The organism is Micromonospora trifolii (assembly GCF_022229005.1).
GTDB lineage: Bacteria > Actinomycetota > Actinomycetes > Mycobacteriales > Micromonosporaceae > Micromonospora > Micromonospora trifolii.
Genome location: NZ_JAKKFD010000027.1, coordinates 114,586 through 156,174 on the forward strand (window position 1 = coordinate 114,586; position 41,589 = coordinate 156,174).

Here is a 41,589-nt window from a genome sequence, read left to right on the forward strand (position 1 = left end):
GGCAGGCTACCGGCACGTAGGACCACTGGGCGACCAGCCAACGATGACTGACCGCTAGGAGGACGGCCCATGGGCGAAATGGTGAGCTACCGCAGCAACGGGGGCACGAGCGAGGGGTATCTCGCGATACCCGCCAGCGGCACGGCCAGCCCCGCCGTCATCGTCATCCAGGAATGGTGGGGCCTGGTCCCGCACATCCGGTCGGTGGCGGACCGGTTCGCCGAGGCCGGTTTCGTCGCCCTCGCCCCGGACTTCTACCACGGTGAGACGACCAGTGAGCCGGACGAGGCGCAGCGGCTCCTGCTGGCGATGCGGATGGACGAGGCGGCGAAGGACATCGCCGGCGCGGCCGACTATCTCGCCGGGCGACCCGAGGTCACCGGTAAGGTCGGTGCCGTGGGCTTCTGCGCCGGTGGCAGCCTGGCCCTGTGGTCGGCCACCATCTCCGAGCGGATCGTCGCGACCGCCGGTTTCTATCCCGTGCTGCCGTGGGAGTCGATGCGCCCCGACTGGGCCGACTACGCCGGCAAGGCAGCGGTCATCCACTGCTCCGAAGAGGACGGCACCTCGGCCGACGAGGGCGTACAGACCGCGCGCCGGGCGATCGAGGAGGCCGGCGGCGACTGCCACCTCTACGACTACCCGGGCACCTCGCACGCCTTCTTCAACGACGACCGGCCGGAGGCGTTCGACCAACGCGCCGCCGCCAGCGCGTGGGCCCGCACCCTGGAACTCTTCCGGGCCAAGCTTGGCTGAGACGCGTACCCCCGCACAGGTGGTCGCCCGCGCAGCGCGGGCGACCGACCTGGCCGACCTCGACGCGGCGGTGAGCGACTGTTTCGCCTGCCCGCGGCTGGTCCAATGGCGGGAGGAGGTCGCCCGCACCCGCCGGGCCGCCTTCCGCGACCAGGAGTACTGGGGGCGGCCGGTGCCGGGCCTCGGCACCGGTGACGCCCGGATCGCCATCCTCGGGCTGGCGCCCGCCGCCCACGGCGGCAACCGCACCGGCCGGATCTTCACCGGTGACCGGTCGGGTGACGTCCTGTTCGCGGCGCTGCACCGGGCCGGGTTGGCCAACCAGCCGACCAGCGTCGCCGCAGACGACGGGCTCACAGTGCGCGACCTGCGGATCTTCTCGGCCGTCCGGTGTGCGCCTCCGGACAACAAGCCGACCCCCCTGGAACGGGACACCTGCGCACCCTGGCTGCACCGCGAGGTCACACTGATCCGGCCCACGCTGCGGGTCGTTGTCGCGCTGGGCGCGTTCGCCTGGGCCGCGTGGTGGCCGGTGCTCCAAGCGGTGTACGGGCAGCGCCCGCCCAGCCCGCGACCGGCGTTCGGTCATGGGGCACACTGGTCCGGCACGAACGCTCCGGACTTGCTGGGCTGCTACCACGTCAGTCAGCAGAACACCTTCACCGGGCGGTTGACACCAGAGATGTTGGACGACGTCTTCGGCCAGGCTAAACAGCTGGCCGGAGTGGACTGAGACGACGCGTGGGGTGGTGGCGATGACAGACGGAACACGCCCGCCCACACCGGTACCGTCCGCCGAGCCGGGTGTGCTGCGGCCGGTGCTCGGCCTGTTCCGCCGGTGGTGGCCGGTCGGCGCGGTCGCCGCCCTTCTCGCCGGTGCCGCGCTGGCGTCCGCGCACTCGTCGATCGGGGCCAGCCGAATTCCGCCGGCCGCGGACAACGTGCCCTGGGTTCCCGAGTACCCGACCGTCGAGCCGTCGCCGTCCATCCCGATCGAGCCACGCGACGCCGGCGAGGCCACCCAGGCGCACATCCCGCAGTGGGTCGGCACTGTGGCGGTGGTCCTGCTCGGGTTGGCCATCCTCGCCGCGCTCGGCTACCTCTGCTGGGTCCTGATCCGGGGCGCGCTGCGCCGCACCACCCGGGCACTACCCGCGCAGCGGGCCCGCCGTAGCGCCGAGGGCACCGCCCGCGAGGTGGTCGCCGCCCTCGACGCCGGCCTGGTGGAGCTGGACGACCGGGACACCGACCCCCGGGTGGCGGTGATCGCCTGCTGGGTGCGCCTGGAGGAGACCGCCGCCGCGGCCGGTGTGCCGAGGCTCGCCGGAGACACCCCCACCGACCTGGTCAGCCGACTGTTGCAGGGTGACCCGGCGGCGGGCGTGCCGGCCATCGCCAGCACCGACGTGCTGGCCGAGTTCGCGCATGTCTACCGGGAGGCCCGCTACGCCACCCACCCGGTCGGCGAACGCACCCGGGACCAGGCCCGCGCCGCGCTCGGCCGGCTGCGCGGCGAACTCACAGCGGTGGTGACGCCGTGAGCGCGAGGAGTGAGCCGGGTTTGCGAGCCCCGCAGTCGCGAACCGGAGGTGACAGCGCATGAGTAGCACCAGCATCGACGATCTGCTCGCGTTCGAGGAGGAGGCGGCGCCGGTCGGTCCGCAGGCGCGCGACTCCCGTTGGCGTCCGGTGCTGCGCTCGCTCGCGTGGGCCGCCGCGTTGGTCGCGGTCCTGCTGGTCGGCCTCCGCGCGGTGGGCCTCCAGGTCTCGCTGCCCGTACTGATCGCCGGGGTGCTCGCCGTCCTGGCGGTCCGACGGGTCACCGCCCTGCTCGCGCCGCCGCCCCCGCCGCCCGGCGGTGGTCGGGTCGGCACGGGCGAGGAGGACGGCAGCTACAACTGGGGTGCCCGGGACGCGCTGCGCAGCGCGATCAACCGGTGGGAATGGCCCCTGGACTGGTCCTCGACCCGACCCGAACGGTTCACCGGGACGGTGCTGCCCCGGATCGGTGAACTGGCCGACGAACGGATGCGGCTGAAACACGGCGTCACCCGTGAGTCGGATCCCGCCCGTGCTCGCGTCCTGCTGGGTGACCGCCTGTGGACGTTCCTGGAGACCCCGCCTCGCCGCACCCCGTCGCCGCGCGACCTCGCGGTGATCGTCGCCGAACTGGAGAGTATTTGATGAACGACGTGGACCGGAGCATTGCCCCCGCCGAGGTCGGGCACCTGGCTCGGGCGGTCCTGGACGCGGTCGGCACCGTCGTGGTCGGCAAGCGGGATGCGTTGGAGTTGGTCCTCGCCGGCATCCTCGCGGGCGGGCACGTGCTCCTGGAGGACCTGCCGGGGCTCGGTAAGACGCTCACGGCCCGATCGTTCGCCCAGGCCCTCGGGTTGGACTTCCGTCGGTTGCAGTTCACCCCCGACCTGCTGCCCGCCGACGTCACCGGCTCCTTCCTCTACGACCAGCGCAACGGCGACTTCACCTTCCGGGCCGGCCCGGTCTTCACCAACCTGCTCCTCGCCGACGAGATCAACCGGACGCCCCCGAAGACCCAGTCCGCGCTGCTGGAGGCCATGCAGGAGAAGCAGGTGTCGGTCGAGGGTGTGACCTACAAGCTCGACGAGCCGTTCCACGTGCTGGCCACCGCCAACCCCATCGAGTACGAGGGCACCTACCCGCTGCCCGAGGCGCAGCTGGACCGGTTCCTGCTGCGGGTCTCGTTCGGTTACCCGCAGCACGAAGAGGAGTGGGAGGTGCTGCGCCGTCGGATGAGCCGTCGCCGGGAGGAGGCGGACATCAAGCCGGTGGTCGACGCGGCGACGCTGCGGGCCATGCAGGCCGCACTGGAGGACGTGGTGGTGGAGGACTCCATCGGCCGCTACATCGTGTCGCTCACAGCGGCCACCCGGGAGCACCCGTCGGTGCTGGTCGGCGCCTCGCCTCGCGGTTCGTTGGCGCTGTTGCTGCTGGCCCGGGTCCGGGCGGTGTTCGGCGGACGGGACTACGTGGTGCCGGAGGACGTCAAGTCGGTGGCGGCGCCCGCCCTTGCCCACCGGATCACCCTGCGCCCGGAGATGTGGTTGCGCCGGGTCGACCCGGCGTTCGTGGTGGGCGAGGTGCTGGAGGCGACTCCCGCCCCGGCCAGTGGCGCGCTGCCCAGCTACGCCGCCGGCGGGCCCCGGCACTGATGACCGGACCGACAGTGCCGACGGCCACCGAAGCGGAACCGGCTGCCGGCTGGGCGCCCACCCCGGCGCTCGGCCGTGCGGTGCTGCTCGCCGGTCTGCTGCTGGTGGCCGGCGTGCTGCTGGGTCGGGTGGACCTGATCGTGCTCGCCGCCCCGTTCGCGTTGGGTACCGCGTACGCGCTGCGGCGACGGCCCACGGCGCTGCCACAGGTGTGGATCACCCAGGATGACGGCGGGCCGCTGGTCGAGGGCGGTGACGTGGCGGCGGCGGTGAGCGTCGGTAACCCGGACACTGTCGACTACGACCTGGTGGTGATGCGGTCCCGGGTGTCGCCGTGGCTGCGGATCGACCGGGCCGGCTTCGCCCGCGACGAGGCCGTCGACGCCGGGGAATCGAGCGCCGTCCCGGCGACCGGTGCGCCGGCGCAGGGCAACGGCGGGCGCCGTTCCGTCGCGGACCGGCCGTTCGTGACCTCGGTGCCGACCGGTGCCGCTGTGGACCTGGAGTTGGCCGGTAAGGCCCTGCGCTGGGGCCGGCACCCGATCGGCCCCGCCGGTGCCCGGGTCGCCACGGCCGGCGGTCTGCTGGTCTCCCGCGCGGTGATCACCGAGCCGGTCCGGGTGCGGGTGTACCCGCGTACCGAGCCGTTCGAGGCGGTCGAGGCGATGCCCCGCGCCGCCGGCCTGGTCGGGGCGCACCACTCTCGCCGACCCGGTGAGGGCGGCGAGTTGGCCGGCGTACGCGTCTTCGCCCCCGGGGACCGGCTGCGCCGGATCGACTGGCGGGTCTCGTTGCGGGCCCGGCAGCTGCACGTGGCCGCCACCCTCTCCGACCGGGACGCGGAGGTGGTGGTGCTGCTCGACGTGCTCGCCGAGGCGGGCCGCTCCGGCGGGGTGGACGGTGCCGCCTCGGTGCTGGACACCACAGTCCGGGCCACCGCCGCGATCGCCGAGCACTACCTGCACCGAGGTGATCGGGTCTCGTTGCTGGAGTACGGGCCGGCCGCACGCCGGCTCCGCCCGGCCGCCGGGCGACGGCAGTACCTGACCGTCCTGGAGTGGCTGCTCGACGTCCGGGTCCACGCGTCCGCGCACGAGCCGTACGACCAGGTCTTCGGCCCGCAGCTGCTTTCCTCGGACGCGTTGGTGGTGGTGCTCACCCCGCTGCTGGACGAACGGTCGGCGCAGATGCTCGCCCGGCTGGCCCGCGGCGGGCGGTTCGTGGTGGCGGTCGACACGTTGCCGACCGACCTGGCGTCGCCGAAGGACCAGGGTTGGGCCGAGGTGGCGTACCGACTGTGGCGCCTGGATCGGGAGATCATGATCGGGCAGCTGCGGGAGCACGGCGTACCTGTGGTGCGCTGGGCCGGCGCCGGCAGCCTGGACCAGGTGTTGCGGGACGTGGCCCGGTTGGCGACGGCCCCAAGGGTGGGTGGCCGGTGAGCGCGAGGAGTGAGCTTGCGAGCCCCGCAGTCGCGAACGAAAGGCGGGCCCGGTGAGCGCTTTGCTGGAGCGGGTTCGGGCGGCGCAGTACGCGGTCACGCGCATCAGTGCGGCCCCGCTGCTTGTTCGGGCCGGGATCTTCGTCATCGTGTTTGCCGGGTTCGTCCTGGCGTTCCCCGCGGAGGTGCTTTCCGGCCGGCCGATCCTCTTCCTGGCGGTGGCCGCCCTGTTGCCCGCGATCGGGCCGCGCAAGGTCTGGGCGACCTTCACGGCGTTGGTCACGGTCGGCGGCTGGCTGTTCGCCACCGACGGGTACGGCCGTCCGGTCGCCCTCTGGCGGCTGCTCGCCGTCGCGGCCCTGCTCTATCTGGGGCACACCCTCTGTGCGCTCGCCGCGTTGTTGCCCTACGACGCCGTGGTGGACCCCGAGTTGATCACCCGTTGGTTGGTGCGGTCGGCCGCCGTGCTGTTGGGTGCCGCCGTGCTCGGCGTGCTGTTGTTGCAGGCGGCGGGGACGGGTGGAGGTGCCGGATACCAGTGGGTGACGGTGCTGGGGCTGCTGGTGGCGGTGGGGTTGGCAGCGTTGCTGGGCTGGCTGCTGCGACGCCGGTGACCACAGCGAAGTGAGGGTTACGCAGGTCACATGGGTTGTGCTCCGTCACAGATGGGGGGCGCGAGCGGGATTACCTGAGCCGGCCGGGGAATGATAGACAACGTGAATCCGAAGCGGATCCTTGTGGTTGGTGCCGGGCACGTCGGTCTGTACGCGGCCCTGCGCCTGTCGAAGAAGCTCAGCTCCCGTGAGGCTGAGGTCATGGTGGTTGACCCCCAACCCCACATGACCTATCAGCCGTTCCTGCCCGAGGCGGCGGCGGGCAACATCTCCCCGCGGCACTCTGTGGTGCCGCTGCGGCGGGAGTTGCGCCGGTGCAAGATGGTGGCCGGCACGGTCACGCGGATCGAGCACGACCGCAAGGTGGCCACTGTGCAGCCGATCAGCGGCCCGGCCCGGGAGATCACCTACGACCACGTGATCGTGGCCCCGGGTTCGGTTTCCCGCACCCTGCCGATTCCCGGCCTGCACGAGCAGGGCATCGGGTTCAAGACCATCGGCGAGGCGATCTACCTGCGCAACCACGTGCTGGATCGGCTCGACGTGGCGGCTGCCACGCCGGATCCGGACGTCCGCCGTTCGGCGCTGACCTTCACCTTCGTCGGCGGTGGGTACGCCGGCATCGAGGCGCTCGCCGAGATGGAGGACATGGCTCGCGACGCCCTGCGGTACTACCCGGAGCTCAAGCAGGACGAGGTCCGCTGGGTGCTGGTCGAGGCCACCCAGCGGGTGCTGCCCGAGGTTGACCGGGACATGGGTGCGTACACCGTGCAGCAGCTGATGAAGCGGAACATGGACATCCGGCTGGACACCCGCCTGGAGTCCTGCGTCGACGGGGTGGTCAAGCTCTCCGACGGTGACAGCTTCCGCTCCGACACGATCGTCTGGACGGCCGGTGTGAAGCCGTCGCCGATGCTGGACTCGACGGACTTCCCGCGTGACGATCGCCGCCGGATCACCTGCCTGCCCACGCTCCAGGTGGTCGACGGCGACCGGGTGCTCGAGGGTGCCTGGAGCGCTGGCGACTGTGCCGCCGTACCGGACCTGACCAAGGAGCCGGGCAACTTCTGCTCGCCGAGCGCTCAGCACGCGGTGCGCCAGGCCGCCCGGATGGCCGACAACATCACGGCCGTGATCCGGGGTCGTGAGCCGGTGAACTACAAGCACAAGCACGTCGGCAGCGTGGCGAGCCTCGGCCTGCACAAGGGCGTGGCCCAGGTCTACGGGATCAAGATGACCGGTTGGCCGGCCTGGGTGATGCACCGGACGTACCACATGAGCCGGATTCCGTCGTTCAACCGGAAGGTCCGCGTGGTGGTGGACTGGTCCCTCGCGTTCTTCCTTAAGCGTGAGGTGGTCGCCCTGGGTCAGCTGCACGACCCGCGTGAGGAGTTCGTGGAGGCCTCCCAGCCGGTAGGCGCGCCCCGCGTCTGACCAGAACCGACGCTGACCCCGTCGATCTTGCACTTCCGGATGCCGTGATGCGCCTTCTGGTGCGTCTTGTCCGGACACAAAGTGCAAGATCGGCGGGGTTTTGGTTGCTCTAGACCCGCCACGTCCAGGCGTCGGCGATGCGGGTGGGTGGGCCGTAGAGCTGCTCCAGGGTCGCGCGCAGGGCTTCGGCGTGGGGGGCGTCGTCGGTCAACGCCACGCAGGAGGCGCCCCAGAAGTCCGCGTCGCGAACGGCCTGGCGGCGCTGCTCGTCGCCGATGGCCGGCTGGTCGCCGCGCCGGGCGACATCGGCCAGTAGCGCCGAGGTGGGCTGCTTGAAGGTGCCCATCGCCGCGGTGCCGCCCCTCCCGTACGGGCCGATGAAGAAGCCTTCCGGCAGCCCGAAACCGGCGTCGGCGGCGGTCGCCCAGCGCATCGGCCAGGGCTCCTTCGGGGTGGGCAGTGGCACCGGGACCAGCACCCCGCCCGGCGGTACGCACTGCCGCCAGTGGCCACCGGTGATGAATTCCGGCACGGCGGGTCGTCCGGCGGTGGGCAGGGGCGTCGGAAAGATCGGCAGCAGCGCCACACCGACGGCCAGGGGCACCAGGCGTCGTGCCGGACCGGAGCTGCGCAGGGCCCGGTCGACAGCGAGCACCAGCAGCGTCGCGACGATCGGCAGCAACGCCAGCGCGAACCGCATCGGCAACGCCCCGTCCACCACCGGCAGCCCTCCGATCAGGGCGTACGGACCGGGGATCGCCGTCCTGGTGCCGCCGAGCACCACCTCCGGGCCGAGCGACAGTGCCCCCATCACCAGGCCCGCCACGACGCACGCGAAGACCAGCCGGCGTCGCCCGGCCCAGATCGCGCAGACCGCGGCGACCAGCAGCAGTGGCCAGCCGAGGAAGGTGTTGTACTCGGCGGGGCCGGTGGTCAGCCGGGCGGATTCGCCGCTGCCAGCCACCGACAGTGGAGAGAGCGTCCACCAACTGCTCAGGTCGGCGGAGAAGTAGGCCGGGGTGAACATCCCGTCGGCGACCCCCTGTGGCCCGGCGAACTGGAACCACAGCGGATAGCCGAGCACCAGCAGGGCGAGCCCGGCGGCGATCGCCAACCCGCCGACGAACCCGGGGAGCGCCCGGCGGGCCAGGTCCCGGTCCGCCACGGCGTAGCTGATCGCCATCACCAGCAGTGTGATCGCGGCGAGGAAGAGCACCTCCTCGCCGATGAAGACCTGCGCGGTCACCGCGCCGGCCAGCCCCGCCGCGGAGGTGAGGAGTCGACGGCGGTCCGGGCCGGCGGCTCGGGTACGGCCTGCCTGCTCGGAGATGCCGGGCCCCGGGTCGGCCGCCCGCAGCAGCCGGACCACCAGCCAGACGATCACCGGCACCAGCCACTGTGCGGTCATGTGCAGGTGGCTGTTGCTCTGCGAGACGATGCCGGGTCCGAATCCGCACAGCCCGCCGCCGAGTGCGGCGGCCACCGGCCGGACGCGCAGCGTCCGGTGGAAGAGCAGGTACCAGGCGAGTGCGGTGCCGGCGAGGTTGGCGGCGGCGAGCAGCGCGAAGGTGACCGGGGCGCCCAGCAGCAGGGTGACCGGCGCGAAGAGGACGCCGAGGGCGATCACCGTGGTGTTGGCCATCAGGTTGACGCCGTCGGGGGCGTTGAGCCGGTCGGTGAGCAGGTCGAAGTCGCCGAGCAGCGCACGGGCGTCCACCGCCAGGAACCACTCGTAGAGGGCCTGGTCCTCCGGGTTGAGTGCCAGGATGCGGCCGCCCGGGTCGGGCCACAGCCCGTGGGTGAGCCAGCCGGCCAGCACCGCGAAGATCAGGGCGGCCATCAGGTCCGCCCGGTGTCGGCGGACGGCGGCCAGCAGCCGGGTGGCCCGGGGTCGGCGGTTGACCTGATCGGCGAGGCGGAATGCCTGCTCAGGGGCGGCGTCGGGGGCCGTGGGGGCTGCGCTGCTCACGGCATCGACCCTAATGTGGCCAGGCCGGCGGGGTACGCCGGGTCGCCGTAGACCGGCTACGGTGACACTGCACCAGGCGTGTCGGCGCGCCGGTGCCACTCGCCCGGGTGGTGGAAAGGCAGACACGGCCGCCTTAAAAGCGGCTGCCGAAAGGCGTGCGGGTTCGACCCCCGCCCCGGGCACCGGTCGACTCACACATTCTCATTCGTGATCTCCAGGACTTGGCTCTGCCGTTTACTCTTGGAGGGCACGTTCACGTGCAAACGACCCCCTGAGGGAGGCCAGACAGTGAAGACCTCGAACCCGGTGCTCGCCCGGCTCGGCCAAGCGGCCGAGCGGGAGCGCTCCGCCGGGTACGCCCCGGCCGGGCCGTACGGACAGCCCGGCATTCCCCAGCAGTACCCGTCCCAGGCCGACTACCCGGCCGCGCCGCCGACCGTGGCGCCGATGACCGTCGACGACGTGGTCGTCAAGACGGTCGCTCTGCTCGGCATTCTCGGCATCACCGCCGCGGCCGCCTGGGTGCTCGTGCCCGACGCGCTGGTCGGTACCGCCTGGATCGGCGCGGCGGTGGTCGGCCTGGTCCTCGGCTTGATCATCTCGTTCTCCCGGATGGCCAACCCGGCGCTCGTGATCGCGTACGCGGTCGTCGAGGGTGTCTTCGTCGGCATGGTCAGCAAGGCGTTCGAGACGGCCTACGACGGCATCGTGCTCCAGGCCGCCGCAGCCAGCTTCGGCATCTTCTTCCTGATGGCGATGCTCTACCGGGCGAAGGTCATCCGGGCCACCCCGGCCTTCGTCAAGGGCATGATCGCCGTCATGGTCGGCCTCTTCGCCGTCATGATGATCAACCTGGTGCTGGCGCTGTTCGGTGTCAACACCGGCCTGCGCGACGGCAGCCCGCTCGCCATCGGCTTCAGCCTGGTCTGCATCGTGGTCGCCTCGCTGAGCTTCGTGCTCAGCTTCAAGGAGATCGAGGACGGCGTCCGGATGGGCCTGCCCCAGCGCTACTCCTGGGTGGCCGCGTTCGGCATCCTGGTCAGCCTGGTCTGGCTCTACATCGAGATCCTGCGCCTGCTGAGCTACTTCCAGGGCGACGACTGACCTCGTCCGCACTGCCGACCGGCGCCCGTCCCCACGCCAGTGGGGGCGGGCGCCGTCGTCCGCGCCGTTTGCCCGCCGCCGCCGGTCCGCCCGGGGCAGAGTGACGTCAAGGACACATGCCCTGGGGTACGCGGGCGAAGGAGGCGGCGGTGCGCAGCAACAACCCGGTGCTCAACCGGCTGGACGAGACCGGCCGGGTGGAGTCCCGGGTGCTCGGCGCCCGTGACGTCGAGCCGATGACCGTCGACGACGTGGTGGTCCGTACCGTCGGGTTGCTGCTGGTGACCGGCGTGGCCGCGGCGGTGTCCTGGGCGCTGATCCCCGACGCGGCGTGGCTGGGTGCCGCGCTGGCCGGCAGTGCACTCGCCTCGATCGCGCTGGTCCTGGTCATCTCGCTGCGGGGGATCACCAATCCGGTGCCGATCGTCGGCTACGCCATCCTCCAGGGGCTGCTGCTGGGGGTGGCGAGCCGCACCTTCGAGCAGGTCTATCCGGGCATCGTGGTGCAGGCGGTGGCCGGCACCTTCGGCGTCTTCCTCGGCATGGCGGCGCTCTACCGGGCCCGGGTGATCCGGGCGACGCCCCGGCTGGCCCGCCTGGTGATCGGCACCCTGCTCGGCATCGCCGTGCTCAGCGTGGTCAACCTGGTGTCGTACCTGATCACCGGGCGGTCGGGCCTGGCGGTCTACAGCGTCAGCGGGGAGGTCGGCTGGCTGCCGTACGCCTTCTCGGTGGTGGCCATCATCGCCGGGGCGTTCAGCTTCATCCTCGACTTCGATCTCGTCGAGCGCTCGGTGCGCGACGGTCGAGCCCGTCGGTACGCGTGGCTGAGCGCGTTCGGCCTGCTCACCGGGTTGGTCTTCCTCTACTGGCAGTTGCTGCGGCTGCTCAGTTACCTGCGCCGCTGACCGGCCCGACCCGGCGCGGTCGGTGTCGGCCGTAGACTCGGCGGCGATGAGCGCAGCGGAGTTGGACAAGACCGTGCAGTTGCTGGTCCGTCAGATCGCGCACTGGCAGCAGCCCCGGTGGGCGGCGGCCGCGACCGCCGGCAACGTGTCCCGCGCCGACCTGGTGCACCGCCTGGTGCAGGAGATCGCCAACCTGGCCGCCGACGCCGAGGGGGAGCCCCGTCGGGTGGTGCCCCGCCTCGACAACGACCTGGCCCTACCCGATCAGCTGCGGGTGGTCACGGCGGACCTGCTGGCCGCCGACCCGGGGGCCGAGGCGCTGGCCCGGGCCGCCGCCGAAGTGACGGCGACCCGGAGCGCGCTCTGAGGGCAGCTCGGCTCAGCTGAGCCGTTCCAGCACCATGGCCATGCCCTGGCCACCGCCCACGCACATGGTCTCCAGACCGATGGTCTTGTCGTGCCATTCCAACGCGTTGAGCAGGGTGCCGGTGATCCGGGCGCCGGTCATGCCGAACGGGTGGCCGACAGCGATGGCCCCGCCCATCACGTTCAGCTTCTCCTCCGGGATGCCCAGCTCGCGGTAGGAGGGGATGACCTGCGCGGCGAACGCCTCGTTGATCTCGACGAGGTCGACGTCGTCGATGGTCATGCCGGCCCGGCGCAGCGCCTGCCGGGACGCCTCGACGGGCCCGAGACCCATGATCTCCGGCGACAGGGCTGTCACACCGGTCGAGACGATCCGGGCCAGCGGGGTGAGCCCGAGCTCCTCTGCCCGCTGGGCGCTCATCACCACCACCGCGGCCGCGCCGTCGTTGAGCGGGCAGCAGTTGCCGGCGGTGATGCGACCGTCCGGGCGGAACACCGGCTTCAGGCCGGAGACCGCGTCGAGGGTGACGCCGGCCCGGGGCCCGTCGTCGGTGCTCACGACGGTGCCGTCCGGCGTGGTGACCGGGGTGATCTCCCGGGCCCAGAAACCGTCGGCGATGGCCTTCTCGGCGAGGTTCTGGCTGCGTACGCCGAACTCGTCCATGTCGGCGCGGGTGACGTCGTGCACCTGGGCCAGGTTCTCCGCGGTCTGTCCCATGGTCAGGTAGATGTCGGGCAGTTCGCCGGCCTCACGCGGGTCGGTCCACACCTCGGCGCCGCCCTGCGCGCGGCGCTTCGAGCGCTCGCCGGCCGACCCGAAGCGGGGGTTCTCCCAGCCGCCGCCGACCAGGGCCTGCGCCTCGGGCGGCAGCCCGTCGGAGCTGCCCCGGGCGTAGCGGGAGACCATCTCCACCCCGGCGGAGACGAACACGTCGCCCTCGCCGGCCCGGATCGCGTGCATCGCCATCCGGGTGGTCTGCAACGAGGAGGCGCAGTAGCGGGTCAGTGTGGCGCCGGGGACAGTGTCCAGACCGAGGAGGGTGGACACCACCCGGGCCATGTTGAAGCCCTGCTCGCCGCCGGGCAGGCCGCACCCGAGGTAGAGGTCGTCGATAGTGGTGGGATCGAGAGCGGGGATCTTGTCCAGCGCGGCCTGGACGATGGTCGCGGCGAGGTCGTCGGAGCGGACGTCGCGCAGGGACCCCTTGTGCGCCCGGCCGATGGGGGAGCGGGCGGTGGCGACGATGACGGCGTCGCGGGACGACTCAATCGGCATGGACCAACGTTAACCCGCCGGTAACATGGCGCAGAAGCCGGCGCGGCGGGAAATGTCACCCTGGCCGGGGACGATCTAGCGCCGGGTCGTGGCCGCCGCCGCGGCGACGATGGCGGGCAGCAGCGCGTGCGCCCACACGCGGTAGCCGTCGGCGGAGGGGTGGAAGCCGTCCTGGCAGAGCGTCCCCGCGTCGGCCCGGAACACCGGCCCGGTCTCGGTGGCCAGGTCGACCACCGAGCCGCCCGCCTCCAGCACGGCAGTGGTCTGCGCGCGGGCCACCCGACGCCCGGACCAGCCGACCACCTGGCGCAGCGGAGGCGCGATCGCACGCACCGCGCCGAGGTCGGGGCAGGTGCCCACCACCACCTCGACGCGCGCCTCCCGCAGCCGGTGCACCGCAGCGCCGAGATAGGCCGCCGCGTCGGAGGGCCGGCGCAACCCGGTGGCGTCGTTCGCGCCGATCAGGATCAACGCCACGTCGGGCCGCTCACCGAGCAGGGCCCGGGCCACCTGGGTGGCGAGGTCCGTCGAGCGGGACCCGGAGACACCGACGCTGGACAGGTGCACCCGGCGGCCGGTCGGGCCCTCGGCGAGCAGGTTGGCCAACTGCCCTCCGATGGTGTCTTCCAGGCGGTCGACACCGACGCCCAGTGCCGACGAGTCGCCCAGCAGCACGAGTCGCAGCGGGGAAGCGCCCGCCCGGCCGATCGTGGCGCGCAGGGCCAGGCCCAGCTCCGGTTGGGCGTAGCGCCGGTGTCGGGCCACGAACGCCTCACCAGCGAGGACGGCGGCGCCCCCGACGGTGCCGGCGAACAGCGAGATCGCCGCCGCCCGACCCAGTCGGCCGGCGAGGCCGGAGATCACACTCCGCGCGCTGCGCTCGTTCATGCCAGTCCCTCCACTGTCGAGGTGTCCGAGGCGGACCCGTGCTGCGGCACCGCGCCGACACCGAAGAACGCCCGTCGGCGCAGCTGCGCCCACCGGCCGGCCGGCCCTCGGTCGCGGCCCCGGACCTGGACGCCGCTGACCTCCGTGCCGGCGTGCCGAGCCGCCTCCTGCGCTGCCTTCGGCAGCGACCGTACGCCGTCGCCGCGCGTCGGTGTGGCCCGTCGTTCCGGGGTCGCGCCGAGGGCGGAGAGCATCGTCGGTAGGAGCGCGGCAGCGGCCATCGCGTACCCCTCGGCGGAGGGATGGAACCGGTCCCAGGCGAACATCCGGGTCGGCTCGGCCGCGAACCGGGGGCCGAGCAGGTCACCGAGGGAGACCGTCCAGCCGCCCGCCTCGACCACGGCCACCGTCTGGGCGGCCGCGAGCTGGCGGCTCCAGCGGTGCGCCAGCCAGCGCAGAGGCGGCTGGATCGGGCGGATCGCGCCCAGGTCGGGGCAGGTGCCGACGACCACCTCGCACCCCGCGTCGCGCAGGGTGTGCACCGCCTCGACCAGGTAGCGCACCGCCAGCCCGCGCGGGGTGCGGTTGGTGATGTCGTTGCCGCCGATGAGGATCACCGCGATGTCGGGTCGGCACTCCAGCGCAGCCTCCACCTGGTGGCGCAGCGCCGCCGAGATGGCGCCGACCACCGCGAAGCGGTGCAACTGCACGGGCCGGTGCAGTCGACGGGACAGGCCGGTGGCGAGCAGCGCCCCGGGTGTCTCCCGACGGCGGTGCACCCCGTAGCCGGCCGCCGACGAGTCACCGAGCACGACCATGGTGAGCGCCGGACCGGGGAACTTCGCGCCGTACATCCCGTCGCAGCGGGGCGGCGGCGCCTCCGCCATCGGGATGGTCCGGCGGGCCTGGCGGGCCTGGCCAACCAGCACCCCGCCGGTCGCCACCGCGGCCGCCGCGGTGGCGCCGGTGCCGATGGCGGCCAGCCGGACGAGCCGCCGGGCCTGCCGCCAGCGCTCACCACCGGGTACGACGGAATGTGCCACCCCCATACCGCGACATTATCGCGCTGGCCCGACACACCGCTGTCGTCGTGACGGCACCCGGGTGCCTGGAAACCGACGCGACGGGGTACCTGGGCGGGAGAGGCCGGCCGACTTGCGCCGACCCGCCACGCTGATCCGGCGGAGAGGAGCGCGACGATGGGTAAGACACTGAAGCGCAGCGCGGCGTTCACGGCCCTGGCGCGGGCCCTGGCGGCCGGGGCGCGCAACGGGCCGTCGATCGGCACGCGGTTGGCCGCGCTGCCCCGGATGATCCGAGCCACCACCAAGGGGGAATACGACGGCGGCCTTCGCCTGGCCCTGATGACCGCGGCGACGGCGTACATCGTCTCGCCTATCGACCTGCTCCCGGAGATCCCGCTGGCGATCTTCGGGCTGGCCGACGACGCGGTAATGGTCACCTGGTTGGCCGGCAGCGTGCTCGCCGAGACCGACCGGTTCCTGGAGTGGGAGGCCCGTCGCAGCTCGGTCATCCCCGGGGGGCTGGTGCCCTGACGACACGTACGCTGGGCGGTGAGCAAACGTCTTCCCGGCCGCCCACCGCCGGCGCCGCAACGAAGGGCACACCGTGCAGTACTACGACAACGTCGTCGACATGATCGGAAACACCCCGCTGGTGCGTCTGCGTAACGTCACCGAGGGCATCCAGGCCACAGTGCTGGCCAAGGTGGAGTACGTCAACCCGGGCGGCTCGGTGAAGGACCGGATCGCGCTGCGGATGGTGGAGGACGCCGAGGCCGCCGGCCTGCTCAAGCCCGGTGGCACCATCGTCGAGCCGACCAGCGGCAACACCGGCGTCGGGTTGGCCCTGGTGGCCCAGCTCAAGGGCTACAAGTGCGTCTTCGTCTGCCCCGACAAGGTCAGCCAGGACAAGCAGGACGTGCTCCGGGCGTACGGCGCGGAGGTGGTGGTCTGCCCGACCGCCGTCGCGCCGGAGGACCCGCGCTCGTACTACAACGTCTCCGACCGGCTGACCCGGGAGATCCCCGGCGCCTGGAAGCCCAACCAGTACAGCAACCCGGCCAACCCGCGCTCGCACTACGAGACGACCGGCCCGGAGCTGTGGAAGCAGACCGACGGCGAGCTCACCCACTTCGTGACCGGCGTCGGCACCGGCGGCACCATCTCCGGCATCGGCCGGTACCTCAAGGAGGCGTCCGAGGGCCGCGTGCGGATCGTCGGGGCCGACCCGGAGGGTTCGGTCTACTCCGGCGGCACCGGCCGGCCGTACCTGGTGGAGGGCGTCGGCGAGGACTTCTGGCCGGAGACGTACGACAGGGGTGTCGCCGACGAGATCGTGGAGGTCTCCGACAAGGCGTCCTTCGAGATGACCCGGCGACTGGCCCGCGAGGAAGGGCTGCTGGTCGGCGGTTCCTGCGGCATGGCGGTGGTCGCCGCCCTGGAGGTCGCCCGCCGGGCCGGCCCGGACGACGTGGTGGTGGTGCTGCTGCCCGACGGCGGCCGAGGCTACCTCTCCAAGATCTTCAACGACTCGTGGATGGCCCGGTACGGCTTCCTCGACAACTCGGGTGCCGAGCCGACGGTGGCCGACGCGCTGGCCAGCAAGCCGGGCGGGCTGCCCGAGCTGGTGCACGTGCACCCGACCGAGACCGTCCGCGACGCGATCGACTACATGCGCGAGTACGGCGTCTCGCAGCTTCCGGTGCTCAAGGCCGAGCCCCCCGTGGTGACCGGTGAGGTCGCCGGCTCGATCGCCGAGCGGGACCTGCTCGACGCGCTGTTCACCGGCCAGGCCCACCTGCACGACACGATCGAGCGGCACATGGGCGACCCGCTGCCGATGATCGGCGGTGGCCAGCCGGTGAGCGAGGCGGTGGGCATGCTGGAGAAGTCCGACGCCGCCCTGGTCCTGGTAGACGGCAAGCCCAAGGGCGTCCTAACCCGCCAAGACCTCCTGTCCCACCTAGGCGCCCACTAACCCTTGCTCGTCCCCGTCCCCCTGTTACCCGCCGATCTTGCACTTTCTGTCGGGACAAAACGCTGCAATAGCGACGTTCAGGCGACAGTAAGTGCAAGATCGGCGAGGTAGGGGGCGGGGCGGGGTTAGAGGGGGCGGGTGTAGCGGAGTTGTCGGGTTGGGGCTGAGCCGATTGCCTCGTCTCGTTCGTCGCCCGTGGGGGTCCAGCCGCCGCGCTCGTAGAAGGCGCGGGCGTGGGCGTTGTCCCGCAGCACCCAGAGCACGGCACGCCGCCAGCCCTGCGCCCGCATGGCGTCCAGCGCGTCCACCATCAGGGTTCGGCCGATGCCGCGGCCCTGCTCGGCCGGGTCGAGGTGGATCGCGTTGAGCAGCCCGGTGGCCGGGTCGTCCTCGTCGTCCGGGCCCAGGTGGCTGAACCCGACCAGCGCCCCGGCCCGCTCGGCCACTGTCATCCGGTGGGTGTCCCGCTCCCAGATCCACCGCTCGACCCAGTACCGCCCCATCGCCTCCGGTGTCGGGTCGCCCAGCGCCTCGGCCGGCAGGAAGGCGGAGTACGCGGCGACCCGGGAGCGCTGGTGCAGGGCACCCACCGCCATCAGGTCGCCTTCGGTCGCGGGGCGGAGCGTGACGGTCACCCGGCCGAGGCTACCCGGCGGGGCGGAAGCTGCACCGTGGTCAGATCCTCGGCGATGACCAGATCGCCGTCGAAGTGCGCGCGCGCCTCGTCGTGGAACCGTCGCGGGTCGGGGTAGCGCTGGGAGAAGTGGGTGAGCACGAGTCGGCGTACCCCGGACTCGGTCGCCACCCGGGCGGCCTGCGCCGCGGTCAGGTGGCCGACCTCGGCGGCGAGCGCGGCCTCCGACTCCAGGAACGTCGACTCGATGACCAGCAGGTCGGCGTGCTCGGCGAGGGCGTACACCCCGTCGCAGAGGCCGGTGTCCATCACGAACGCGAACCGCTGACCCGGCCGGGGCACGCTGACCTCGGCCCGGGTGACGCGGCGCCCGTCGACGTCCAGGTGCCCGACGCGGATCAGCTCGCCGACGGCCGGCCCGGCGATGCCGTACGCGGCCAGCTTCTCCGGCAACATCCGGTGCCCGTCCGGCTCGACCAGGCGGTAGCCGTACGTCTCGATGGGGTGGCGGAGCCGGCGTGCCTCCAGCGTGCCGCAGCGCAGGGCGATCTGCTGCCCGTCGGCCTCGATGGGCTCGACCCGCAGCTCGGCGGTCTCGTGGAACGAGGTGGCGTACCGCAGCCGGGTGAAGTATTCGGCGCCCCCGGCGGGGAAGTGCACGGCGACCGGGTGGGCCACCCGGTCCAGGGAGAGTCGCTGGATGGTGCCGGGCAGGCCCAGGCAGTGGTCGCCGTGGAAATGGGTGACGCAGATCCGGGTCAGGTCGGTGGCGGTGACAGTGGTGTGCAGGAGCTGACGCTGGCTGCCCTCACCCGGGTCGAAGAGGATCACCTCGTCGTCCCAGCGCAGCACGTACCCGTTGTGGTTGCGTTGACGGGTCGGCGCCTGGCTGGCCGTCCCCAGCACCACCAGCTCGCGCATGGACATCGCCACTCCCGCGGATATGGAGCGACCCCCGGGGCGCTCCGCGCATGTGCGCGGGCCGGCTGGACTTGGCCGGCACCCCGGGGGTCGGGTGGCTGTCGTGGATTCGCCGCACCGCTGCCACACGGTCTCGACGATGGTGCTTTTGCCCGCCTCGCGGCAGGCCGATCACTGTCGAGGACAGCGGCTAGCTGACAGCCACCTCACGAGTCCGATTGCTATACAAGTCTGGACCACCTCCTTTCACGTGTACGGCCACGTTATCGAGTTCTCGTCGGGCTCGGCAACGGATTTCGATCACAGGGCCGAACGGGAATGCCCGACCACCTCCTGGGTGGCCGGGCATCACACGTGTGCGGGTGGCGGTTGTCAGCCGCCGACTCGGGCCACGCCGACCGGGCAGCTCAGCCCGTTCGGGCCGTGGTTGCAGTACCCGTTCGGGTTCTTGGTCGGCGCCAGGTACTGCTGGTGGTAGTCCTCGGCGAAGTAGTAGCTGCCGAGCGGGGCGATCTCGGTGGTGATCTCACCCTTGCCGGCCCGCGACACGATCGGCTGGAACGCGTCGCGGGACGACTCCGCGATGGTCCGCTGCTCGTCGGTGGTCGTGTAGATGGCCGAGCGGTACTGGGTGCCCACGTCGTTGCCCTGGCGCATGCCCTGGGTCGGGTCGTGGTTCTCCCAGAAGACCTTCAGCAGGTCCTCGTAGTTGATCTTGCTGGGGTCGTACACCACCTGGACGACCTCGGCGTGCCCGGTCCGGCCGGAGCACGTCTCCTCGTACGTCGGGTTCTTGGTGATGCCACCCGCGTAGCCGGCGGAGGTGGTGTAGACGCCGGGAAGTGTCCAGAACAGCCGCTCGGCACCCCAGAAACAGCCCATCCCGAAGACCGCTACCTGAAGGCCCTCAGGGAACGGGCCCTTCAACGGGGTGCCCAGCACCTCGTGGCGGTCGGCGACCGGCATGGCGATCGGGCGGCCCGGCAGGGCCTGGTCGGGCGAGACCATATCGGCGTTCATACGGCGCAGAAACACGGTGGGGATCTCCTCTCGTACCACTCCCAGCGTGTAACACCGGAGGGTCTAGCTTCCTTACCCGCGTGACAGTCAGTCAGGCCCCACCGGGGAACGCCGTCGCGACCCGGTCCGCGTACGTCTGGGCCTCGGTGTCGTCCTCGTACCGGGTGCGCGGCCAGAAGAAGCCGCGCAACCCGTCGCCCTTGGTGCGCGGAACCACGTGGGTGTGCAGGTGCGGCACCGATTGGGACACCTTGTTGTTCATCGCCACGAACGTCCCACCGGCGCCGAGAGCTGTCTCCACCGCCACCGCCATCCGCTGGACCATGGCGAAGTAGCCGGGCAGCAGGTCGGCCGGCAACTCCGCCAGGGTCACCAGGTGCACCCGGGGCACGACCAGCACATGCCCCTTGAACACCGGACGGGTGTCCAGGAACGCCATCCCGTCCGGGGTGTCGGCCACCCGGAACGCCGGCACCTCGCCCGCCACGATCCCGCAGAACACGCAACCGCTCATCGGGCCAGGCTATGCCGGCCTCCCCGGACGGTCCGGCTCCCGCCCGGGAGCACGGGTTCCGTTCCAGCCCTCGGGACGGGGCACTAGCCTCACCAGAATGAGTCACGGCTTCGAGACGCTCGCCATCCACGCCGGTCAGGACCCCGAGGCCCGCACCGGCGCGGTGATCCCACCGATCTACCAGACCAGCACGTACGCCCAGGACGCCGTCGGCGCACCTCGCCTCGGCTACGAGTACAGCCGCTCCGGCAACCCGACCCGTGACGCGCTCCAGGAGTGCCTGGCGGCGCTGGAGGGCGGGCCGGTGGGGCTCGCCTTCGCCAGCGGCCTGGCGGCGGAGGACACCCTGCTGCGGGCCGTGTGCCAGCCCGGCGACCACGTGGTGATCCCGGACGACGCGTACGGCGGCACGTACCGGCTCTTCGCCCGGGTCGCCCAGCGCTGGGGCCTGGAGTTCAGCCCCGCCAAGGTCTCCGACCCGGCCTCCATCCGGGCGGCCGTGCAGCCCGGCCGCACGAAGATCGTCTGGGTGGAGACGCCGACCAACCCGCTGCTCGGCATCGCCGACATCGCCGCCCTGGCCGCCGTGGCACACGACGCGGGCGCCCTGCTGGTGGTGGACAACACCTTCGCCTCGCCGTACCTCCAGCAGCCGATCGCCTTCGGCGCGGACGTGGTGGTGCACTCCACCACCAAGTACATCGGCGGGCATTCCGACGTGGTCGGTGGCGCGCTCGTCGTCGCCGACGCCGGGCTCGGCGAGGAGTTGCGCTACCACCAGAACGCGATGGGCGCGATCAACGGCCCGTTCGACGCCTGGCTCACCCTGCGCGGCATCAAGACCCTCGGGGTACGCATGGACCGGCACTGCGACAACGCCGAGCGGCTCGCCGCGTACCTCGACGGGCACGCCAAGGTCGCCCAGGTGATCTATCCGGGGTTGCCCTCGCACCCCGGTCACGAGGTGGCCGCCAAGCAGATGCGCCGGTTCGGCGGCATGATCTCGTTCCGGGCCGCCGGTGGTGAGGACCACGCCGTGGACATCTGCAACCGGGCCAAGCTCTTCGTGCTCGCCGAGTCGCTCGGCGGTGTGGAATCCCTGATCGAGCACCCGGGTCGGATGACACACGCAAGTGCTGCCGGCTCGCCGCTTGAAGTTCCCGGCGATCTCGTGCGACTGTCTGTCGGCATCGAGACGGTCGACGACCTACTCGCCGATCTGGAGCAGGCGCTGGGCTGACCGCTGGGGGAGGATGGCCGTGCAGGACATCATGGCGACCTGGGTCGGAGCGACCGCCAAGCAGATCGCCCGGGGCGTACGCCGAGGTGACGTCTCGGCGACCCAGGTCGTCGCCGACCACCTTGAGTACATCTCCCGAGTCGACAGTGAGCTGGCCGCGTTCCGCGCCGTTCGCGGCGGTGAGGCGATCACCGAGGCGGAGAAGGTCGACGAGCAGGAGGACCTGGCCAACCTGCCGCTGGCCGGGGTTCCGGTGGCGGTCAAGGAGAACACCCCGGTCGCCGGCCTGCCCACCTGGAACGGGTCGGCCGCCGCCCGCACCGACGTGGCGGAGGCCGACCACGAGGTGGTGCGTCGGCTACGTGGCGCCGGCGCGGTGATCCTCGGCGTGACCCGGATGCCAGAGCTGGGGCTGTGGGCACTGACCGACGACGACAGCGCGGTGACCCGTAACCCGTGGGACAGCACCCGTACCCCCGGTGGGTCCTCGGGTGGTGCCGCCGCCGCGGTCGCGGCCGGGCTGGTGCCGATCGCGCACGCCAACGACGGCCTCGGCTCGATCCGGATTCCCGCTGCCTGCTGCGGACTCGTCGGGCTCAAGCCCGGCCGGGGCGTGGTCCCCTGCCAGCTCGGGGCGGACGACTGGTTCGGCCTCACCGAGCACGGCATGTTGACCAGCACGGTCGCCGACGCGGCGGTCGGCTTCTCGGTGCTCGCCGGCCGGCGTCCCGAGAAGCTGGTCCCCCCGCAACGGCTGCGGGTGGGTGTCTCGCTGCGCTCCCCGGTGCGCGGTGTCGCACCGGACGCGCCCAACCGGGACGCGGTCGCCGCCGCCGGTCGGCTCCTCGCCACTGCGGGGCACGACACGGTGCCGGCCGACCCGGTCTACCCGACCGGGCTCGGCCTCCAGGGCATCGCCACCTGGTTCGCCGCAGCCGCCGCCGACGTCCGGGCCTCCGGTCTGGACCGGCGTGGGCTGCAACGGCGTACCCGGCGGCACGTCGCGTTGGGCGAGTGGGCGCAGCGTCGCGGCTACGTGCGGGAGGCGGACCGGGCCGCCTGGCGGCAACGGTCGGTCGACTTCTTCACCGACCACTCGGTCGACCTGCTGCTCACCCCGGCGCTGGCCAGCGCGCCACCGGAGGCGGCCCGCTGGTCGGAGCGGTCCTGGCGGGCGAACATGACGGCCAACATCCGGTACGCCCCGTACGCCGCGCCCTGGAACATCGCCGGCCTGCCGGCGGTAGTGGTGCCGGTCGGTCGCCGCCCGGACGGCCTGCCGGTCGCCGTGCAACTGGTCGGTCCACCCGGCTCGGAGCTGCTGCTGCTCGGCGTGGCCGGTCAGTTCGAGATGGCCGCCCCGTGGACGCGTCACGCTCCCGGCTATCCCCGAGTCGGCACAGGGTCACCGGCCACCGCATGATCGTCTAGGGTGTGCGCGCTTCGTCGCGTGGACCCGTGGGACACCTATGCGCTGCCAGACCTGCGGGGACGCGATGTCCCCCGAAAACGACTACTGCCCGCGATGCTTCACGCCGCTCGGCCAGCCCGCCGTCAGGCCGGGGCTGCCGACCTATCGGGTACGCGGGATCGGCCTGGCGGCGAACGTCGCCATCGGCGCGACCGCCGTGCTCTACCTGGCGGGCTCGCAAGATTCCCTCGGGATCATTGAAGTCGGGGGGTCCGGGCGGCCCGGATGCCGCGCCTTCCGGGATTCCGAGTGGATCAACCTGGTCCGGCCGGCCTGCGCCCCGGTCGGCCTGGCCCGCGGGTTGGTCGGGGAGCGCGGGTGGCACGATCGGGGCATGACGGAACTGGTCGGTCTCGACGACGTGCGGGCCGCACGGGAGTTGCTCGCTGGCGTCATCCGCACCACCCCGCTGGAGCCCTCCCGGCCGCTCAGCGCGGCACTGGGCGGGCCGACGTGGCTCAAGTGCGAGAACGTGCAGCGCGCCGGCTCGTACAAGGTGCGGGGCGCGTACGTGCGGATCTCCCGGTTGTCGGCGGCGGAGCGGGAGCGCGGCGTGGTCGCGGCGAGCGCGGGCAACCACGCGCAGGGCGTGGCTCTCGCCGCCGGCCTGGTCGGCACGCACGCCACCGTCTTCATGCCGGTCAACGCGCCGCTGCCGAAGGTGGCCGCCACCAAGGGGTACGGCGCGCAGGTCGAGCTGGCCGGGAACACCGTGGACGAGTCGCTGGTCGCCGCGCACACGTACGCCGAGCGCACCGGCGCGGTGCTGATCCACCCGTTCGACCACCGCGATGTGATCGCCGGGCAGGGCACCGTGGCGCTGGAGATCCTCGAACAGTGCCCGGACGTCAAGACGATCATCACCGGGGTGGGTGGCGGCGGTCTGATCTCCGGCATGGCGGTGGCCGTGAAGGCGTTGCGGCCGGACGTCCGGATCATCGGGGTGCAGGCGGCCGGGGCGGCGGCGTTCCCGCCCTCACTGGTGGCCGGGGAACCGGTACGGCTGCCCATCTTCTCCACCATCGCCGACGGCATCGCTGTCGGCCGGCCGGGGGAGATCACCTTCAACCACGTGCGCAAGCTGGTCGACGAGATCGTCACGGTCTCCGAGGAGGACATCTCCCGGGCCCTGCTGATGCTGCTGGAGCGGGGCAAGCAGGTGGTCGAGCCGGCCGGGGCGGTCGGTGTGGCCGCGCTGCTGGCCGGCGTGGTCGAGGTGGAGACCCCGGTGGTCGCGGTGCTCTCCGGCGGCAACATCGACCCGCTGCTGATGCTGCGGGTGATCGAGCACGGGTTGGCCGCGGCGGGTCGCTACCTGCGGGTGACCGTCCGCTGTTCGGACCGGCCGGGGCAGCTCGCGTCGCTGCTCAGCCAGATCGCCGAGCACCGGGCCAACGTGGTGGACGTGGAGCACCAGCGGGCCAACCCGCACCTCAGCCTCGGCGAGGTGGAGGTGGCGCTGTCGGTGGAAACCCGGGGCGTCGAGCACTCGGACACGCTGATCAGCGCGTTACGGGCCAGCGGCTACCAGGTGGTCTTCGCGGCCGAGGCGTGACACCGGTGGGTGCCACGCCTCGGATGCGCGGTGCTTCGACAGCTGGTGCCGGCGGCGGTCGACCCGGCCGGCAGCGGGTGGCGCGATCGGCGACGGTCAGCCGGAGAAGGGCTCGAAGCTGACCACTGTCACCTTGATGTCGGCGCCGCTGGGCGCCGTGTAGGTGCAGGTCTGCCCGGCCCGGCCACCCAGGATCGCCTTGCCCAGCGCGGACTCGGGGCTGTAGACGGTCAGGTCGGTCGTGGCCGCGATCTCCCGGGAACCGAGCAGGAAGGTCTCGGTGTCGTTGGTGTCGTCGTCGAAGTAGATCGTCACCACCATGCCCGGCGACACCGCATCGGCGGACGGGGCCTCGCCGACCTTCGCGGTGCGCAGCAGCTCCTGCAGGTAGCGGATGCGACCCTCGGCCTTGCCCTGCTCCTCGCGGGCGGCGTGGTAGCCGCCGTTCTCCCGCAGGTCGCCCTCTTCGCGGCGAGCGTTGATCTCAGCTGCGATCGCCGGACGGTTGGCGATGTGCTCGTCGAGCTCGGCCTGGAGGCGGTCGTGCGCGTCCTGCGACAGCCAGGTGGCGGGCGCCTCGTTGCCAGTGGACACAGGCGTTCTCCTCAGTTGTGCGTGGCTGGCTGACAGGTGAACTACCAAGTTACCAGTGCGGTACGACACAGCGTGTCGGCCATCACCGCCGGTGTCCGGATCCAACACCGGGGGTAGACACCCCGCCAGCCCCGCTTCTGATGCTGTTCGCGCAGCTCAGGACGGTGGTCGGCAGCGCAGAACCTCACCGATGAACGGCCGCGCGGTGGTGGTCAGGCGGTGCTGGGTCGTCACGTGCCGATCCCCGGGATCGGCGGTCACCGTGACCTGTTCGCGGCCGACCTCGGCACCGGCACGGTCCCGGGCGCGCAGCACGCAGACCGCTGATCCACCCGGCGGAACTGTCACCCGGAAGTCGACGAGCACCTGCTTGTCCGTGATGTCGGTGTACGTGATCACCTGGGCGTCGTAGGCCGGGTCGCCGTACTGGCGGTAGAGCCGGACCGAGATCACGGTCAGCGTCGCCACGAGCGCCAACAGCGCCAGCGCGGCCAGCAGCGTACGGCGGCGCTTTCCGCCCGGTGCCCGACGGCGGCCGTAGCGCCCGGCCGGGAATACCGGCGCGCCTGGTGAAATTGTGGCGTGCGTCTCGGTCACCGGCGGGTATCTCCTGGCGTTGTTGTCGGCGGCATCGGCAAGAATGACAGAGCCCCATCCTCCCACCCGGTCCAGCGGCAGGAATGGCAGGTCATGCCCGGCGCTGGTGGCCGGCGACAGGGTGCGGCGAGGAAAGATCCCGGCAGGTCAGCCGGTCGAGCCCGGTCGGGTCCACCGTCCGGCACAGACGAGGAGCGCCGAAGTTGGCAGAGCAACTGCGTCTCATGGCCGTGCACGCGCACCCGGACGACGAGTCGAGCAAGGGCGCGGCGACGACGGCGAAGTATGTCGCTCAGGGGGTGGACGTCCTGGTCGTGACGTGCACCGGTGGCGAGCGCGGGAGCGTGCTCAACCCCAAGCTCGACCGGCCCGACGTGTGGGCCAACATCGGCGAGATCCGGCGTGCCGAGATGGACGCCGCGCGGGCCATTCTCGGCGTCGACCAGGCCTGGCTGGGCTTCGTCGACTCGGGTCTGCCCGAGGGCGATCCGTTGCCGCCGCTGCCCGAGGGCTGCTTCGCCCTCCAGGACGTCGAGGTCGCCGCGGGCCCGCTGGTGCGGCTGATGCGCGAGTTCCGTCCGCACGTGGTGACCACGTACGACGAGGAGGGTGGCTACCCGCACCCGGACCACATCATGTGCCACAAGGTGAGCGTGGCCGCGTTCGAGGCCGCCGGTGACCCGGAGCGCTACCCGGAGCTGGGCGCGCCCTGGCAGCCGCTGAAGCTCTACTACGACATCGGCTTCTCCAAGGGCAAGATCATGGCCTTGCACGAGGGCATGCTGGCCGCCGGTCTGGAGTCGCCGTACGAGGAGTGGCTCAAGCGGTGGGAGGATCGCCCCGACAAGGGCCCGCGGATCACCACCCGGGTCGAGTGCGCCGAATACTTCCCGGTCCGCGATGACGCGCTGCGCGCTCACGCCACCCAGGTCGACCCGGACGGCTTCTGGTTCCACGTGCCGATGGAGCTCCAAAAAAACGCCTGGCCGACCGAGGACTACGAGCTGGCCCGCTCGATGGTCGACAGCCCGCTGCCCGAGTCCGATCTCTTCGCGGGGGTGCGGGAGACGGCGCACGCGCGCTGATTCCCGGCGGGGCTACCCTGGTTACCAACCGCACATCGGAGGAACGCCATGCTGACCGCTGCCCAGGTGCTCGCGGAGAACAACTTCGGGGACACCCGCACGGGTGGTCTGGCCGGGCCGATGGGCCTCTTCCTCATCCTGCTGCTGGCCACCGCGACCATCCTGCTGATCCGCAACATGAACGCTCGGCTGCGCCGTCTGCCGGACCGTTTCCCCCAGCAGTCCGGGTCGACCGACCCGACCAGGGCCGATGCGGCAGTCGTCGATCCGACAGACGGGACCGGGGGGCGTGATTCATCCACGCCCGCTCCCAATGGGCACCAGCAGCACCTGAACGGGTAGTCCGCGCGTGAATCACGCCGAACCGGGTGGTCGCCCCCTGTTGCGGCCACCCGGTTTGGCTTAGCCTTCCGCCGGGGGGACCAAAAGTCTCCGAGCCGTGTGCGGGAGGGGGCGCCGATGACCAGCACAGCACCGGCCGCCCGCCGCGACGTCGGCCGGTCGGCTGACGGGGGAGGTCGATGACCTCCGATCCGGTCGACGACCCATTCGATCGGCTCGGGGTGCGTGGCACACCGGGCCGGCTGCTCGTGCTCACCGCCGCCGTCACGCTGACCGCCCTGGCCGCCGCCGCTGTCGGGTTGACCCTCCCGGTCCGGCTGCCGGCCGACGACCCCCTCGGTGGTCCGGCCCGCTTCGGCATCGCCGTCGCCGTCCTGGCCCTCGCCCAGCTCGCCCGGCTGCGATTCCGCTCGGCAGCGGGCATGGTCAGCATCACCTGGGGCGAGGCGGCCCTGATCGTCTGCCTCTACCTGACCCCAGCCGGCTGGCTCCCGTCCGCCACGCTGCTCGGCACCGGGTTGGCCTGGACGATGCTGTCACTGCACAACGACCGCCGCCCCGCCCTGGAGATCGTCCGGATCGCCGCGTCGCTGGCCGCCGCGTCGGCGCTGGCCGTCTCCGTGACCACAGCGCTCGGCCGGCCGCTGCTCTCGCCACCCACCCCGATGCTGGCGCTCGCCGTGATCGCCGGTTCGGTGACGTACCTCCTGGTGACCGCCTGGCTGGGCGGCGTGACGCTGGGCCTGCGGCACGGGCTGCCGATCGGCCCGCCGCTGCTCGCCGCGTTGCGCGGCAAGCTGCTGATGTTCGTCGGCAACGTGGCGGTCGGCCTGGTGGTGGTCGCTCTGCTGGAGCTCGACCCGCGCTGGTTGCTGTTGCTGCCGCCGCTGCTGTGGTTGTTGCAGCAGACCTACCGTTACCGGCTGCGCTCCGATCAGGAGCGGCGCACCTGGCGTGCCTTCGCCGAGGCCACCGCGGCCCTCAACCAGCTCGACGAGCGGGGCGTGGCCAGCGCCGCCGTCACCGGGGCGCTGACGCTGTTCAACGCCGAACTGGTCGACGTCGACGTGGCCCGGGCCGACGGTCGGTGGCACCGCTACCGAGGCGACGCCAGCGGTCAGCTGGTCGACCGGGAGACCGGCCCACCGGACAAGTCGGCGCCGGACGAGCACGAGCTGAGCCGGGCGCTGTCTGTCGGTGCCGCGCCGGTCGGTCGGCTACGGGTGCGGTTCCCCCGTTCGGCCCCGCCCACGGCCCGGGAACATGACGCGGTGGCCGCGTTCGGCGACGCGCTCGCCGCCGCGCTGCACGACGCCGCTACCCACCACGAGCTGCGGTTGGTGACGGCCCGTTCGTCGTACGAGGCAGTGCACGACCCGCTCACCGGGCTCGCCAACCGCGCGGCGATGCTGAGCAAGGGCGACCAGTCGCTGCGACAGCTCAGCCACGACCACCCGGTGGCGCTGCTGCTGTTGGACATCAACCAGTTCAAGGAAGTCAACGACACCCTCGGCCACGCGGCGGGTGACCAGCTGCTGCGGCTGACCGCGAACCGCCTCAACGCGCTGGTCCGCGCCGGCGACCTGCTCGGCCGACTCGGCGGTGACGAGTTCGCCCTGCTGCTCACGGCGGTGCCGGTGCTCGGCGACCGGGCCGCCCCGATGGCCCACGCGTTGCGTCAGGCCCGCGAGATCGCCGAGCGGCTGGCGGCGCCGACCGAGGTGGCCGGCGTACGGATGTCCATCGAGGTCTCCGTCGGGGTGGTGGTGGCCGCCGCGGGCACCGCGGACCTGACCGAGCTGCTGCGTCGGGCCGACATCGCGATGTACCAGGCCAAGGAGGGCGGCGGCAACGTCGCTGCGTACGACAGCGCGCGCGACGCGGCCAGCACCGACCAGCTCGCCCTGCTCGCCGAGCTGCGTGAGGCGTTGAAGGTCGACGATCAGCTGGTGCTGGCGTTGCAGCCGGCTGTCGACCTGGCCACTGGCGCGCCCACCGGGGTGGAGGCGCTGATCCGTTGGCAGCACCCCCGGCGCGGGTGGCTGAACCCGGCCGACTTCATCCGGCCGGTGGAGAACAGCGAGCAGCTCGGCGCCTTCACCCGCTACGTGCTGAACAAGGCACTCAGTGTGGCCGCCAGTTGGGCCCGGGAGGGGCTGGACGTCCCGATCTCGGTCAACCTCTCGGCACGCAGCCTGCTCGACCCCCGGTTGCCGGCGGAGATCGCCGACGCGTTGCGCCGCCACCAGGTGCCGCCGCACCGGCTCGTCCTGGAGATCACCGAGACGGTGGTGATGAGCGAGCTGGAGGTCATCGACGAGGTGCTGGCGACGCTCCGGTCGATGGGCGTGCAACTCGCTGTCGACGACTTCGGCACCGGCTTCTCGTCGCTGACCTTCCTCACGCGCATCGCTGTGGACGAGTTGAAGGTGGACCGCTCCTTCGTCATCCGGATGGCCGACTCGCCGGAGGCCGCCGCGATCGTCCGGACGACCGTCGGCCTGGCGCACGAGTTGGGGCTGCGGGTGGTCGCCGAAGGGGTGGAGACCGCCGAGCAGCGGATGGCCCTGGCCGAGTTGGGTTGCACCTCCGCGCAGGGCTACCACTTCTTCAAGCCGATGCCGGCGGACAAGATCGGCGCGGTGCTGGGGTCGCTGCGTGACTCGGCGGAGTCGAACGTGTTCCGGCTCCGCGCCGACGGCGCGTCCTGACCGTCCGGGTGGAGCCCGCGCGGTCCGCGCCGGGGCTGGCTATGGTCGTCAGGTGAACCGACTCGCCGATGCCACCAGTCCGTACCTGCTCCAGCACGCCGACAACCCGGTCGACTGGTGGCAGTGGTCGGACGAGGCGTTCGCCGAGGCGAAGCGGCGGGACGTGCCGGTGCTCATCTCGGTGGGCTACGCGGCCTGTCACTGGTGCCACGTCATGGCGCACGAGTCGTTCGAGAACGCGCAGGTCGGCGCCCTGATGAACGACAACTTCGTGTCGATCAAGGTGGATCGTGAGGAGCGCCCGGACGTGGACGCTGTCTACATGACCGCCACCCAGGCGATGACCGGCCAGGGCGGTTGGCCGATGACAGTCTTCGCGACCCCGGACGGCACCCCGTTCTTCTGCGGCACCTACTTCCCGCGACCCAACTTCGTCCAGCTGCTCCAGTCGGTTTCCACCGCCTGGCGGGAGCAGCGCGAGGCGGTGCTGGGCCAGGGCGCCGCCGTGGTCGAGGCGATCGGCGGCGCGCAGGCAGTGGGCGGCCCCACAGCGCCGCTGGACGCCCCGCTGCTCGACGCGGCGGCCGCCAAGTTGGCCAGCGAGTACGACGCCACGAACGGCGGGTTCGGTGGCGCCCCGAAGTTCCCGCCGCACATGAACCTGCTCTTCCTGCTGCGCCACCACCAGCGCACCGGCGATCCCGGCAGCCTGGAGATCACCCGGCACACCGCCGAGGCGATGGCCCGGGGCGGCATCTACGACCAGCTCGCGGGCGGCTTCGCCCGCTATTCGGTGGACGCGCACTGGACGGTGCCGCACTTCGAGAAGATGCTCTACGACAACGCGCTGCTGCTGCGGGTCTACACCCAGCTGTGGCGACTCACCGGTGACCCGCTGGCCCGCCGGGTGGCCCGGGACACCGCCCGGTTCCTCGCCGACGAACTGCACCGGCCGGGGCAGGGGTTCGCGTCCGCACTGGACGCCGACACCGAGGGCGTCGAGGGGCTCACCTACGCCTGGACGCCCGCCCAACTCGTCGAGGCGTTGGGCGAGGAGGACGGCCAATTCGCCGCCGACCTGTTCACAGTCACCGACCAGGGCACCTTTGAGCACGGCATGAGCGTGCTCAAGCTGGCCCGGGACGTGGACGATGCCGCGCCCGAGGTACGCGCTCGCTGGCAGCAGGTGGTCGGGCGGCTGCTCGCCGCCCGGGACACCCGCCCGCAGCCGGCCCTCGACGACAAGGTGGTGGCCGCCTGGAACGGCCTGGCGATCACCGCCATGGCCGAGTTCCAGCAGGTCGCCGCCGTCTACGCGTCCCCGCAGGACGCGGATGCCAACCTGATGGACGGCGTCACCATCGTCGCCGACGGTGCGATGCGCCAGGCCGCCGAACACCTGGCCACAGTGCACCTGGTGGACGGCCGGCTGCGCCGGGTCTCTCGGGACGGCAAGGTCGGCGAGCCGGCTGGTGTCCTGGAGGACTACGGCTGTGTGGCCGAGGCCTTCTGCGCGTTGCACCAGCTCACCGGGGAGGGCCGCTGGCTCACAGTGGCCGGCGAGCTGCTGGACACCGCCCTGACGCACTTCGCCGCGCCCGGTGGCGCCTTCTACGACACCGCCGACGACGCGGAGCGGCTCGTCGCCCGGCCGGCCGACCCGACCGACAACGCCACCCCGTCCGGCCGGTCGGCGTTGATCGCCGGGCTGGTGGCGTACTCGGCGCTGACCGGGGAGACGCGCTACCGGGAAGCCGCCGAAGCGGCCCTCGGCACTGTCGCGCCGATCGTCGGGAAGCACCCCCGGTTCACCGGGTACGCGGCCATGGTCGGCGAGGCGTTGCTCTCCGGGCCGTACGAGATTGCCGTGGTCACCGACGACCCGGCCGGCGACCCCCTGGTGGCCGCCGCCCGCCGGCACGCCCCGCCCGGGGCCGTGGTCGTCGCCGGGCGCCCGGACCAGCCGGGTGTGCCGCTGCTCGCCGACCGTCCGTTGGTCGAGGGGCGGTCCGCCGCGTACGTCTGCCGGGGTTTCGTCTGCCAGCGGCCGGTCACCTCGGTCGAGGACCTGGTAGCCGAGCTGGGTTGAGCGCACGGCCACGCCCGGTAGTCGCCAGCGCCGCCCGTCGGGTGGTCCCGCCAGCGCTTCCGATCCGGGTCGCCAGCCCTCCCGGTGGGACCGTCGGCGGCCCGGATAGGCTGGCCGCGCTATGGATTCCCGTACCGGTCTGCCAGTTGTCGGCATGGTGGGTGGCGGCCAGTTGGCCCGGATGACCCACCAGGCCGCGATCGCCCTCGGCCAGTCACTGCGTGTGCTCGCGACAGCCCCCGACGACGGCGCGGCACTGGTCGCCGCCGACGTCCAGTACGGCGACCACACCGACCTGGCCGCCCTGCGCACCTTCGCCAAGGGCTGCGACGTCGTCACCTTCGACCACGAGCACGTGCCCTCCGAGCACATCCGCACGCTGGCGGCGGAAGGGGTGGCCCTCTACCCGCCGGCGGACGCTCTGCTGCACGCCCAGGACAAGCAGGTCATGCGGGAACGCCTGACCGAACTGGGTGCGCCCAACCCGACCTGGCGGCCGGTCGGGGAGCCCGCCGACCTCGTCGGCTTCGGCGAGCAGGTCGGCTGGCCGGTGGTGCTCAAGGCGGCCCGGGGTGGGTACGACGGCCGGGGTGTCTGGATGGTCGACGACGCCGCACAGGCCACCGAGTTGGCGACCACGCTGCTCGCCGGCGGCACCCGGCTGATCGTCGAGGAGCGGGTGCCACTGCGGCGGGAGTTGGCCGTCCAGGTGGCCCGTTCGCCGTTCGGTCAGGTGGCCGCGTACCCGGTGGTGGAGACGGTGCAACGCGACGGCATCAACGTGGAGGTGCTGGCCCCGGCGCCCGGCCTGGACGAGGAGCTGGCGATCTCCGCTCAGCAGCTCGCCATCGACCTGGCCACCGCACTCGGTGTGATCGGCCTGCTGGCCGTGGAGCTGTTCGAGGTGCGCGACGACGCCGGCCGGCCCGCGATCGTGGTCAACGAGCTGGCGATGCGTCCGCACAACTCCGGGCACTGGACCATCGAGGGTGCCCGGACCTCGCAGTTCGAGCAGCACCTGCGGGCCGTGCTGGACTACCCGATGGGTGACACCGCGTTGACCGCCCCGGTGGTGGTGTCGGCGAACGTGCTCGGCGGTGAGCCGGGCGGGATGTCGATCGACGAGCGGTTGCACCACCTCTTCGCCGCCGAGCCGGGTGCCAAGGTGCACCTGTACGGCAAGCAGGTGCGACCCGGCCGCAAGATCGGGCACGTCACGGTGCTCGGTGATGACCTGGACGACCTGCGGGCCCGGGCCGCGCGGGCCGTGCGCTGGCTGCGTGAGGGCCACGAGTGAGTGACGCTTTCGGGAACGAGGAGAGGGCCGCAGTGAGCACGGTTGGCTTGATCATGGGCAGTGACTCGGACTGGCCGACCATGCGGGCCGCGGCCGAGGTGTTGGACGACTTCGGCGTGGCGTACGAGGTCCGGGTGATCTCGGCGCACCGGACTCCGGTCGCGATGATCGAGTACGGGCGCGACGCCGCCGACCGGGGCCTCAAGGTGATCATTGCGGGGGCGGGGGGTGCCGCCGCGCTGCCCGGCATGGTGGCCTCGGTGACGCCGCTGCCGGTGATCGGTGTGCCGGTGCCGCTGAAGCACCTCGACGGCATGGACTCGCTGCTGTCCATCGTGCAGATGCCGGCCGGGATCCCGGTCGCCACCGTGTCGATCGGCAACGCCCGCAACGCCGGCCTGCTCGCCGTACGGATCCTCGGTGCCGCCGACGAGGGCCTGCGCGCCAAGATGACGACCTACCAGCAGGACCTGGAAAAGCTGGTGGCAGACAAGGAAGCCGCCCTCCAGGCAACCCTGCACTAACCCCCGCTCCGCGGTCCCCGCCCCACCCGCGATCTTGCACTTTCGGTCGTTGCTTCGCGGTTTTTACCCCCTATGCCGCAACAGAAAGTGCAAGATCGCGCAAGGCAGCGCCGCAGGGACCCTCCGGTCTATCTCATGCCGCGTAGGGCGGTCTGTAGGCGTTCCTGGGCACGGCGGCGGCGCTCGTTGCTCGCGCCGAGCACCAGCAGCAGGATGCCCACCGGGATCAGCGCCAGCCACGGGCCCAGGCTGAACAGGGCGTGGATCGCCGTGATCGCTGTGACCGACGCGCCGACGATCACCGGCGCCTGCTGCTGACTGGACGACCCGAAGATCAGCACCGCGACCGCACCGAGCAACAGCAGCATCTGCCGCACAGTGCTGGACTCGGTGGCCAGCACGATCGCCAGCGTCGGCACGAAGGCCGTGACCAGCGCCGGCCCGTACGCCACCCAACTGCTCATGTCGGGTCGGTGGCGCAGCTCCAGGACGCCGACGAGGAGGGCCAACACGGCGAACGGCAGCGTGTACGCCTCGGGCAACGCCACGTCGGCGACTCGCATCAGGATCCACCACGCGGTGATCTCACAGACCACCACCGCCCAGAACAGGATCCGGCGTTCCACCGGCCGGCGGCCGGGTCGGGTCGCCGCCACCCCGAGGACAGCGCCCCAGGCGGCCAGCAGGGCGGCGATGTGGCGGGGCGAGTCGAAGGCGAGGGCCAACGCGATCAGCGCGGCAGCATACCCGGTCCATTCCACTGTGGAGGCTTCTCGCTGCGCCTCGGGGCGGCGCAGCCGGGGCAGGGTAGCGGCGAGCACCTGGAGGACCGCGCCGACGGCGAGCACGCCGAACGCGGACCAGACCGCCGCCAGCCCGGCGACCAGGCCGGCGGTGAGCACGAAGAGCTGCGCCATGAGTGAGGCGAAGAGCCAGCCGAGGATGCGCGCACGCTGGGTGGTGCCGAACAGCGCCGCCACCGCGCCCACCCCGACCGCGCTGCCGAGGGTGAACAGGGTCATCTGCCGGTCGGCCAGGCTGCCGGCGAGCCCGGCGCTGCCGCCGGCCAGCCCCATGGCGAACACCAGCACCCGGGCCAGCCGCAGCGAGCGGGCCCGCTCGACCAGCGGCGGCGGTGGGGTCAGTGCGAGGCCGAGCATCGCGATGGTGAAGACGGAGAGCGCGGCGACGGTGCTGGCGGGCCAGCCCTGGCCCAGCGCGATGGGTGCGATCAGCAGCGTGACGGCTGCCCCGGGCAGCACCACCGGCACGGCCCGGGACCGTCGTCCGCCGCTGAAGCCGGTGGCGGCCAGCGCGGCGGTCGCGGTGAGCAGCAACGCCGTCAGCACGTGGGTCGGGTTGACCACGTCCGATGGTGGGGTGAGCAGCTCCGGCGGCGGGCCCTGCCAGATCCGGGTCAGTGTGCGGTGCGGCTCGACCAGGGCGGTGACCAGCGCGGGTGCGATCGAGGCGAGTGCCAGGGCGGTCGGAAGCGCCGCCGCGGCCAACGCGCCAGCGGCCGGGTTGACCCGCCACCGCCGTCGCTCCGGGTCGTCGGGCAGCCGCCGGAGGGCGCCGTCGAGTCGTACCGCCCAGCGCCGGACCGGCTGGGCCGCGCTGGTGGGCGGCACGGTGGCCGCGCGGATCAACTCGGCCAGTACGCCGAGCAGGGCGGCGGCGGCGGCGTAGACGCCGGCGGCGAGGCCGGTGGGAATGGCGGCGAGGGCGCTGATGGTGGCCCCGCCGACCACAGCCACGCTGACCCAGGGCAGATATTGCGGCACCTGCCGGCGGACCGCGGCCACGGCGGCCAGGCCGAGGCTGGTCGCGGCCAGCGCGGCGGTCAGCACCACCTGCGCCGAGTGTTCGAACTCGGCGGACAGCGCCGCCACCGCACCGGGGAGGGCCAACAGGGCGGCACCGATCGCCGCGCCGCCGATCTGCGCCAGGTGCGGCGGCATCCCCTCGGTGTCGATGTCGGTCACCTGTGGGCCGGCGAGGACGCGGGCCAGCATGGCCACCACCACGCCGATCAGTGCGATGCTGCCCAGTGCCAGGGCCGTGGTCCACGGGCGGACCAGTCCGGCTCCGGCGGCGTGCAGCGCGACGACCCCGGCCACCGTGGCGCGGGACAGCCCGGCGCGCGCCTCCTCAGTGGCCACCGCGGCCATGCCGAACACCGTGGCGACCATTCCGCCGACCAGGACCGGCGACCACCACGCCAGATCGAATGCGGCAGGTGCGCCGATCGTGGCGAGCACCACCGCCACGCCGGACACGTCCCAGCGCCACGGCGGCGGGAGCAGGATGCCGGCGGCGAGGGCCAGCAGCGCCAGCGCGACCGGCGCCTGCCAGGTGGCACCACCGACGGGGGCGGCCGGCCAGTCGCTCAGGTCGCCCCTCCAGATCGGGCCGGGAGTGGCCAGCACACCGACCCCACCGCGCACCGCCGACCAGCCGGCGAGGACGCCGATCAGGGCACCGCCCACGGTGAGGCCGAGGATCGGACCGCGTCGCCACTCCTCCGGCATGCTGCGGGCGCCAACGGCGACCACCAGGAGCAGGGCGGCGGCCACCGCCAGCTGCCCGCCCGGGGCGAGCACCGCCCCGATCCGTACCAGCGTGGCGATCAGGGCGGTGGTGACCGCCGCGGCGGCCAGGTCCGAGCCGTCGAGGGTGAGGTCGGCTCGACGGCCGGCGTCGATGGAGGGGGCCAGGAAGAGCAGCACGGCCGCGACCAGCAGGAGCGCGCCCACCCAGGCGTCGGCGACTGTCGCGCCGGGCGCCCCGAACGCGGCGGCGGTGACCATCAACGCGCCCAGCCCGGTGCCGACCGACAGCGGCGCGGGGATGTGGCGCTGGGAGACCTGTACGACGGCGGCGTAGCCGAGGGTCACGCAGACCGCCAGGAAGCTGGCCGCCAGGACCGGGACGGTCACCTCGCGGAGGCTCGCCGGAGTGAGGGTCGGCTCGGTCGGCATGGTCGCGGCCACGAACGCCGCCACCGCCCCGGGCAGCGCGAACGCGGCCCCGCCGGCGGCCCAGGCGGTGACCGTGTCGGAGGCGGCCGAGGCGATCCGGATCCGGGGCGCCAGCGCGACCAGCGTGCCGGCCACGAACAGGGTGATCAGGACCGCGGCAGTGAGGGTGGGGCTGGCCAGGCTGGCGCCCGCGCCGAACAGGCCGACCACTGCCGCCCCGATGGCGTGCGCCACTGCGGCCCGGTCGGTGCGGGCGGAGAGCCCGATCACCCCGATGCCGATCGCGGTGATCACCATTGGCCAGGGTGCCGTCGCCCAGCCGAGACCGAACGAGGCCGGGACGGCCAGCGCGGTCAGCGCCGCGCCGGCGACCGCGAACTCCCGGCGGATCTCGGTGGGCAGGGCCAGCACCGCCGCGATGGTGAGCAGGAACGCGGCACCCGCGAGCTGCCAGGTGGTCGGCCCGACGGCAGCGGCCAACTCGCCCGGGTATCGGCTGAGGTCGGGGTTCCAGGCGGGCAGGGCCGCCCGGACCGGTGCCACCCCGGCGCGTAGCGCGCCACCGGCGACAACCAGACCACTGACGGTCAGCGCCACCGCGGAGGCGATCTGTGGACCACGTCGGGCCGCCTCCGGGACCGCCCGCACCGCCAGCCCGGTCACAGTGATGACCGCCGCGATCAGCAGCAGCGCCCGGCCGGGGAGTGCCACCGACGCGATTCGGCTGAGTGAGCCGATCACCGCCAGGGTGACGATGCCGGCCGCGACGTCGGGCAGCGGCGGGCGACGCAGCACCAGCGCGCCGGCCAGCCCGATCATGGCGGCCAGCAGCAGCACCACCCCGGCGCCGGTCGCTGTCGGCACGGTCTCTGCCCGCAGCAGGGCGGTGACCGCGTACGCCAGCGAGACGGCGACCGCCAGGGCGTGCAGCAACCAGGTCAGCTCACGCAGGCCGGGCACCGGGCGGGTCGGCTGGGGGTCGGCGGAGCCGGCGGTGGCGTCGATCAGCTCGGCGGCCTCCTCCGGGTCGCCCTCCGGCCGGCTCTCCGCGTCGCGTTCATGGGACGCGGACGGCGTGCCCGGCGACGGCAGGTCCTGCCGGACGGGGCGCTCGACGGTCACGCCGGAACGGGCCAGGCCGAGGTTGACGAGGGCGACCAGGGCCAGCACCAGCGCCCAGCCGCCCGGGCCGGTGATCTGGTCGTACGCCAGCAGGGGCAGCACCGGCTGCGCGGCGAGCACCGTGGCGAAGCGGGGCGCGCGTAGACCGGTCCAGCCGGCGTACCCGAATGCGACGGCGGCGGTGACCGCGAAGATCACCCCGGCGAAGACCGTGCCGGAGCCGCCGCCGGCGCCGATCCGGTCCACCGCCCAGAGCGCGTTGCCGGCGAGCGGCACCAGCAGCAGGCCGACCGCGGCGATGGTCTCGGCGGTCGAGGTGAGCCCGCGCCGGGCCAGTGCCGGTGGGGCGAGCAGCATCAGCACGGTGGCCAGGAGCAGGATGCCGAGCCGGGCCAGCGCGTCCATCGAGCTGGTGGCCACCGCGGCGAAGACCACAGCGGCCACGCCGAGCAGCAACGCGCCCAGCCCGAGCGGGATGTTCTGCACCTCGCGCGAGGACGCCTCCGGCGGGTGTTCCGGGTCGTCGGCGTCCAGCCAGGCGGCCCGGGGCGGGGGCGGCGGCGGATCCTCCGGGGCGGGCGGAGTGCCCTGGCGGGGCACCCGGGGCGGCGGGCCCATTGTGGCGGTCGGTGGCCGCCGGCCGGGACGGCGGCGCAGCACCCGGCGTGGCCGGGTGGCCTGCTTGATCCGCTCCTCGCCGGCGTGGGCGAGGATGTCCCGCTGGAAGAGGGCGGCCTGCATCTTGGCGGCGATCTGCCGCTGCTCGCGGGCGATGGCGGCGTCGCGCGCCTTCATCTCCGCGATCGAGCGCTCAATGTCGGCCAGGTGCTCGACCCACTGTGGTTGATCTGCCCCACAGTGCGGGCATCGGACGGCCGGCTTGATCTCCCGGCCGCACGAGGAGCATTGAAAGGTCGCCACGACACCCCTCCACCCGCACTGTGGACTCCCACTGTCGCAGCATGCCCAAAGCTGGCGCGGATTTCGACTCTTGTCGGCGGGTCCGGGGCAAACAAAGACACCGGCCGGTCATCGAATGCTCGATGACCGGCCGGTGGGGCGTCGGTTCCGTCAGGGGCGACCCATGCCCCGGTACTCCCAGCCGGCCTGGGTCCACAGTGCCGGGTCGAGGCAGTTGCGGCCGTCGACGACCTTGCGACCCTTGACCAACTCGCCGAGGGCGACCGGGTCGGCGTTGCGGAAGTCGGCCCACTCGGTGAGGACGCAGACCAGGTCGGCGTCGTTGACCGCCTCGTTGATGCTGCTCTCGTAGGTCAACTCGGGAACCGCGCGGCGGGCGTTCTCGGTGCCCTGCGGGTCGTACACGTGCACGTCGGCGCCGGCCTTGTGCAGCAGCGCGGCGACGGCGAGCGCCGGGGCGTCGCGGACGTCGTCGGTGTTGGGCTTGAAGGTGGCGCCGAGCACGGCGATCCGGGTGCCGGAGAAGTCCGGGCCGGCCGGGCCGGAGCGGCGGCCGAGCAGGTCCGCGGCGAGCTGGAGCACCCGGGTACGGCGACGCAGGTTGATCAGGTCGACCTCGTGCAGGAAGCGCAGCGCCTCGCCGGCGCCCAGCTCCTGGGCGCGGGCCTGGAAGGCCCGGATGTCCTTGGGCAGGCAGGCGCCTCCGAAGCCGAGGCCGGCCTGGAGGAACCGGTTGCCGATCCGCGGGTCGTAGCCGATCGCGCGGGCCAGTTGGGTGACGTCGCCGCCAGAGGCCTCGCAGACCTCGGCCATCGCGTTGATGAAGGAGATCTTGGTGGCCAGGAAGGCGTTCGCGGCGACCTTGACCAGCTCGGCGGTGGAGAAGTCGGTGACCACCAGGGGCACCTCGCGGTCCTCCGTGGCGGCCAGGTCGAACACGCCCTTGTGCGCGGCGTAGAGCATGCCGTTGGCCCACTCGCTCTTGACGCCGACCACGATCCGGTTGGGCCGCAGGACGTCGTCGACGGCGAAGCCCTCCTGGAGGAACTCGGGGCTCCACGCCACCTCGACGTCCAGGTCGTTCGGGGTGTGCTTCCCGACGAGCTGCTCGACCCACTCGGCGGTGCCGACCGGCACGGTGGACTTGCCGACGATCAACGCCTTGCGGGTCAGGTGCTGCGCGAGGCTGGTGACCGACGCCTCGACGTACGACAGGTCGGCGCCCATGCCGTCGGCCCGCTGGGGGGTGCCGACGCAGATGAAGTGCACGTCACCGAAGTCGGCGGTCTCGGCGATGTCGGTGCTGAACCGGAGGCGGCCGGCGGCGAGGTTGCGCCGGAGCAGCTCGTCCAGGCCGGGCTCGTGGATCGGCACCTGACCGGCGTTGAGCATCGCGATCTTGTCGGCGTCGACGTCGAACCCGAGGACCTCGTACCCCAGTTCGGCGTAGCAGATGGCGTACGTCGCACCGAGGTAACCCGTCCCTAGGAACGTCACCCGCGGCCGGGGTGCGCCCGAGGGCGGAGTCACCGCGGCGATGGCGGGGGTCGGCTGGATGGTGGGGTAGGGGATCGTCACGCCTGTCTTCTCCGCTCGCGCTGGCGTCGCGTCGTCGCGTCGCATTCTGCTGCGGCGCCTGGGCGGGGCACCGGAGGGTGGCTCACTGTCTCAATCTCCATCATCGCTGAGCGCGTAAGGTGCACCATCTTGCCCATACCTACGCGCCGGTAACATCACCTGAACTGCAGTCGCTAGTCTTCAGTCTGCGCGGTCGGCGGTCAGGAGTCGTCACAGACTGCGCATGATAGTGGTGAAGGGGAGGGCCGAGATGGCCGCAGGGGAGTCGTTCGACGTGTACCGGTTGCCCGAGGAGCACCAGGCGATCCGGGAAGCCGTGCGAGAGGTCTGCGCCGCGAAGGTGGCTCCGCACGCCGCGGAGGCCGACGAGACCGGGGAGTTTCCCAAGGCGTCCTACGACGCGCTGCGAGCTGCCGACTTCCACGCACCGCACATCCCCGAGGAGTACGGCGGCGCGGGCGCGGACGCGCTGGCCACCGCCATCGTCATCGAAGAGGTGGCCCGCGCCTGCGCCTCCTCCTCGCTGATCCCGGCGGTGAACAAACTCGGCACCATGCCGCTGTTGTTGTCCGGTTCCGCCGATCTCAAGAGCCGTTATCTGACTCCGGTCGCCGCCGGTGACGCGATGTTCTCGTACTGCCTCTCCGAACCGGAGGCGGGCAGCGACGCGGCGTCGATGACCACCAGGGCGGTACGTGACGGGGATCACTGGGTGCTCAACGGCGTGAAGCGCTGGATCACGAACGCCGGGGTGTCCGAGTTCTACACCGTCTTCGCCGTCACCGACCCGTCCGCCCGGTCCCGGGGCATCTCGGCCTTCGTGGTCGAGAAGTCCGATGCCGGGGTGAGCTTCGGCGCGCCGGAGAAGAAGCTCGGCATCAAGGGCTCGCCCACCCGCGAGGTCTACCTCGACAACGTGCGAATCCCGGCCGACCGGATGATCGGCGCTGAGGGCACCGGCTTCGCGACCGCTATGAAGACCCTGGACCACACCCGGGTCACCATCGCCGCGCAGGCCGTCGGGATCGCGCAGGGCGCCCTCGACTACGCCAAGGGGTACGTGGCCGAGCGTCGACAGTTCGGCAAGGCGGTCGCCGAGTTCCAGGGGATCCAGTTCATGCTCGCCGACATGGGCATGAAGCTCGAGGCGGCCCGGCAGCTCACGTACGCGGCGGCGGGCAAGTCGGAGCGGGGCGACGCGGATCTGACCTACTTCGGCGCGGCGGCCAAGTGCTTCGCCTCGGACGCCGCCATGGAGATCACCACCGACGCGGTGCAGCTGCTCGGTGGCTACGGCTACACGCGGGACTACCCGGTCGAGCGGATGATGCGGGACGCCAAGATCACCCAGATCTACGAGGGCACCAACCAGGTGCAGCGGATCGTCATGGCGCGGCAGCTGCTGGCAGACATCTAGGACGGGTGTCCGGCGCTCCGGGATCCCGG

General features: G+C 72.2%; 34 protein-coding genes, 1 tRNA gene and 1 pseudogene. 24 read left to right on the top strand and 12 right to left on the bottom strand.

The window, feature by feature from the left end; genetic code table 11:
* Window positions 1–69: 69 nt before the first annotated feature.
* The 8 genes from NIE79_RS18470 (at window position 70) to NIE79_RS18505 (ending at window position 7,436) form a co-directional block, all read left to right on the top strand.
* A complete protein-coding gene (locus NIE79_RS18470; RefSeq protein WP_112671006.1) occupies window positions 70–756 on the top strand; it encodes a dienelactone hydrolase family protein in 687 nt (228 codons plus the stop codon).
* 19 nt (window positions 757–775) lie between these two features.
* On the top strand, window positions 776–1,489 hold the full coding sequence (locus tag NIE79_RS18475; RefSeq protein ID WP_308193191.1) for a uracil-DNA glycosylase: 714 nt from the start codon (window positions 776–778) through the stop codon (window positions 1,487–1,489).
* A 22-nt stretch (window positions 1,490–1,511) separates the two neighbouring features.
* Window positions 1,512–2,297 (top strand): DUF4129 domain-containing protein, encoded by a 786-nt coding sequence (locus NIE79_RS18480; RefSeq protein ID WP_238679748.1) that lies wholly within the window; start codon window positions 1,512–1,514, stop codon window positions 2,295–2,297.
* A gap of 58 nt (window positions 2,298–2,355) precedes the next feature.
* Window positions 2,356–2,940 (top strand): hypothetical protein, encoded by a 585-nt coding sequence (locus NIE79_RS18485; RefSeq protein WP_238679749.1) that lies wholly within the window; start codon window positions 2,356–2,358, stop codon window positions 2,938–2,940.
* A complete protein-coding gene (locus tag NIE79_RS18490) occupies window positions 2,940–3,947 on the top strand; it encodes an AAA family ATPase (RefSeq protein WP_238679750.1) in 1,008 nt (335 codons plus the stop codon). The genes NIE79_RS18485 and NIE79_RS18490 overlap by 1 nt, the downstream gene beginning before the upstream one ends.
* The gene (locus NIE79_RS18495) at window positions 3,947–5,389 is read left to right on the top strand and encodes a DUF58 domain-containing protein (protein ID WP_238679751.1); all 1,443 of its coding nucleotides are present in this window, start codon (window positions 3,947–3,949) and stop codon (window positions 5,387–5,389) included. Before NIE79_RS18490 ends, NIE79_RS18495 begins: the two co-directional genes overlap by 1 nt.
* Before the next feature lie 52 nt (window positions 5,390–5,441).
* Window positions 5,442–6,002: a hypothetical protein gene (locus NIE79_RS18500; protein WP_238679752.1), complete on the top strand. Its 561-nt coding sequence runs from the start codon at window positions 5,442–5,444 to the stop codon at window positions 6,000–6,002.
* A gap of 102 nt (window positions 6,003–6,104) precedes the next feature.
* Window positions 6,105–7,436, top strand: coding sequence for an NAD(P)/FAD-dependent oxidoreductase (locus tag NIE79_RS18505; RefSeq protein WP_238679753.1), 1,332 nt, complete (start codon window positions 6,105–6,107; stop codon window positions 7,434–7,436).
* Between the two features lie 109 nt (window positions 7,437–7,545).
* Here NIE79_RS18505 and NIE79_RS18510 read toward each other — a convergent pair whose 3' ends face one another.
* Window positions 7,546–9,405 (bottom strand): hypothetical protein, encoded by a 1,860-nt coding sequence (locus NIE79_RS18510; RefSeq protein WP_238679754.1) that lies wholly within the window; start codon window positions 9,403–9,405, stop codon window positions 7,546–7,548.
* A 101-nt stretch (window positions 9,406–9,506) separates the two neighbouring features.
* Here NIE79_RS18510 and NIE79_RS18515 point away from each other — a divergent pair.
* From NIE79_RS18515 to NIE79_RS18530, 4 genes are all read left to right on the top strand, one after another.
* Window positions 9,507–9,587: transfer RNA gene (locus NIE79_RS18515), tRNA-Leu, on the top strand.
* A 106-nt stretch (window positions 9,588–9,693) separates the two neighbouring features.
* Entirely contained in the window at window positions 9,694–10,509 is an 816-nt protein-coding gene (locus NIE79_RS18520; protein WP_238679755.1) for a Bax inhibitor-1/YccA family protein, read from the top strand.
* A 149-nt stretch (window positions 10,510–10,658) separates the two neighbouring features.
* Window positions 10,659–11,417 (top strand): Bax inhibitor-1/YccA family protein, encoded by a 759-nt coding sequence (locus NIE79_RS18525; RefSeq protein WP_238679756.1) that lies wholly within the window; start codon window positions 10,659–10,661, stop codon window positions 11,415–11,417.
* A gap of 46 nt (window positions 11,418–11,463) precedes the next feature.
* Window positions 11,464–11,784: a hypothetical protein gene (locus NIE79_RS18530; RefSeq protein WP_238679757.1), complete on the top strand. Its 321-nt coding sequence runs from the start codon at window positions 11,464–11,466 to the stop codon at window positions 11,782–11,784.
* A gap of 12 nt (window positions 11,785–11,796) precedes the next feature.
* Here the strand turns inward: NIE79_RS18530 and NIE79_RS18535 are convergent, their stop codons facing one another.
* The 3 genes and pseudogenes from NIE79_RS18535 to NIE79_RS18545 all read right to left on the bottom strand — a co-directional run.
* Window positions 11,797–13,059 (bottom strand): acetyl-CoA C-acetyltransferase, encoded by a 1,263-nt coding sequence (locus tag NIE79_RS18535; protein WP_238679758.1) that lies wholly within the window; start codon window positions 13,057–13,059, stop codon window positions 11,797–11,799.
* Between the two features lie 75 nt (window positions 13,060–13,134).
* On the bottom strand, window positions 13,135–13,947 hold the full coding sequence (locus NIE79_RS18540) for an SGNH/GDSL hydrolase family protein (RefSeq protein ID WP_238679759.1): 813 nt from the start codon (window positions 13,945–13,947) through the stop codon (window positions 13,135–13,137).
* Window positions 13,933–14,996, bottom strand: a pseudogene (locus tag NIE79_RS18545) (SGNH/GDSL hydrolase family protein); the annotation flags it as partial. The pseudogene NIE79_RS18545 and the gene NIE79_RS18540, both read right to left, overlap by 15 nt.
* 150 nt (window positions 14,997–15,146) lie before the next feature.
* On the opposite strand from NIE79_RS18545, the gene NIE79_RS18550 reads away from it, so the two are divergent.
* Window positions 15,147–15,503 (top strand): YkvA family protein, encoded by a 357-nt coding sequence (locus NIE79_RS18550; RefSeq protein ID WP_112582466.1) that lies wholly within the window; start codon window positions 15,147–15,149, stop codon window positions 15,501–15,503.
* 73 nt (window positions 15,504–15,576) lie between these two features.
* Window positions 15,577–16,947, top strand: a complete 1,371-nt coding sequence (locus NIE79_RS18555; protein ID WP_210787667.1) for a cystathionine beta-synthase — start codon at window positions 15,577–15,579, stop codon at window positions 16,945–16,947.
* Between the two features lie 125 nt (window positions 16,948–17,072).
* On the opposite strand, the gene NIE79_RS18560 is transcribed toward NIE79_RS18555, so the two are convergent.
* The 4 genes from NIE79_RS18560 to NIE79_RS18575 form a co-directional block, all read right to left on the bottom strand.
* Window positions 17,073–17,582, bottom strand: coding sequence for a GNAT family N-acetyltransferase (locus NIE79_RS18560; RefSeq protein WP_238679761.1), 510 nt, complete (start codon window positions 17,580–17,582; stop codon window positions 17,073–17,075).
* On the bottom strand, window positions 17,579–18,508 hold the full coding sequence (locus NIE79_RS18565) for a ribonuclease Z (protein WP_238679762.1): 930 nt from the start codon (window positions 18,506–18,508) through the stop codon (window positions 17,579–17,581). The genes NIE79_RS18560 and NIE79_RS18565 overlap by 4 nt, the downstream gene beginning before the upstream one ends.
* 366 nt (window positions 18,509–18,874) lie before the next feature.
* A complete protein-coding gene (msrA, locus tag NIE79_RS18570; RefSeq protein ID WP_238679763.1) occupies window positions 18,875–19,537 on the bottom strand; it encodes a peptide-methionine (S)-S-oxide reductase MsrA in 663 nt (220 codons plus the stop codon).
* Window positions 19,538–19,613: 76 nt separating this feature from the next.
* The gene (locus NIE79_RS18575) at window positions 19,614–20,036 is read right to left on the bottom strand and encodes an HIT family protein (RefSeq protein ID WP_238679764.1); all 423 of its coding nucleotides are present in this window, start codon (window positions 20,034–20,036) and stop codon (window positions 19,614–19,616) included.
* Window positions 20,037–20,133: 97 nt separating this feature from the next.
* Here NIE79_RS18575 and NIE79_RS18580 point away from each other — a divergent pair, with 97 nt between their 5' ends.
* The 3 genes from NIE79_RS18580 (at window position 20,134) to ilvA (ending at window position 24,302) form a co-directional block, all read left to right on the top strand.
* The gene (locus NIE79_RS18580; protein ID WP_238679765.1) at window positions 20,134–21,276 is read left to right on the top strand and encodes a cystathionine gamma-synthase; all 1,143 of its coding nucleotides are present in this window, start codon (window positions 20,134–20,136) and stop codon (window positions 21,274–21,276) included.
* Window positions 21,277–21,289: 13 nt separating this feature from the next.
* The gene (locus tag NIE79_RS18585; protein WP_238679766.1) at window positions 21,290–22,699 is read left to right on the top strand and encodes an amidase; all 1,410 of its coding nucleotides are present in this window, start codon (window positions 21,290–21,292) and stop codon (window positions 22,697–22,699) included.
* Between the two features lie 382 nt (window positions 22,700–23,081).
* Window positions 23,082–24,302 carry a threonine ammonia-lyase gene (ilvA, locus tag NIE79_RS18590; protein WP_238679785.1) on the top strand — a complete coding sequence of 407 codons (1,221 nt, stop codon included), beginning with the start codon at window positions 23,082–23,084 and terminating at the stop codon, window positions 24,300–24,302.
* A 96-nt stretch (window positions 24,303–24,398) separates the two neighbouring features.
* On the opposite strand, the gene greA is transcribed toward ilvA, so the two are convergent.
* Window positions 24,399–24,896: a transcription elongation factor GreA gene (gene greA, locus NIE79_RS18595; protein WP_238679767.1), complete on the bottom strand. Its 498-nt coding sequence runs from the start codon at window positions 24,894–24,896 to the stop codon at window positions 24,399–24,401.
* Window positions 24,897–25,052: 156 nt separating this feature from the next.
* Window positions 25,053–25,493, bottom strand: a complete 441-nt coding sequence (locus tag NIE79_RS18600) for a DUF4307 domain-containing protein (protein ID WP_238679768.1) — start codon at window positions 25,491–25,493, stop codon at window positions 25,053–25,055.
* Between the two features lie 203 nt (window positions 25,494–25,696).
* On the opposite strand from NIE79_RS18600, the gene mca reads away from it, so the two are divergent.
* From mca to purE, 6 genes are all read left to right on the top strand, one after another.
* Complete coding sequence (gene mca, locus NIE79_RS18605; RefSeq protein ID WP_238679769.1) at window positions 25,697–26,578, top strand: mycothiol conjugate amidase Mca; 882 nt, start codon at window positions 25,697–25,699, stop codon at window positions 26,576–26,578.
* Window positions 26,579–26,626: 48 nt separating this feature from the next.
* On the top strand, window positions 26,627–26,920 hold the full coding sequence (locus NIE79_RS18610) for a hypothetical protein (RefSeq protein WP_112582453.1): 294 nt from the start codon (window positions 26,627–26,629) through the stop codon (window positions 26,918–26,920).
* Window positions 26,921–27,099: 179 nt separating this feature from the next.
* Complete coding sequence (locus NIE79_RS18615) at window positions 27,100–29,631, top strand: putative bifunctional diguanylate cyclase/phosphodiesterase (protein ID WP_238679770.1); 2,532 nt, start codon at window positions 27,100–27,102, stop codon at window positions 29,629–29,631.
* 52 nt (window positions 29,632–29,683) lie between these two features.
* Window positions 29,684–31,720, top strand: coding sequence for a thioredoxin domain-containing protein (locus tag NIE79_RS18620; protein ID WP_238679771.1), 2,037 nt, complete (start codon window positions 29,684–29,686; stop codon window positions 31,718–31,720).
* A 121-nt stretch (window positions 31,721–31,841) separates the two neighbouring features.
* On the top strand, window positions 31,842–33,017 hold the full coding sequence (locus NIE79_RS18625) for a 5-(carboxyamino)imidazole ribonucleotide synthase (protein ID WP_238679772.1): 1,176 nt from the start codon (window positions 31,842–31,844) through the stop codon (window positions 33,015–33,017).
* A 32-nt stretch (window positions 33,018–33,049) separates the two neighbouring features.
* Window positions 33,050–33,541: a 5-(carboxyamino)imidazole ribonucleotide mutase gene (gene purE, locus NIE79_RS18630; RefSeq protein WP_238679773.1), complete on the top strand. Its 492-nt coding sequence runs from the start codon at window positions 33,050–33,052 to the stop codon at window positions 33,539–33,541.
* A 128-nt stretch (window positions 33,542–33,669) separates the two neighbouring features.
* Here the strand turns inward: purE and NIE79_RS18635 are convergent, their stop codons facing one another.
* Together NIE79_RS18635 and NIE79_RS18640 are read right to left on the bottom strand one after the other, a co-directional pair.
* Entirely contained in the window at window positions 33,670–38,565 is a 4,896-nt protein-coding gene (locus NIE79_RS18635) for an SCO7613 C-terminal domain-containing membrane protein (RefSeq protein ID WP_238679774.1), read from the bottom strand.
* A 150-nt stretch (window positions 38,566–38,715) separates the two neighbouring features.
* Window positions 38,716–40,143 carry a UDP-glucose dehydrogenase family protein gene (locus NIE79_RS18640; protein WP_238679775.1) on the bottom strand — a complete coding sequence of 476 codons (1,428 nt, stop codon included), beginning with the start codon at window positions 40,141–40,143 and terminating at the stop codon, window positions 38,716–38,718.
* Between the two features lie 250 nt (window positions 40,144–40,393).
* On the opposite strand from NIE79_RS18640, the gene NIE79_RS18645 reads away from it, so the two are divergent.
* Complete coding sequence (locus NIE79_RS18645) at window positions 40,394–41,560, top strand: acyl-CoA dehydrogenase family protein (protein ID WP_238679776.1); 1,167 nt, start codon at window positions 40,394–40,396, stop codon at window positions 41,558–41,560.
* Window positions 41,561–41,589: the final 29 nt, after the last annotated feature.

Excerpts from the sequence above, each read along its gene's own strand:
- NIE79_RS18485 (WP_238679749.1), top strand. The coding sequence starts at position 2,356 with ATGAGTAGCACCAGCATCGACGATCTGCTCGCGTTCGAGGAGGAGGCG.
- NIE79_RS18550 (WP_112582466.1), top strand. The coding sequence starts at position 15,147 with ATGGGTAAGACACTGAAGCGCAGCGCGGCGTTCACGGCCCTGGCGCGG.
- NIE79_RS18535 (WP_238679758.1), bottom strand. The coding sequence starts at position 13,059 with ATGCCGATTGAGTCGTCCCGCGACGCCGTCATCGTCGCCACCGCCCGC.
- ilvA (WP_238679785.1), top strand. The coding sequence starts at position 23,082 with ATGACGGAACTGGTCGGTCTCGACGACGTGCGGGCCGCACGGGAGTTG.
- NIE79_RS18480 (WP_238679748.1), top strand. The coding sequence starts at position 1,512 with ATGACAGACGGAACACGCCCGCCCACACCGGTACCGTCCGCCGAGCCG.
- NIE79_RS18610 (WP_112582453.1), top strand. The coding sequence starts at position 26,627 with ATGCTGACCGCTGCCCAGGTGCTCGCGGAGAACAACTTCGGGGACACC.
- NIE79_RS18585 (WP_238679766.1), top strand. The coding sequence starts at position 21,290 with ATGGCCGTGCAGGACATCATGGCGACCTGGGTCGGAGCGACCGCCAAG.
- NIE79_RS18530 (WP_238679757.1), top strand. The coding sequence starts at position 11,464 with ATGAGCGCAGCGGAGTTGGACAAGACCGTGCAGTTGCTGGTCCGTCAG.
- NIE79_RS18625 (WP_238679772.1), top strand. The coding sequence starts at position 31,842 with ATGGATTCCCGTACCGGTCTGCCAGTTGTCGGCATGGTGGGTGGCGGC.
- NIE79_RS18540 (WP_238679759.1), bottom strand. The coding sequence starts at position 13,947 with ATGAACGAGCGCAGCGCGCGGAGTGTGATCTCCGGCCTCGCCGGCCGA.
- NIE79_RS18470 (WP_112671006.1), top strand. The coding sequence starts at position 70 with ATGGGCGAAATGGTGAGCTACCGCAGCAACGGGGGCACGAGCGAGGGG.
- NIE79_RS18615 (WP_238679770.1), top strand. The coding sequence starts at position 27,100 with ATGACCTCCGATCCGGTCGACGACCCATTCGATCGGCTCGGGGTGCGT.
- NIE79_RS18645 (WP_238679776.1), top strand. The coding sequence starts at position 40,394 with ATGGCCGCAGGGGAGTCGTTCGACGTGTACCGGTTGCCCGAGGAGCAC.
- NIE79_RS18565 (WP_238679762.1), bottom strand. The coding sequence starts at position 18,508 with ATGTCCATGCGCGAGCTGGTGGTGCTGGGGACGGCCAGCCAGGCGCCG.
- NIE79_RS18490 (WP_238679750.1), top strand. The coding sequence starts at position 2,940 with ATGAACGACGTGGACCGGAGCATTGCCCCCGCCGAGGTCGGGCACCTG.
- NIE79_RS18580 (WP_238679765.1), top strand. The coding sequence starts at position 20,134 with ATGAGTCACGGCTTCGAGACGCTCGCCATCCACGCCGGTCAGGACCCC.
- NIE79_RS18495 (WP_238679751.1), top strand. The coding sequence starts at position 3,947 with ATGACCGGACCGACAGTGCCGACGGCCACCGAAGCGGAACCGGCTGCC.
- NIE79_RS18575 (WP_238679764.1), bottom strand. The coding sequence starts at position 20,036 with ATGAGCGGTTGCGTGTTCTGCGGGATCGTGGCGGGCGAGGTGCCGGCG.